The following is a 42,590-nucleotide window of genomic DNA, read 5'->3' on the forward strand; positions in this document are numbered from 1 at the left end:
GGATGTCACACCGATATCTAACTTGACCAATCTGGAGGTGCTGGTTCTTCCCAGCAACAGCATCTCGGATGTGACACCCCTATCTAACTTGACCAGGCTAAGGACTCTGGATCTTTCCAGCAACAGCATATCGAACGTGACATCACTATCCGACTTGACCAATCTGGAATTTCTGGATCTTGGCTACAACAGCATAGCGAATGTGACATCGATATCCAACTTGACCAATCTAAGATGGCTGACTCTTGACGACAACAACATATCGGATATGACACCGATATCTAATTTGACCCGTCTGGTAGTGCTGCAACTTGACGACAACAGCATATCGAATGTGACACCGATATCTAACTTAATCAACCTGATAGATCTGGATCTTGCCAGCAACAGCATCTCAGACCTCGCGCCGCTGGTGGCAAACACGGGATTGGGTGAAGGAGATGAGGTTGATGTGAGCAACAACCCCTTGAGTGCCACATCAATCAACATACACATTCCAGCCCTTGAGAGCAGAGGCGTCGAGGTAGATTTTAGCGCATCGAAGCCCGCGATAAAAAACAAAGACCTGAGGATGCCCCTCCGGATGATAGAACCGTTGGGGATAAAAAAATGGAAGGTGGGCGATAATTTGAGAAAAGGTCGCTTGAATGATTTTTGATACCTCGGTTTTCGCACCACCGAGAAGACACTTGAGGTCGAAAAAAAGAAACGGCGATGGGTTGTAACACCCACCGCCGTTTCTTTTTGTACGGTTCCACTGACACGTCAAGCGCGTTCTGTGAATGGATATTGCGCTTAGGCTAAATTTGTCGGATATTGCTTGGGTATTCATTACGACAACTCTTTTTAAACCACTACCCATGCATATCTACATCCTCAAAAGATTACTGGCACTGATCCCCACACTATTTGGCATCACAGTGCTGGTTTTTTTTATGGTACACCTCGTACCAGGAGACCCGGCGCAGATCATGCTGGGCGAACGGGCAAGTGCTGAAAGTCTGGCTGCCTTGAGGCGCGACCTTGGCCTGGATCAGCCATTACACGTGCAATTTGGACGCTATCTATCCGACCTGCTGCAAGGCGACCTGGGGCGGTCCATTAAATCGCACGAACGCGTATCCGTCGAACTAATGGCGCGTTTTCCCGCCACCATGGAACTCACCTTCGCGAGCATGGTATTCGCCTGCATACTCGGCATTGGTGCAGGAGTTGCATCCGCAGTTCGACGCGGCACCTGGTGGGATTATATCGGCATGACCGCATCATTAGCAGGAGTCTCAGTGCCGATCTTCTGGCTGGGATTATTACTCATCCTCGCCCTTGCAGTCTCCCTACCGTTGTTCCCCGTCTCCGGACGACTCAGCTCCCACGTATTTATACCCACACTAACTGGATTTTATCTCATAGACAGCCTGATAGCAGGTGATCTACCGAGTTTCGGAGACGCACTCTGGCATTTAATCTTGCCGGGCATAACCCTGGGCACGGTACCTGCCGCTGTTATCGCGCGCATGACCCGGTCGAGCTTGCTGGAAGTCCTGCGCGAAGATTATGTGCGCACCGCCTGGGCAAAAGGCTTATCTGAACGGGTCGTCATCTTGCGCCACGCACTGAAAAACGCCTTCATCCCCGTCTTAACCGTAATCAGCTTGCAATTCGGTTATCTATTGGGCGGCGCAGTCTTGACCGAAAGTATCTTTGCCTGGCCTGGAGTTGGACGCTGGTTGCTCCTCTCGGTTTACGCACGCGACTTTCGGGCAATACAAGGCGGCGTACTAATCGTCGCTACGACCTTTGTCCTCATCAATCTAATCGCAGATCTATTATACGCCTGGCTGGATCCACGGATCAAATACGGTAAGGAATAGATACACAATGTCTCACATACAAGACACCTTACAAACGCCACTGCAAACCACCGCGCTATTGATCTGGCAGCGATTGCGAAAAAACCGTCTCTCCATTGTGGGAAGCGTATTGATCGGCGGCTTTCTACTCCTGGCTTTCGCAGCGCCATTAATCGCCCCAGCTGATCCCATGGCGCAGGCACTCTACAATCGACTATCGTCCCCAACGCTCGAACATCCATTCGGCACAGATGACTTTGGCCGAGACATATTGAGCCGCGTCATCTATGGCGCTCGGATATCCCTGCGCGTCGGAGTATTCGCCGTACTGATTGCCCTTATACTGGGCACCTGTATTGGGGTCGTCGCGGGCTACTGGGGGGGATGGATAGATCAAATATTGATGCGCCTGATGGATCTGCTACTCGCCTTTCCGAGCATATTGCTCGCAATCGGCATCGTAGCTATTCTGGGACCTGGCCTGGAAAACGCGATGTTGGCCGTCGGCATTGTAGCTATGCCGCAATACGCGCGCCTGATTCGCGCATCCGTCTTGACCGTAAGAGAAACCGATTATGTCATGGCCGCACGCGCTCTGGGAGCGTCGGATTGGCGCATACTATGTGTGGCTATCTTGCCCAATTGTCTCGCCCCATTGATCGTCCAGGCGACATTGGGATTGGCAACTGCAATACTCGACGCTGCTGGACTGAGCTTTCTCGGCCTGGGCGCACAACCCCCCACCCCCGAATGGGGGGCGATGCTGAGCCAGGGACGCGAACTGATTGTGCGCGCACCCTGGGTACTCACCTTTCCCGGTGGCGCGATCTTTTTTACAGTACTGGCATTTAATCTGGTCGGCGATGGTCTGCGAGACGCACTGGATCCAAAGGCTTAATTCAATTCTGCCATCGGACCGAGAGCGACAAGTGCGGGATCCGCATCGAGAGGATAGTGTTCGAGATAATCGGCAATGCGCTCTGGCGTAACAGCATCGATCTCCGCGCGTTCTTCCTCAAGCGTTTTGAGTGGCGTATCGGTACTCAGGCTACCCACAATTTGGGAAAAGCGCGAAAGGCCGTTTTCCCCACTGCAAATAATACCCGTGGCCTGTTTGGTCTTGGCGCGTTGGAGCGCGTCACTATCAATACCGTTCTTTAAATCCGCCATTTCGCGCCGCACAATATCGAGAACCTGAGACGCATTTGGTGGATCCACGGACAGATAAACGTAAAAAAGCCCCGCATCGCTAAAATTGATATACTCTGCCGACGCTTCATCAGCCAGACCCTGTTGAATAACAGACCAGTAGAGCCGGCTATTGGTCGCTGCGCCCAAATAAGCAGAAAGTAGATCCGCAGTAGGAGCATGATCGTCGGAAGATGGCGGTGCGGGAAGCGCGAGCGCGATATGTTCGCGCGCCACACCATCGCGTTGCACAACGCGATTTGAAGCGTGAAAAATCGGGATAGATTGCTTTCGCCCATGATCAGATACCTGCCAGTCTCCGCAATGAGTGTCAACCGCGCGGATAATCTCATCGCGATCAAACGCGCCTGTAATGACAAACGTGAGATTATTGGGACCATAACGCCGCTGGTGATATTCCGCCATCAAATCGCGGGTAATGGACTTCACCGTATCCTCTGTACCCAGCACACTCTGTCCTAAAGGATGATCGCCAAAAGCCTCTTGAATGAGATCGTCAATAATGAGCGCATCAGGCTGATCGTGATACATAGCAATCTCTTCGAGAATAACCTTCTTTTCCATATCAAACTCGTCCAATGGCAAATTGGCGCGCATCATATCGCTGAGAATCTCGATGGAATCCGTCGCCCGATCACTTTGCACCCAGTGAAAATAGGCCGTACCCTCCCACCATGTGTAGGCATTCCACATAGCGCCCAGATCATCGACATCGAGTGAAAGTTGCCGCCAGTCGCGCTTGGGTGTCCCCTTAAAACACATGTGTTCGAGAAAATGTGAAATCCCCAAAAGGTCTGAGGCTTCGTCGCGCGATCCCGTCTGGGCAAAAAAACCCAACGCAGCTGACCGAATGCGCGGAATCGTTTCAAAAACAAGCGTGAGACCATTATCGAGGGTATGCGTGGAAAACGGTGAAGACATGGTTTACTCCGTAGGAATTAAGAATTAGAAATTGAGAATTAGAAATTGGGAATTGGGAGCGCGAATCGAGCGAAGTGTGAAGTCTGGAACGGTTAGGCCCAGCCCCTCTTCACAGATTCTTCGCCATCGCAATCGCTTCGTGTTCGGGCAGATAGGGCACATCCGTACGATCCCAACCGCGCCTGCCAGCGACGCAGTGGATCCCCATCAGTTGTCGTTTTTGGGGCGTATCTGCCCAATCGACAATGCTTTGAGGCGGTGGACTCGCGATCCACTTTTTCACGAAAAAGGGCATATAGCCATAAATAACGATGCGCCGATCCATCGCACTGGTATTGGCACACCCCGTATGCCAGCAGACCACGTTCCACAGCACGGCATCGCCGGCATTGAGAGACATCTTCTCCATATTGGGCATAGTTTCCAGGGCACCTCCCGAATATTCCTCTTTGGGTGGATAATCTGGATTTTTGTGTGTACCAGGCACCAGAGAAAAGCATCCCATGTCTTCGGTCTGATCGTCGATAAAATAAAAAACCTTAATCTTGAGCGTATATTGCGGATGCGTCCAGGGCGGCCAATCTCGGTGCCAGTTCGTGTGGGCGGCAGTGCCCGCATGGTGATTGTGATAGAGCATCTCCATCACCTGATAATCTGCGCCGACGACATTTTCCACATAGGGAATAACACGGGGATTATTGGCCAGATCGAGAATGGTCTCATCGGTATCAAAATCCGGGCGAATAGTATGCGCGTGTGGCCCGTTGCCATAGCCATTTCGGAACTTGCCGAGCCTGAGTTCTTCTTTCCGCTCTGCGAGCGTTTCTGCCTCGCGGCGTTCAAAAGCCCGTCGCACCCGGTCCAGACCAATGGATTCAATGGCATTTTTAATCACGATATACCCATTTTCATCGTAAAAAGCGCGCTCCTCATCGGTTGGTGCCGAATATTGTATTGCATCAATTGTTGCCATAAATTGCTCCTGTGAAAACTGGATGATCCCCTTGCCTCTTAGCCATCCAGCGGCCGAGGCCCCAAAACCAGTAATGTACCAGGTCCTGGAGGAAAAGTCTCAATATATTGCGGAATCTGATCGAGAGTAACGGCATCAATACCGGCGGCGATCTCGTCAATCGTTCGCACGCGGCCCTCGAGAAATAAATCTTCAATAATACCTCCAGCGCGGCCCTCGGGCAAATCGCCAATAGTAAAAAGGCGGCCCTTGAGCACTGTCTTGGCCCGGACGAGTTCTTCGGCAGTAACATCGCGGCGCAATCGCGCAAGCTCCGATTGGCAGACATCCAGGGTCTCCTGGGCGCGGTCGGCAGTTGTGCCTGCATAAACCGCCATCAGCCCCCCGCCACGGTATGCCTGATAAAAAGCCGACACACTATAGGCCAGGCCGCGTTTTTCGCGGACCTCTGTAAATAATCGGCTCGATCCTCCGCCGGAAAGGATGGCAATGGCAAGTTGCCCCGCGTAATAGAGGTCATGGCCTCGAGGAACGCCGCAAGAGAGCAAACAAATATGGGCTTGCTCTGATGGCTTTTCGCGATGTACACTGCGATCAGCAACAGAAATAGGATGAAGCTCTCCGCTGTCTGGTGCTTCGCCTGGCCACCCGCCAAAAACATCGCCAACAGTCTCAATTACAGTTTCCGCATCCAGACCGCCTGCAACCCCAATGAGCAAATGGCCTGGCCTGCAATGTGCATCCCAATGGCGGCGAACGCCCGCAGGTGCAATAGCCGACACTGTATCGGGTTCTCCAAGGGGAATCCTGCCCATCGGTGAACCGAGTCCCGCCTTATAGGCCATATACATGGCCTGTTGTATGGGGTTGTCTTCCATGCGTTTGAGTTCCTCGAGCGTGATGGTCTTGGCGATCTCGACCTGGTCACTGGGAAAAGACGCACTGCGAAAAAGTTCGGCATAAAGTTCGAGTGCGGATTTGAATTTATCGGGCAGGATTTGCGCGAGAAAAGAAGTGTATTCGACGGAAGTCGAAGAACTGCGCCTTATCCCCAGACCGTCAAAAGCGTCAAATATGGCGCGTGCGTCGTGCCTGGGCGTACCCTTAAAAAGAACATCTTCTGCAATGCGCGTAATGCCCAATCTGTCGTTGGGATCGTCTTGCGCGCCAAAAGTAAAACGGAACGCAACAACAACCGATTGCGCGCCGGGCATAGGTTCGACAACCACGCGAATGCCGTTGTCGAGGGTATAAATTTGTGGTTCGGACATTGGGATCCTCACATATAGTGTAGGGGCAGTGCCTCTGTGACTGCCCAATTGGTTTTTCTCATGTAATAACATGAGTATATATTGTCAATAGATATTGTGACACTTATCTCTTTCAGGAGGTCATCATCTTCATGAACGTCAAAGTTGAAAATTTGCGTGCGTTATGCCAGTCTATCCTGACCGACCGCGGGCTCGACGCGGCTGACGCGCATATTGTGACAGATATTTTGGTCGAAGCCGAATTGCGCGGACGCCCAACACATGGGATGATTCGCCTATCCGGCATTGCCGAGCGCGTATCTCAAGGTACCCAATTGCCCATGGCCATAGAAAAAGACGCACCGGCTTATTCCCTCATCAATGGACGGGATAATCTGGGCTATCTGGTAGCACATCGATGTGCGTGTGCCGCGATTGACAAAGCCAAACAAAGTGGGGTGGGCGTTGTGGGCGCGCGCGACACGAGCCATAGTGGAATGCTGGGCTATTACGCCTCTATGATAGCCGATGCGGGCCTGATAGGACTGGTTATGTGCAACACTGGCCCACGCATTGTCCCCTGGGGCGGGCAGCAACCCGTGCTTGGAACAAATCCCATTGCTGCGGGATTTCCCACAGCAGAAGGCCAGGTACTTGTCGATTTTTCGTGTGCGTCAATCACCAATGGCGAAATTTTGATGGCACTCAAAGACGGCAAAGAGATCCCAGCAGGGCGCGCACTGGGACCAGATGGGAAACCGACAACCGATCCCGAGCAAGCGCGCACAGGCGGCGCATTGCCCTTTGGCGAACACAAAGGATACGCTTTGAGTGTAATGATTCAAATCTTTTCCGGCATCTTGCTCAATGCTGCACCCGTACCTGAAATGGGCAAAAATTACGGGATTTTCATACTGGCTATTGATCTCTCAATTTTTTTGGGAATGGACATCTTTCAATCGGGCGTTAGCGAAGTCATCCACGCCATTAAAAATTCAATGCCCGCAGATGGCGTAACCGAAATTTTAATCCCGGGCGAACGCGCCTTTAGAGAACGCGCGATGCGGATACAGTCGGGTGTGGATATCGACGATGACTTAATGGAAGAACTCCAGCAATTGGCGTAGAGACACCTCTTTACCCTTGACAGTCCGAATGTGGTTGGCTACCTTTCCGTTCCGCAAGGGTAGAGGCGCGAGCGATTATCAGTATGCGGCGCAGGAGGCGAAACGGAGTACTGCTCCACCGTGCCGACAAAAAGGGATCGTTCGCCGAAGTCCTGGCCTGTTTCGCCGCAGAGCAGGGCTGGTTCAGTGGATAATATCTGCTGAACTGTCACGGGAAAAGTTTCCGTGGAGAGCTCTCTTGTTCGCGAGATTTTCTGCTGCGTTGAGCGTCTGGCGATACCCTTGAGAAGCCGGCGCTTTTTTTATCGCAAAGTGCAGAAACTGGAGGTTTTTATGTTGAAAGGATGTCATACGGCCTTAATCACACCCCTGACTGCCAACCAGGCCCTGGATCAGGACGGTCTGGAAAAACTGGTAGCATTTCAGATTTCCGAAGGGATTGATGGCCTTTTGGCCTGCGGCACGACGGCTGAGAGTCCAACCCTGAGCAGTGATGAACAAAGCTTGATCACACGCGTAGTGTGCAGCCAGGCCCGAGAGCAGTGCCGCGCCATTGGGGGGGCAGGTAGCAACTCTACGGCAAAAACCTTAAAAGCAGCCGAATATGCCGCGCAAGTAGGTGCGGACTCCATCCTGCTCGTCGATCCCTATTACAACGGACCGAGTTCTCTGGAAATTCGCAAAGAATACGTCGAACCCGTGGCCCGTGCATTTCCCGAATTGGACATGATCCCCTATGTCATACCCGGTCGATCCGGCACGAAATTGCTATCAGAAGACCTCGGCATCTTGTATTCCGAATACAAAAATGTGAACACCGTGAAAGAGGCCACAGGCGATCTGGACAACATGGCGCGCACCCGCGAATGTTGTGGCGATGCATTTTCCATCATGTCCGGAGACGACGACAAAACATTTGACATGATGACCAGTGACCAGATTGACGCTGCGGGTGTAATCAGTGTAATATCCAATGTGGCACCCGGTCCTGTGACCAAAATGGTACACGCCCTCCAAAGCGGGGATATGGATGAGGCAGACCGCCTGCACGCCGCACTGAAACCCTTATTTGGTATGGTCGGCGTTATATCCGAAGAACAAACGCCTTACGGTGTAACAGAAGTCAAGGCACGCAATCCATTGCCAGTTAAAACATTGATGAATATTTTGGGCATGCCGGCCGGACCGTGTCGCCAGCCATTGGGAAAAATGAACCGCGCTGGACTGGATATCGTACTGGGCATTGCCCGCGAAGTACAGGCCAATAATCCAGAAGTATTTGCGCCCGTAGCATCATTTTTTAGTACAGACATAGCGCAACGCCTGAACGATGGTTCGGTACTGGAAGGACTGGCGTATTGATAGCTTTTTTCTGGAGTAATTATGATTAAGGTGGGTATTTGTGGTATTGCCGGGCGGATGGGGCAGCGAATTTCTCATCTGACCCTTGAAGCCGAAGGACTGGATTTGGGCGGTGGCGTCGAGTTTCCAGGTCATCCCGTAATAGGCAAAGACATTGGCGAAGTCATAGGCGTTCCTCCCAAAGGTATATCAGTAGTAGATACGGTCGAAGCGATGGCGGACAATGTCGATGTGATCACGGCATTCACCGCACCCCCCGACCCGACAGTTGTCGCAGCAGAAATAGCTGGACGCGCCGGCGTACCGATGGTCATTGGCACAACGGGATTGTCGTCCGATCAGTTAGAGACCATGACACAGGCCCTGAAAAATGTCGCCTGTGTATTCGCACCCAATTTCAGCGTAGGTGTAACAGTATTAGTGCAACTCGTCGAAGAAGCTGCGCGCATTCTGGGCGGCGATTACGATGCGGAAATCGTCGAAGCGCACCATCGATTTAAAACCGACGCGCCATCGGGAACGGCTTACGCACTGGCCGAAGCCGCAGCAAGGGGATTGGATCGCAACCTGCAAGAAGTGGGCATATACGGGCGATACGGCGATACGGGCGCGAGGACACGCGAAGAAATCGGCGTACACGCCATTCGAGCTGGCGATATCGTCGGCGAACACACGGTCATGTTTGGTGGCATTGGAGAAACCCTCGAACTCGCCCATCGCGCACAAAGCCGCGATACCTTCGCCTCTGGCGTGATTCGGGCCATCCCCTTTGCTGTTGAAGCCGATCCGGGGATGTACGACATGCGCGATGTATTGGGGTTGAGGTAGGAAGGATGAAGGGTGAAGTGCAGATCGAAATTGGCAATGATTTTGGTTGGGGTTGGATGGCCTAATTCGTAATTTTTAATTCCTAATTGATTTATCGAGGAGGAAATTCATGAGTGTTGATGTACATGCGGCATTTGATGCCGGACAAACCCTTGCTGTGGCAGATCGGATTTTGATCTCACCACAGGCGGGTTCTTTGCAGAGCCGCGTAGATGAACTCTTATGCGCAATAAAAAATAGCGGAGCCTCTGGCGATTTGATTTGCAAGACATTGATTCAATTGGGCATGAACTTTGCTGGACGCGATGCCGAGATCGTAGGATATGGCGCTGAGGAAATAGACGCTGCACTCGACAGTGTGTTAGACGCGCTCGATAATCTGGAAGGCAATCACGCGACTGGTGTTGTAGATGGTTTTTTGGCCGACATGAAATCCGTGAACCTTGCCGATAGTCTTTCGGGATTATTAGCCGAGCGGATTGAGTCAAATCTGGATGATGGCAATCCCGCGAGTTCATTTTTGGAATTGCTCAAGACCAATATGCGCGGCGGTGTGTATTGGCAAATGATCGGAGAAAATGTCTGTAAATTTGGCAATGACTTTGCGCGCGGTCTGGAATACTTGCGGCACTACGGATTTTGTCAGGTCTCGACAAATCCGGTATTGGCTGCCAAAGCATTTGACGAAGACCCCTTGCTAGACGATGAACTCAAAGCCGAGATCGCCAGGCACGACGAGTGGAAAGCCGATCCCGAAAAATACGCCGATGACATTGTAATGGCTGCCACATTGATTGCGCTGTGGCCCAATCTTTCAATCTTTCGGCCCCTGGCGATGTACACGGGACTGAAAGACTACATGGTGAGTTTTCAACTCAATCCCAATATCGCAGATCAGGCCGATGCCAGCATTGAAGATGCGCGCAACGCATATCGCATTGCCGATGACTACTTGAAAGGATATGACAAATTATTGGGCGTCAGCGATATAACCCTGGATCCCAATATCGTATTCAAAGTCGGCGGCGGGCACGAAGCAGCGCGAAAAATCACGACCGTGCTCAACGGCGAAGGCATTGGCACAAATAACACGGTCGTTTACACCGTTGCCCAGGAAGTACAACTCGTCATCGATGCTTTTGAAGGCAAAGCCAGAGCAGCACAGGCCGGTAAGCAAGTGGTGAGAACTTATGAAACGAATATGGGTGGACGGTTTGTAAGTCACTTGCGCGAAGTAGAAGCCGAAAAACTATTCAGCGCATTATCGGAAGATCGCGCCAGTGAATTGCTCGCCGAACTCGCTTCTGATCTGGAAGTCGATATACCCGAAGGGATATTGGCAGAACAAACGGCTGAAATATGTTCTTTTGCCCACCTGAAGTCACTGGAGCATCCCGTAATCTTAAAAGTTGCCGAAGCGGCCGGTCAATCTTCAGAAGCAATTGTGCAACTCGAAGCCGATTTAAAAAAAGCGGGAACGGTCGTTGCGCGACGCGTACATTGGATTTTCTACGCGCCAGAAAATCGGCCCAAATGGGTTGCCTACTTATCAAACACCTACGGTTTGTCAGAAGATCAGGCACAGTGGATTTTGGCGTCAATGGATGTGCTACCCGCGTCTAAACGCGTTCCCGATGACACGCTTCACGCACTGGGCGAAAACATGTGCCATACAGAATTTCCCAACCATCAACGCGCCGTTCAACTCGTATCAGAAGAACCCACCTTTGACCTGGACGAACTCAGGGGATCAATCGGCCATGAATACGAACCCGGCGTGGCACAGCGACTTTACGAATTGCCCGATTTTCAGAAAGGCTACGATCTGACGCCCGCGCTGAAAGACTTTCTCGAAAATGACGTCCAAATTGATCTGAGCGGCTGGCAAACGCGGGGCATGGAACCCGGTGGCTGGCCCGAATTTGGATCGGTTCAAAAAACCACCACCGAGTTTAAAGCCGCGTATGACGCATTTTTAGTGCGATGCGTTGAACTGGCCAAAGAAGTTTCTGGATAGACGTATTAATTAATCATGCGGGGAAGAGGCTGTTACATCACTCATCCCCGCTTTTCATCTGCGCGTTTAAAATAGCACTTATTCCCTCCCGATTCTCGATACGCACAAAATACGATTCTTCATGTCCCTCTGCAGAAAGCACCATAACATCCCGCATATTTTCACCGCTCTCGTCCCTCTGTTGCTCCAATCGCCACATCATCACATATTCGGTTCCCGGGGCGCGTTGCCAGGGTACCAGGGGATCTACATCGACCAGCTTTCGAGGTTCCGCCCCACTAAAGTCCGCGCCTGTAGCAGTATGCACGGTAAACTTGATCTGTTCATTGCGCATATCGTACGCCACCTGCCCTTTTTCTGAAAAATTCCGCTGAATGTGAGGCTCTATCACCGCCAGTGAATACGTACTGTCGCTGAGCACGAGAATTGTAATCTCTCGTTCCAGATCACCTTCTCCACGCACCCCGGTCTCACTCCCGGCATACATAAACCAGGCACCCATTGGCGTGTCCAATTTTTGTTGCGTCACAGCCTGATCTTTCTTTTTCTTTTCTCCTGCACATCCGGCGATCAGACAAAATAATACCACACCCAATACCTGTTTCATGAACCCTCCATATATAAAAGCGGCCCAAACAAAAATTTGGACCGCTCGCCTGTTTTCCGTGTAACGTACACTATCCTCCTAATGCTTCTCTAAAGCGCTCAAAAAAACCTTTTCCACCTTCTGGCGGCTGTATATTTTCCAGTTTGGCAAGCCTGGCAAATAATTCTTCTTCTTCCCTGCTCAATTTTTCCGGCGTCCAGACCATCACGCGCACGAGTTGATCTCCCGTGCGATATCCCTCCAATTCGGGAATACCCTTGCCGCGCAATCTAAAAATCCGCCCCGATTGTGTTCCCGCAGGGATTTTCATACTCACGCGACCAGTCAGCGTTGGCACTTCTATATCTGCCCCCAGGGCTGCCTGACTAAAACTGATGGGCAAGTCATACACAATATCGTTGCCGTGTCTTTCAAAATGTTCGTGTTCTTCTTCTTCAACAAAAACCATACAATCGCCCGCTGGTCCGCTATTTGGCCCGGCATTGCCCTGCCCTCGCAGGGGAATATAATTGCCCTCGGAAATGCCAGCGGGGATATTGACCGAAATATCTTTCTGCTTCTTCACTCGCCCCTGACCCTGACAACCACCACATCGCTCGCGCACCACGTTGCCATTGCCATTGCACTGCGGACAAGTTGTGACATTGACAAACTGTCCAAACAGAGAGCGCGTAGCCTGCCGTATCTGTCCCACACCACCACACATATCGCATGTTACGGGGGAACTTCCCGGCTTTGCCCCTGAGCCTCCACACGTATCGCAATTCTCCAACCGCGACAGCCGAATAGTTTTTTGAGCACCCTCGGCAATCTCCTCCAAAGTCAGACTGATCGAAATCCTCAAATCTTCGCCGCGATTGGACCGACGTGGGCTACGCCGGCCAAACAAATCGCCAAAGATACCACCGCCGAATATCTCATCCAGATTGGAAAAAATATCTTGAAAATCACCGGCGTGCGAAAAATCCGACCACTGAAAGCCACCGCCCCGGAAGGTACTGCTGACGCCCTCGTGTCCAAACCGGTCATACGCCTGCCGCTTTTGTGCATCCATCAGCACTTCATAAGCCTCGGCACCTTCTTTAAACAATTCCTCAGCCTGTGGATTGTCTTTATTGCGATCCGGATGATATTTCAGCGCGTGCTTGCGATAAGCTTTCTTAATCTCATCTTCCGAAGCCCCGCGATCCACACCCAATATCTCGTAATAATCTCTTTTGGCCATTAACCTTTCCCATCAACATGCAAAAAGAGCCGCACAGTTGCGACCCTGTTCATAGTTTGTCTGTATCCGCGTCCTCTTCCGGAGCCTCCGGTGCGGGGTTGCCCTGACTTACCACCACCTTCGCCGGGCGCAGCACCTTATCGCCCAGACTATATCCTTTTTCAATCTCATCCGAAACAATACCGGCATCGTGGACTTCTGAAGGCATTTGCATCAATGCCTCATGCACAGTCGGATCAAATGGTTTGCCAACCGTCTCAATTTCTTTCAGATTGCGATTGTAGAGCACCCGCGGAAATTGCTCCATAATCATTTTTATGCCTTCTTGAAATCCCTCTGACTCCGTATCCCCATTTTCGCTGTGTGCCAATGCGCGACCAACCCCATCTAAAATGGGCAACAAATCGCGAATCACATCTTCGCTGGCAGATTGTATAAGGATCTCAAATTCGCGCGCCCTGCGCTTTTTGTAATTCTCAAACTCAGCAGCGAGGCGCATCCATCGATCCTTGTACATTTCGGCCTCTTCGCGGGCCAAAAATAGCGGGGTAGCCTCTATCTTCTCCTCTGGCTCCTCCGCTTGATCAATCTCCCCATCAACCTCATCTTTCGTCACCTCTGCCTCTTCATCCTCCACCATCTCATTTTCCACCACCTCTACATCTATATCTTCCACGGCTTCTTCTTTTAACTGTGTTTCTGCTTTTTTTTCTTTTTTCTGCGCCATGATTTTTCAACAACTCCTTTATCTGCGATCCAGCATCTCTTCTGTCAGATTTGCCATATATTGCACCAGGGGAACGAGCCTCCCATAAGGCAATCGCGTTGGCCCAATAATCCCGATAACCCCCGACACATTGCCCACCGAATACGTAGAAGTCAGCAAACTGCAATCTTTGAGCGCGGGGGATTCGTGTTCATCGCCAATCGTAATGGAAATACCCGCATCGCGCGTGCGGTCACTCAACAAATGCGCCACATATTCACGGGCTTCCAGCATGCCAATCAGACCAGCAAGGCGTTCGCTGGAAAAATCCGGTTGACCAAAAAAGTTGCGCGTGCCATCCATATGCAGATCTGCACTACTCGGAAATCGGAATAAATGATCAGCACTATTGGCAAGCAAACGCAACAACTTGGGAGACCCGGACGATGCGGACACAAGCCGCTCTTTGACAGACGCCATAATCTCGCCTATCGTAAGCCCGGAAAGCCGCTGGTTGACCACCCGCCGCGTTTCTTCCAACTCGTCCTCTTCAATTTCTGAGTCGATTTCGACAACCATCGTCTTGACCAATCCAGACCGAATCGTCATCACTGTCAGCAACCTGGATTCGCTCAACTTGAGCATTTCTAAACGCTCAAAAATGCCCTGTGTGAATTGAGGACCAAGGGCAATGCCCAGATTGTGCGATACATCGGCCAAAACTTTGGACACTTGCACCAGTAAACCGTCCGCATTACCCTCTCGCAAACGCTCGACACTATCCCGAATAGACCGCTGTGCCGCCTCGGCGAGTTCCTCCCGATTCATCAGCATATCGACATAATACCGATAGCCCTTATCGCTCGGCACCCTACCCGCCGAAGTGTGAGGCTGGTACAAATACCCTTTTTCTTCCAGATCGGCCATCGAGTTTCGAATGGTCGCCGCGCTGAGCCCCAGATCCATCTTGGAAATGGTGCGCGACCCCACTGGCTCGCCTGTGGTGACATAAGTGCCAATCAAAATATCGAGAATTGCTTTTTCCCGAGGTGTCAGTTCGGTCATAGCACTCCCTTTCCGCCTGAATGAAAGGGGAAGAAAACGACCTATCCGCGTTGATACAGCTTAGTCTATGATATATATAGGAAGAGACAGCGATTGTCAAGCCCCATCAAAAAACGGGTTGGCCGACTTACCCGACCAACCCGTTTCCGATCTCAGACCTGCTTATTTTTTAATTTTATCCCACGGGCTTGCCAAAGGCATTGGCAAAGATCAAAAAGTCTGAAAATGCGACCGTACCATCCCCGTCCAAATCAGCCGCAGCATTGTATCCCGGCACGCCCTCGCTCGTGCCAAAAGCAGCAGCAAAAAGCAAGAAATCGGAGAAATCGACATCCCCGTTACCATCCAGATCAGCACTGCGCGTCTGAGCCGGTGCCTGGCGTATCACAATTAACGCTTGAATTGCGGTCCCGGAAAGTGGAAATCCGAAGATGGAGACGGTATCTCCCACCATCAGATCAGAAATGGGGAAAATAAGCTGGACAAGATCATCAACATTGCCAGAAAAAAATATGGCGATAATATCCTCAGGGTTCCGCTGATCGAGAGTAATCATCAAAGCCTGTGAGACATCCACGCTCACCTGTTGACCATTGCGTTGGATAGAAAACGAATTCGTTTCAGCATTCACACTCTGAACACTGACCTCTCTAATGTCAACGGGCTCCGGCTCCGTTTGCAGCATAATTTGCAAATCAGTTACACTGGCACCATTGACAACCTGAATCAGCGCCCCGGGATCGACTTCACCCGTGAAGGGATTGATGCCCACAAAAGCACCTAACTGCCCCATGTTTCCCTGTGCATCCACCACATCTTGATTCAAAGCCAGTATATAAGACCCATTCGGCACATGCTTCAACTCAAAAGCCAGTTGTTCATTGAAATTGGCAATGCGGACAATAGCACGCTCAAGCGGATCCTCGTCACCATCTTCCATCAGAGCTTTTGAATATAATTCAGGATCTATCAGCACTGCTGCACCTGGAGTATCACTCAGCGTAAAACCCTCGGGCAAAATCCCCATGCCGGAAATCACGGCGTCTGACAGTTCTACCGTACCCCAAAAATACTGTTGTACCTCGGCAATAGGAGCCATATCTGAACGGCCAATAAGCATCTGATAGGTCGCGCCTTCGGGCAAATTAACAGTACCTGTCAATTTCATACCCCCTTCACTAATAGCCAGATCTGGCGCACTTACAAGCAATGCGATCAACTCAGAAGGAAATGCGACAAAATCCAAACCCTCAATATCGATTCCCCCCACTGTTTGGCTCAGTACAGGACTATTAAATGTAATCTCAAACCGCTGCATCCCACTCGGCACGGGTGGATTCTTCACATCTTCTTGAAGCGTCACACCGCCGATCACAAACGAAGTCACAGCGGGCGTAACGGGTTGCTGTGGTACAAAACTATTGGGATCGCCGGGATTAGTCACCTGAATGCTCGCATCTACCGTAAAATCGCCATCCGGATCCCCCAATTCTCGACCATTGGACACGCCATCGCCATCTGAATCGAGCATTGCGAGCATGGCATTCCACACAACCTGACCACTGCGACCGGGCTGCGTTAGATAATTATTGTTGATATCTCTGCCAAAAGAAGTGAGAGTACCTCCCCCGCCTGGGTTCACATGACACGAAGCACACCCCAACGCACTGCCATTGGGCAACTGACTAACCCGTGCTGGACGGGCATCTGCCTGTCCCCACCCAATAAAGACAAGGACCAGGACTGTTAGTACCCTGTGAGAACTCAACCGCGACATAAACAATCCTCCTGAAGAGGGTGATAATTAGAGACAACACGACGCTGCATCTCATCTCCGAAAAATGTAGATCATGTCCCATTGAAAGGCAACTGCTTTTTCAGTAAAAAAAATTGTCTTGCAACTTGTAGAGAAATGTATATAATTAGACCTTGTTTTTTCCGCATTTTTCTATAATTGAATCTTGTTTTTCGGGCATCATCGCCCAACAGTGTAACACATATTTAATACATGAGAAATCACGCGGAAACAAACACCATCTATATTCCGTACCGATATTTCGGGTCGGCAAAACTGTCGATCCTTTCATTTATCAATACCAGGCCACATTTCTCACAATGAAAGGAGCAAAATATGGCCCAAACGCCACAAGATGTTCTTGCAATGATCGCAGATCAGGGCATTAGAGTTGTCGATTTTCGCTTTACCGATTTTCCAGGACACTGGCAGCATTTTACTGTCATGGCCTCCGAAATCGAAGAAGAAACCTTTGAAGACGGACTCGGCTTTGACGGATCCAGTATTCGCGGCTGGCAGGCCATCAACGAATCGGACATGCTCGTCATTCCCGATCCCGCCACAGCGTTGATCGATCCCTTCCTCGAAGAACCCACCCTCGTAATGATCTGTAATATTGCCGATCCCATCACCAAAAGCGGCTATTCGCGCGACCCGCGTTCGGTCGCTCAAAAAGCCGAAGCCTATATGCAATCCACGGGCATTGGCGATACGGCATTTTTCGGTCCAGAAGCCGAATTTTTTGTTTTTGACGATGTGCGCTTTGGCGAAGGGTCAAACCACGCCTTTCACAGCGTAGATTCAGTTGAAGGCTACTGGAATTCGGGCAGAGATGAAGGTCCCAACCTCGGTTACAAGCCCCGCCACAAAGAAGGCTATTTCCCCGTGCCGCCCCACGACACGCTGCAAAATATACGTACCGAAATGGTGCTGACCATGGAAGAGGTCGGCATTGACATTGAAGTTCACCACCACGAAGTATCAACCGGTGGTCAGGGCGAAATCGACATTCGGTTCTGCCCGATGGTCACATGCGCCGACAGAATGACCTGGTACAAATACATCGTCAAAAACGTGGCACACAAACACGGCAAAACCGCCACCTTTATGCCCAAACCGCTTTTTGAAGACAATGGCACGGGCATGCACACGCATCAAAGCATCTGGAAAGGCGATGAGCCTCTCTTTGCCGGGTCGGGATACGCGGGCCTGAGCGAAATGGCACTGCACTATATCGGCGGCATTCTCAAACACGCCGATGCGTTGATCGCATTGACCAACCCGACCACCAACTCATTTAAGCGTCTGGTCCCCGGTTATGAAGCCCCGGTCAATCTGGCCTATTCGCAGCGCAATCGCAGTGCTGCAATACGCCTCCCGATGTATTCTCAAAGTCCCAAAGCCAAGCGCGTCGAATTTCGGTGTCCAGACCCAAGCGCCAATCCCTACCTGGCTTTCGCGGCCATGTTAATGGCTGGCCTGGACGGCATTCAAAACAAAATTCATCCAGGGGATCCGCTCGACAAAAACCTCTACGATCTCGAACCCGAAGAAGCCGCATCCATCCCGCAGACACCGGGTTCACTGTCCGATGCCCTCGATGCATTGGCGACGGATCACGACTTCCTGCTCAAGGGTGATGTCTTTACCGAAGACGTGATCGAAACATGGATCGAATACAAGCGCGAAAACGAAGTTGACGCCATCAACCAGCGTCCTCATCCACACGAATTCGCCCTTTACTTCGACGTGTAATTTGTAAGTTGTTCTTAGATGTACAGAAAAGCAGGTGGTTAGACCTCAACCACCTGCTTTTTTATTAGCTCCGTTCCCTAATTTTTAATTCGTCTCAATCCCTCAACTTCGTCTTCTCATCCCACCTCACTACATCCAGATGTTTTTGTGAAAAGCCAATCGCATCTCGGACATCGGCACCGCGCATGTCGGCATTGTCAAACTGGGCTTTAAAGAGATCGGCTTTTTGCAGGCGGGCGCGCTGGAGATTGGCCTGGCGCAAATCCACTTTGACGAGATCGGCCTCCTGGAGCCTGGCACTTTGCAGATTGGCTCCCCTCAAATTGGCGTCGGTCAAATCCGACTTTCTGATATCGGCTGTACGCAAGGTAGCATTTTCGAAATCCACTTTGACCAATATGGTCTCCGACAAATTGGCCTTGTAAAAATTCGCATTTTTGCATCTGGCGCCACGCAAATTGCACCCCACCAATTTTGCCTCCTCAAAATTTGCGTCTTCCATATTTGCACTGCTGAGATCTGCCAATTCCAAATCCGCTGGCGAGACCTGTGCGCCCTTCATATTCGCTCTTGTGAGAATCGCATTCTGCAAGAAAGCCCCGCTCAGATCAGCCTCTTCGAGATTTGCATCGCGCAAATTGGCCTGTAAAAGACGTGCACGCTGTAAGTTGGCACCCGATAAATTGGCACCCCGCAACTGTGCACCACTGAGAATGGCTTCGCGCATATCGGCGTGTTGTAAGGCGGCATTTTGCAATTCCGCCCGGTTTAAATTTGCACCGACCAGATCCGCGCGCGCGCCCTCTGTCCCGTTGGACGCTATCCAGGCTTGATGTCGCGCAAGAATCTCGCGCACCTGTGCAGGTGAAAAAGTTATGGGCATGTGATGTCTCCCTTCGCTAAATTTTAATGACCTCGTTTTCGGTTATGATCAAATCCATCTTCTCATCGTGTGGCTCGGCGGGCACGCGATCTATGATCTGAAAAGCATAAGATAAACCGACTCGAATAGCTCCAGTCTGCGCCAAAAATCGGTCGTAATATCCACCACCCGATCCAATCCGATGGCCAAAGCGATCAAAAGCGATACCCGGAACGAGGATCAGGTCAATGGTATGCGGCAACAGCACCTTTTGGGGATCTGGAACCGGTTCGCGCAAACCATAATGCACGGGTCGCAGATCGCTCAGTCCCGCAATTGCCTGAAAATCCATATCTCCATCTTCCCGCGTAACAGGTACTCCCACCTGTTTGCCGCTGTCAATTGCTTTTGGGATCACTATTCCCGTATCCACTTCATTTTTTATCGACACATAACAGGCAATGCACGGTGCAAGCTGGTATGCTGACATATCGATCAACTGGCGATAAATACACAAACTCTTCTCGCGAACAGCTCGTTCGGACATCTGGATACGCTCGGTGCGAAGGCTACGTTTTAGATCAGGCTTTGTCATAATAAGTTTCTCGCTTCTCCCTTGACTTTAATAAATTAAACCGTTAAAATTTCACAACATTTTTTTCGTATTTTATCGGTATTTAGGCGGACAAGCTGAATTTTCATCGTTAATAATATGAAAGACACACACATAAACGGCTCTCGCGATTGTACTCAGCTTCAAGATAGACTGAAAGCGCGAGGCAACCTGCCATCGCATATTGCGATAATTATGGATGGCAATGGGCGGTGGGCGCAACAGCGAGATTTGCGCCGCACAGATGGGCATCGGTCTGCCCGGGAAACTGTGCGCGATATTGTGCGTGCCTGTGGCGAACTCGAAATAGATATTCTCACCCTGTTCACCTTTGGCACAGACAATTGGCGTCGGCCCTGGTCAGAAGTATTGTCGCTGATGCAATTGTTGCGAGACTGTTCACACGAAGAACTCAATGAATTGCAGGAAAACAACGTGCGTCTCATTGCAACCGGTGATACGGATCGACTGGCCAAGCACTCGCGTAAAGCACTTAGAAATGCCATTCGCGAAACATCTAATAATACAGGACTAACGCTTAATCTCGCGTTGAGCTACGACGGCAAAAGCGATATTCTTCAAGCCGTGCAAAGCATTGCTATCGATATCGCACAGGAACGCATTTCACCAGACGATATTGATGCCAATTTATTTTCTAAACGCCTTTATACAGGTGATTTGCCCGACCCCGATTTGCTGATTCGCACCAGCGGCGAAGTTCGCCTGAGCAATTTTATGCTCTGGCAGTGTGCTTATACCGAATTCTGGTTTACAGGTGTACTGTGGCCCGACTTTAAGCGCGAGCATCTCTACGAAGCCATCCGCAGTTATCAAAATCGAGAACGGCGGTTTGGCAAAACGGGACTTCAATTGCGCGATGAAACGCTCGCAAGCAAAACCAATGGGCCTTCGGAGGACTTGTGGCAAAGTCCAATCTAATTCAGCGCGTGTTGGCAGCCGCAGTTTTTGGTCCAGTTTTGGTGGTGCTATTCTGGTTAGGTGACTATTGGCTATTTGTGATGTGGTGCGGCGTGGTCTCTATAGGAACCTGGGAATTTTATCGCATGCTATCGCAGAAAGGGCTGCAACCCTGGACGGGATTTGGCATTATTATATCCCTCTCCTGGTGTGCTGTGGCATTTGTTATTGGGCCAAATGCTTTCGTATTTTTTTTTCTCGTATTATTGCTTTTGATGTTTAGCATCGCCCTATTTCGAGACACCACAGGCTATCGCATGCTCAATGCGGGAGGCACGCTTTTAGGTGTACTCTATGTCGGTTTTCTGGGCAGTTTTGTTCTTATAGTGAGAAACACATTATCCGTTGGCGCACCGGAACTTGCTGTTCTCATTTTGCTGGGGATTTGGGCCAATGATACAATGGCCTATTTTTTTGGACGGTGGTTTGGCCGATGGCATCCCTTTCCCACAATCAGCGCGGCTAAGACCGAAGCCGGATTCATCGGAGGTCTTTTATCCGCACTTTTGGTAACAGGACTCGGCGGACAGGTACTCGGGCTATTTAATATAGCCCAAAGCCTCATACTCGGCCTTCTCATTGGCATTGGGGCATCTCTGGGAGATCTCGTTGAATCCATGATCAAACGCGACATGGACGTCAAAGATACATCGGAACTGATCCCCGGACACGGTGGCGTGTTGGATCGCTTTGACAGTACTTTTTTTGTTTTTCCGCTCGTCTATCTTTATTTGCAACTAATAGCCAGTACCCCACCGGTGTTGGACTAATTGTTATGATAAAACGCGTTGCCCTTCTGGGATCCACAGGCTCTATCGGCACAAACACACTGCGTGTTCTGAATAACCTATCCGACCGATTTGAACTGGTGAGTTTATGTGCCGGACGCAATGCCGAGTTGCTGTGCGAACAAGCCGAGCACTGGCGCCCTGAGCGCGTTTGTATTGCCCAGGGGGCAAAAGAGGTGCAGGCGCGTCTCGCGCCACTGGGTATTGAAGTGCTCGAAGGCAGCGCGGGCTTGCAGGACCTGTCTGTCGATCCCGATACCGACCTGATCATTAACGGTCTGGCGGCAGGCGTGGGACTGCGCCCTACGCTATCTGCTGTGCGCGCGGGCAAAGATGTGGCAATTGCCAACAAAGAGACACTGGTTGTCGCCGGGCATCTGGTAACCGATTGGGCAAAACAGACAGGCGCCACATTATTGCCGATCGACAGTGAGACAACGCCGCTGTGGCAATCTTTGCAAGAGACGAACCGAGACGAGATCAAACGCATTTTACTACCCGCCTCGGGCGGTCCTTTTTTTGACTATACGCAAAAGCAGATGGCGAGTGTTTCACGCGATCAGGCACTTAATCATCCCACCTGGCAGATGGGACCAAAAATTACGATTGACTCCGCCACATTGATGAATAAAGGCTTTGAAGTGATCGAAGCACAATGGTTTCTCGATTTGCCTGTCTCGAAAATCGATGTGATTATCCATCGGCAGTCTATTGTGCATTGCCTCATCGAATATGTGGATGGCGGCATGATGGCGCACCTGAGCACACCCGACATGCAGTTGCCCATTCATCAGGCTCTCGTGCATCCCGAAAAGCTGCCCACACAGGTTGAACGCCTGGACCTGACAGAGGTCGGCACATTGAGTTTTTTTCAGCCCGATACCGACCGATTTCCCTGTCTCCAATTGGCATATCAGGCCGTAGAACAGGGGGGAACTGCGCCCGCAGTACTCAACGCTGCCAATGAAGTCGCCGTGTATGCTTTTCTCGATAGCCGCATCGGATTTCTCGATATCCCCCGTGTAATTGCAAAAGCCCTCGATGAGCACGAGGCAGGCGAAGATACCCTCGAGGCGGTCTTTGAAGCCGACCGTTGGGGGCGAGACCGTGCAAATACGCTGATTTGTTCACTTGAATCATAGAAACGAGGTTTCCCGTGATCGTCGATCTTCTCTACTTCCTTTTTGTCTTAGGCGTGCTGGTTTTTGTTCACGAACTCGGGCATTTTTTAGTCGCTAAAAAATCGGGCATCAGGGTTGAGGCTTTCTCACTTGGATACCCGCCCAAAGCGATAGGCGTGAAAATTGGTGAGACCGAATACTGCCTTTCGTGGTTGCCATTGGGCGGCTATGTCAAAGTTGCTGGCATGGCCGATTTCGGTCACGAAGAAGGCAAGGGTAAGCCCTGGGAATTTCAGTCAAAACCGCGATGGATTCAGATGGCAGTAATGATCGCCGGTCCGGCAATGAACTTTTTTTTGGGCTTTTTGCTATTGCTCACTCTGTATATGTCGGCGGGCGAATACGCATTTTTAGACGATTCGCGCGTGGGTGAAGTTAAGACAGACTCGCCCTTCTATACGGCAGGCCTAAGACCGGGAGACCGCATTTTAGCCGTTGGAAATACAGCGGTAAATAACTGGGACGAAATGGAAGATGCGTTTCTCCTTCAAGCCGGTGACGTCATACCCGTTGAAATTGAACGAATACCCACCTACCGATCAGACATGACCGAGCGATTGGCTATTTCTGTCGATTTGACCTCGCTTCCCCGCGAAGGTCTGGGACTGGGATATTATATTACCACAGAGGTTGGAGGTGTGATGCCCGGAATGCCAGCCGCAGAAATTGGGCTACAACCGGGCGATGTGATTACATCGGTCAATGATGTCCCCGTCACGATGTGGTGGGAGATGAGCCGCGAGATATCTGCGCAACCCGGTGTGGAAATCTCATTGACCTGGCAGCGCAATGGCGAAGAGATGACAGAGCGGATTATTCCCGCATCTCAAACTTTTAATGGCGAAACCGTGGGGCGCATTGGCATTGATTTGGCTTCCAAACGCAACCCCATTTCCTTTTTTAAGGCCGTGCGCCGCAGCGCATCAGAAACCATCAATTTGTCAATGACTATTTTTCGATTTGTCAAAGATCTGGTCATAGGACAAGAATCCAGCAGAGCTCTGGCCGGACCTGTTGGGATTTTCCAGATGGTGGGACAAAGTGCTGAACGCGGTTTTTCCTCTCTGCTGTGGTTTATGGCTCTGCTCAGTATTAACCTGGGCGTGCTCAACTTGCTACCCATTCCCATGCTCGATGGTGGCCATCTCACCATTCTTGCGATTGAAGGCATTATCCGCCGAGATTTATCTGCGCGACACAAAGCCTGGCTCCAACAAGCTGGATTTGCATTTTTGCTCTTCCTGATCATTTACGTAACCTTCAACGATATCGGGCGCATTTCCGGATGGTTTGGAAACTAAAGCCTCCAGCCCAATATACCGGAGGTTAGACAAAAAAATCCCCACAAAAAACTGTGGGGATTTTTTTAGCCTCCTGTCTCAACCCTTCACAGTGAACTGGTCTGGACTGCGACCATCTGTGCACCATTTCTCACGTTTCACTTCTCACCTTTCTTTTTCGTCTTTTGAAATGCCTTCATCTCACGCTCTGCTGCCTCCCCAAATCGCTGCTGAATCAGAGCAATGAGCCCATCCCATTTTTCGGGGTGATCCCGCCGATCTTTGAGAAATTTCTCAATATCGGCTTGTGTAATGTCATGGCGTTTGAACAGCTTTTTTCGTTCCGCCAGTAGTGAGTCGGGCATGTGTACATAACGACGGTGAAGTTCCAGCGCGTCTGCAAATAACTCGATAAATTTTTTATCCGATAGCTTTGACGATGACGGTGTTGACTGTTCATCAACCGCGCATCCAACCGCGCCGAGCAAGAGACACCAGAGGAGCAGCTTTTTCATAACAGAGTTCCAAAGAGAAAAATCCACAGAGGCCCTTCCATAATGCTCTCAAAATACGTCACAATAATACATATATATAAATAACTTATTTTTTCTCTATAAAACAATTGACTTTTGAAACGCGAATTACTAATTTAACCCAAGTGGCATATTGTGGTGGATTGTGGTGGATTTTATTTTTTTGTATATCACTTTGTAAAATAAAAACTTAGATCTCTCAGGCTTCTCAGATGTCCGATAATTGTCCAGAGTTTTATGGCGACTTTGAAAATGTCCCCATCGATACCAAGGGTCGCTTAATCGTTCCGGCAGCATTTCGGAACGCACTGCCCAATGGCGTAAGTTCAATTATTGTCACGCAGTGGTTTGATGGCTGTTTGGCCGCATTTGACCCCGATGGATGGCGGCGGATCATTGATCAACTTCGCAATATGGGGCACTCGCAAGTCCAGTCAAGACAACTAGTTAGAGCAATGGCAGGACGTGCGTCTGAAGTAAAACTCGACCGCCAGGGGCGTGCATTGATCCCCCGAAAGCGTCTGGATTCAGTCGGTATTACAGATCGCGCAACGCTGGCAGGTGCTGTTGATTGTATTGAAATTTGGGATCCGGACAGGTATAACGAAGCTCAAAATGCCGTCAATATGGAAGAGATAGCAGAAGGATTAGAACGATAATGAATATTCCAAAATCAGGAATAAATATTCAGAATAAATATTCGACTATACGACAACAAACCTAAAAACAACATGTTATGCACCACAAGGCCCCAGAGTATCACGTTCCGATCCTGGAGTCAGATGTGTCAAAATATCTCATAACTGACCCCAATGGAATTTATGTCGATGCCACCTTGGGAGGGGGCGGACACGCTGAAATTATGCTCAAGCATCTGGGACTTAATAGCAAATTAATCGGCATTGACCGCGATCCCAAAGCTATCGAAGTCGCGGCAAAACGCCTGATTCCATTCAAAGATCGCGTTTATACAGTGCAAGCACCGTTTTGGAATCTCCGACATATTTTGGCGGAACAGGGTCTCGCGACAATTACAGGCATTTTATTCGATCTGGGTCTCTCATCGCACCAGATTGACAATGCCGACCGGGGATTCAGTTTTCAGCAACGCGGTGCGCTCGATATGCGTATGGGACCCGATGCAAAATGCACGGCCCACGAGGTGGTCAATTCGTATTCGCAGGAAAACTTGACCCACGTCATTAAAACTTATGGCGAAGAACGCGCTGCTGCCCGCATTGCCCGAGCAATTTGTGAAAACAGGCCTCTTAATTATACGGACGACCTGGCCGATGTAATTATACGGCATACTTATGGACCTCGAAAGCAGAAGACACTTGCGAGGGTATTTCAGGCACTTCGCATTGAAGTAAATGACGAATTGACACATCTTGAAGACGCACTTCAAATAGCTGTTGACTTGCTCAAACCCGGCGGGCGCATTGGCGTTTTGTCTTATCACTCGCTGGAACACCGCGCTGTCAAACGGGTTTTTGAACTGGGCACACGCGATTGTATCGGACCTGTGGGTCTGCCCGTATGCGCGTGTGATCGCTTACCAGTATTGACCTTGCCGAGAAAGCGAGCCATTCGACCAAATCGGGCGGAAATCGTCAAAAATCCACGGGCACGTAGCGCAACACTTCGCATGGCGCAACGCCTCGCTGTTTCCGCTCAGCCCTGGTTATGCCATCAAGGACTACTGTCGTGACTTCAGAACCGCGCCCGCCCTGGGGGATTTATCGCTCTGGTTTTTTATCGATTATTCTCCTCGTTGCAGGATTACTGATTTATATGTGGGGGCATGTGCAAACCCTGAGTCAGGGGCGTGAAATCGACCAGCTAAGTGAAGAGCGAAAAAATCTTTTGAACCAGCAAGAGCGACTCCTGGCCCGTACAGCGAGTTTGAAGCAGAGCAAGCGCATTCGCGATATTGCCGTTCGAGAATTGGGTATGGTGTTCCCAAGTGATCCACCAAAAAATTTGTATTTGAGTCGATAATGAATAACCGCTTAAGAATAATCGCGTTTTTCGGTATGGGATTCGCACTACTTTTGGCGTTTCGGTTGGTTTCTCTACAAGTCTGGTCGGTAGAGACATACGCAGACCAGGCGCGCAGTCAGCATGTCAAGAAGCGGGTTTTACTGGCAGAAAGAGGACGCATTTTTGACCGACGCGGCCGGGTGCTGGCGACAAGCCTCGAATCCCAATCGTTCTTTCTCAATCAAATATCCGATAGAGACAGCCTGCGTGCGCTCGCCGTTCGGTTTTCTCAACAATCCGGACATGATGAGGCATCTCTCCTTGAAAAGGTAGATCGCTCGCGCTCCTTCGTGTGGCTGGCTCGTCAGGTCATCGATGCACCTACCGGATTGCCAGAAGGCATCGGGCGCATTGTCGAGATGAGGCGCAATTATCCCATGGGGACTCTGGCGAGTCAGGTATTGGGATATACCGATACCGATGGACAGGGAATCGAAGGAATTGAGCGCGCGTTTGATCCAATCTTAAGAGGCGAACCAGGTGAGTTATCCGCACGCGTTGATGCGCGAGGGCAAATGCTCAGCACACTCGGCGCAGTTCGGCGGATGCCGAAAAATGGCGATGATATCACCCTTACCATCGATGCTGACTATCAAGCTATTGCAGAAGAAGAGTTGCTAAAAGGCATGCAGAAATTCAATGCCAAAAGCGGCATTGCCATTGTAATGGACCCTCATACGGGCGAAATCTTAGCACTGGCAAATGCGCCCTTTTACGATCCAAATGATTTTTCAAAATCAGAACTCTGGATACGGCGCAATCGGGCAGCTACTGATCAGTTCGAGCCGGGTTCAACCTTTAAGGTTGTGGCATTTGCCGCCGCGCTTGAAGCCGGTTTGGTTAAGCCAGAAGATAAGATCTTCTGTGAAAATGGCAGAATGCGTATCGCTGGTGGCAAAATACTTCGAGACTCACATCCCAGCGGCTGGCTGACCGTGCGAGAAGTAATGGAAGAATCGAGTAATATTGGCACGGCTAAAATTGCACGTAAAGTGGAAAAAGGTCCCCTGTACCGCCAGATGCGCTTGTTTGGCTTTGGCGCCAAAACAGGTGTGGACTTACCGGGCGAAGTCGGCGGTCAACTTCGCCATCCAGATAAATGGTCGGCACGATCATTGGAAACCCTTTCCATAGGACAAGAGATCGCCGTGACAGCCCTTCAAGTCGCCGCTGCTTATAGCGCGATTGCCAATGGGGGACGCTTGATGAAGCCGCGTATTTTTTTTAAAGCTTCTCGCAACGATTCCACAACAGCTGAAGGATCGCCCAGACCAATTCGACGGGTAATATCGCCAGAAACAGCCCGCACTCTTACCAGTTTTCTCGAAGGCGTTGTCAGTCACGGTACCGGTAAAAATGCACGCATAGACGGTTTCCGTGTTGCAGGAAAAACTGGAACAGCGCAACAGGTAAAAGAGGGACAGCCCGGATACGATCCCGATCGCTACATTCCGTCTTTTGTGGGATTCTTGCCCGTTGAACGCCCCGAGTTGCTGTGTCTGGTAGCCATAGATAGCCCCCAAAAGATCCACTGGGCAAGTCTGGTGGCCGCGCCTGTTTTTAAACGTATTGTACAGCGAGTTTTGAGTCTGCGGCAAGCGCCTCTACGCCACAGTGCACCCCTGCTCGAAGAACAGCCGCCGCCACCTCCACGCGCCGATATTCATCTGGTGGGCCTTTCGCGGAAAGCTGCAACAGATGCCCTGAAACGTCTGGGAATGACCTATCAAATTGCGGGTGAGGGAGACCGCGTTGTTGGACAGCATATCGACATCGAAGAAAATAATGTCTCGTTGTTTTTGGCTTCTGCCACAGAGGACAAAGGTTCAGACTCGCTTTACATGCCCGATGTGCGCGGAGCACCTGTGCGGCAGGCGGTCGCCCAATTGACACAATTGGGATTCCAGATCAAAATTTCGGGTAGTGGACGGGTGATTGCACAATCACCCGAACCGGGTGTAGCCGTAAAACCGGGAACTGTATGCACGGTCGAATGCAAACGAGAAAGTTGAGATATGCGCCTGCGAGAACTGCTATCCGACGTGCCAGATGTCGTGAGGATGCGCGGAAATAATCCCAATATTGGGGGTATTGCAACCCATTCGGGACGCGTCAAAGAAGGCGATGTATTTGTCGCGCTCAGTAGCGATGGCAACTTTCCAGATCGACATCCTTTTATTTCTCAGGCTGTTCGGGCAGGTGCTCGGGCCGTTGTTGCCGAACGCGATGTCGATGTAGGGAATACGGTTTTTGTTCAAACGACCAACACGCATCGCGCACTTGCACATATTGCCCATCGTTTTTACAACAGACCGAGCGAACAGTTGAAAATGATCGGTGTTACGGGCACCAATGGCAAAACATCGACCGTTTATCTCATCCGCGCGGTGCTCGAAATGGCTGGTCTCGCACCGGGCTTGATTGGAACCATTGAACACGACCTCGGCACAACACGCGAAACATCGCATAATTCTACGCCACAGGCACACGACTTACACCGCATGTTTCGCGCAATGGTCAATGCGGGATGCCGGTCAGCCGCGATGGAAGTAACATCACACGGACTGGCGCAAAACCGCGTGTTGGGCATTGATTATGAAGTTGGGGTATTTACTAACCTCACGCGCGATCATCTGGATTATCACGACACGCCTGAAGCCTATTTGGCTGCCAAGGCACGGCTCTTTGACAATCTCAGATCGGATGCTTATGCAGTCGTCAATACAGACGACGCGGCATCAAAAATATTGATAAAAAAATGTTCGGCACATTTGTTGAGCTATGGTCGCTCAGAAAATGCGAGAGTGCGCATTTTAGAGGGCAGCACATCGCAGGGCGGTACGCGACTTTGTTTGCAAACGCCGCACGGACAGATGGACCTGGAACTGGCACTTCGGGGCGATTTTCAGTTGTACAATGCAACTGCGGCAGTCACTGCTGGCCTCGCATTGAAAATCGAACCCGACATCATCGCAGATGCTTTGCGCGAAATTCGGATTCCGGGTCGTTTTGAAGGCATTGATTGTGGACAAAATTTTGGGGTATTTGTCGATTATGCACACGCGCCAGATGGACTTAAAAATGTGCTGCAAACGGCGCGTGCATTTGCCCGTGGACAATTGATTTGTGTATTTGGGTGCGGCGGGGATCGCGATAAGGGGAAGCGACCTGTGATGGGCGGTCTATCTGCACGGTTGGCCGATCTGTCTGTGGTGACATCAGACAATCCCCGCACCGAAGACCCCGATGCCATTATTGCCGATATTTTGCCCGGTCTGGGCGATGCCCCACACATCGTTGAACCCAATCGCCGACGGGCAATTGAAAAGGCCATTGCAAAAGCGCGACCAGGTGACCTCGTGCTCATTGCGGGCAAGGGACATGAAAATTACCAGGAAGTCAATGGGATTAAAACCCCTTTTGACGATCGTGAAGTTGCACGGGAAATACTCACGTGCAAAGTGGGGTGATGGGTTATATGGAAGGATTAACACTATCAGATGTAATTGACGCGACCCGGGGGCACTGGATCGGACGGGATGATCCCTTCTCTATTGTACCAACAGGGGTCAGTATTGATACGCGGACACTCAAACCGGGTGAAATTTTCTTTGCATTGCCCGGCGAAAAGGTCGATGGTCACCAGTTTTTGGACGCTGCATTTGACAGGGGAGCCTGTGCTGCAGTGGTCACCCGGTCTGGAGCGCGAGAATCGCGGCAAGCACTGATCGCTGTCGATGCACCCGATTTAGCTCTGGGCGATCTGGCGAGGTTTTATCGCAGGCGTTTCGACATTCCCGTTATTGGCATTACGGGTAGCAGTGGCAAAACCACGACAAAAGATATGGTCGCTGCTGTTTTGAGCACGCGGTATCGGGTTTTGGCAACACGGGGAAATCTCAATAACAGACTGGGCGTGCCGCTCACCTTATTCAAATTGTCGGCCCATTGCGATGTCGCAGTTATTGAAATGGGCATTAGCGAACGCGGCGGTATGCGCTATCTGTGCGAAATTGCGCAACCGACCATCGGCATGATAACCAATATCGGACCAGCACATATCGAGTTTTTCGGCTCTGTAGAGGGTGTGGCAAAAGCCAAAGGGGAACTTCTGGAATATCTAGACGAGTCTTCTATGACTATCTTGAATCTCGATGACCTGTTTTTGTCCAAGGAGAGAGCAAAAGTTAAGGGGAGACTCCTGGGCATTGGCATCGAACAGATATGTCAGTTTCGTGGGGAGGGACTCAAACTGGATCAGAAGGGCTTTGGTCATTTCTCTCTACAGGGCCATTCGTTTCACCTGTCAATTCCAGGCAAGCACAATGTGTATAACGCGCTGATGGCCGCAACAGCGGGATGGGCTCTCGATGTGCCCCTACAAGATGCGGCAAAAGCACTTGAAAATTTTACGCTGACCGAACTGAGAAGTCAGGTACTGGAACACAATGGAATTCGCATGATCAACGACACGTACAACGCCAACCCCTCGTCGATGCGGGCAGCCCTTGAGACCCTATCGCAAATTGAGGTGGCTGGTCGGCGGATTGCAGTAGTAGGCGATATGCGCGAATTAGGAGCAATGACCTACGACGCACATCGGGAATTGGGACGCGAAGCTGGCAATCGGCAAATTGACGCACTTTTCGCGCTGGGCGATCTGGCACCAGTGGTCGTTGAAGGGGGACGCGAGGCAGGCATAGACCAGGCGTGGGCTTATGCAGACCGGGATGCGTTAACCGGGGCATTGCAGGCTTATTTGAAACCCGGAGACTTGATGCTCATCAAGGGATCGCGCGGCATTGCAATGGAAAGAGTAGTTACAGCACTGGGGTTTGAAATGTGAAAGGCGCAAGGAGTGAGGTGGCCCTCTCACTCCTTACTTCTTCATGACACTGACAAACGAACAAAGATATGATCGAACCTGGATTTTGTTGCTGCTCATTGTGGTTATGTTGGTGGGCTTTGGCACGGTAGTGATGTATAGTGCCAGTTCTGGATTGGCGCAACTGCGATTTGACGATGGCAATTTTTTTCTCAACCGCTGGGCCATTCGCATGGCCATCAGTTTGGTTGTGATGGTTCTGCTGATTCACATAGATTATCGCGTCTGGCGCAAACAGGCGCGTTTGATGCTGGCGATAGCTTTTGCTTTTTTGCTCGTGGTCCTCATCCTCAAGCTATTTGGCATTGGCAAGGTGCGAGGTGCATATCGCTGGATACCATTGCCAGGTGGGCAATTTCAACCCGCCGACATGATGCGCGTAGTTCTGGTGCTTTACCTGGCCGATTCCCTGACGCGCCGCCAGGATGTAATTGACAATTTCAAATCGGGCTTTTTACCCCATGTCGTGGTAATCGGCACGGCAATGGTGATGATTTTGATACAACCCGATTTGGGCACGGCGATGGCAATTGGCGTGACCTGTGCATTGATGCTCTATCTGGGCGGTGTGCGATTGCGACACCTCATGGCGACGTTTGCAGGTCTTTTGCCTGTTCTGTATGTGATTGTTTTTGTTTTTGGATATCGCCGCGAGCGCGTGATGACGTTTATATTTCCCAGCGATGATGTGCAAAATACGGGCTATCATCTCGCGCAATCCCTTCTCGCCCTGGGCAGTGGTGGATTTTGGGGCACGGGCCTGGGACAGGGGCAGCAAAAATATTTCTTTCTGCCCGAGCCCCATACTGATTTTGTATTTAGCATTGTGGGCGAAGAGCTCGGTTTGTGGGGCACCATGCTCGTTTTAATTTTATTTTTAATATTTGGGAGGTGCGGATTTCGCATTGCCCGCATAGCTCCCGACACCTTTGGATTTCTATTCGCTTCTGGCATTACGATTTCGATTCTGATTTATGCTCTGATCAACATGGGTGTGGCTACCGGGTTGCTGCCTGTCACGGGACTTCCCCTTCCCTTTATCAGCTACGGTGGTTCATCCTTGATGTTTACACTCTCCGCGACAGGTGTGCTCATTGGCATTGGACGGACGAGTACTCGACATAGAACCCGTCACTCACCTGCTACATCGCAAACCGTTCCCCGGCACGCGATGTATAAACAACATCACCTCATCATTCCCCGACGTTGAACGATTTCAAAATGGTCTCATTCGACGCTGGAACCCGAGTGCATTTTATCGGCATTGGCGGCATAAGCATGAGCGCGTTGGCCGAATTGCTCGCCGCACGTGGATGCCTCATATCGGGTTCTGACCGGCAGGATTCACCGCTCATCCGGCGTTTGGAACAACTCGGTATTTCCGTGAGAATTGGACATGCGCGCGATGCCATTGCTGGAGCCGACTGCGTCGTTTACACATCGGCGACGGATTCTGAGAATCCCGAAAGAAAAGCTGCGCGTGAAAAAGGCATTCCCCTGTTGCGCCGCGCCGAATTGCTCGGTCAACTTGTGAATCCACATCCCGCGATATGCGTGGCGGGCACGCATGGCAAGACCACTACAACGGCAATGATCACGACCATGCTCATCGCCGCTGGCTATGACCCAACGGCTCTTGTAGGGGGTGTGATTTCTGGCTGGGAAACTGCGTTGCACATAGGCAATGGCGCGCTCTGGGTGGTAGAAGCCGACGAATACGACCGCTCTTTTTTGACATTAAGACCCAAAATTGCTGTGGTAACAGCACTGGAAGCCGATCACCTCGACTGCTACGAAGATATGAACGACATTCGCGCGACTTTTGAACAATTCATCAATACCCTGCCCAGCGATGGCTGCGCTGTGTTGTGTGCTGACTCTCCCGAGATACGCCTGCTCAATCTCGATAGGCAATACAAAAAAATGACCTTCGGTTTGACAGACGGCGACCTTCGCGCAACAAGTATTGAACAAGACGGTTTTGGGATGGCTTTTGACGTGTTTGAAAAAAATACGCGGTTGGGGCGTACGCGCCTTCAAGTACCGGGCAAACACAATGTAACTAATGCTCTATCGGCACTTGGGGTTGGTGTGTATGTCGGCCTCAATTGGGAAGAAATTTGTGGTGGTATCGAAGCCTTTCGAGGTGTTCATCGCCGATTTGAAATGCTCGGCAAAGCACGGGGTATCGCGGTGATTGATGATTACGCCCATCACCCCACAGAAATTGCTGCCACACTTCAGGCGGCGCGGGCGGGATGGCGCGGTCGCCTTGTAGTCGCTTTTCAACCGCATTTGTACACCCGAACGCGCGATTTTGCACCCGATTTTGCCCGGGTGTTACAACGGGCCGATCGCGTGTGGATCACCGATATTTATCCCGCGCGGGAAGAACCCATTGCGGGCGTTGACGGGAAGTGGCTTGCCGATCAGATTTCCGGAGCAAATTACGCACCTGCGCTAAATGATTTAAAAGCGGCATTATTAAACGACTTGCGTGCTGGAGATCTGCTACTGGTTATGGGTGCTGGAGATATTGAAACAGTTGCCAGCGATATTTACCAAATGCTCAGAGAAATATAAGGCAATGAACGATGCACGACGCGATCTGCTCGCGAGAGAGATTCAACGCCAATGCAGGGGAAAGCTCAAGCGCGATGAATCCCTCGCCAAACACACGACATTTGGGTTGGGTGGTACAGCAGACCTCTTTTTTTCGCCAGCCGATCTCAGCGATTTGGCCATTGCTGTACCCCTGATCAAAGATGCCAGACTTCCGATCTTTCCGCTGGGTGGAGGAACAAATACTCTCGTGCGCGATAGCGGATTTCGCGGGCTGGTCATTTCACTTACAGCGGGCGCGCGACGCATTGAGATTGGAGATGACGAAGGCGTCATACAAGCCGGCGCGAGCACACAGGTAGTATCTCGACAATGCCAGCGGGCAGGCAAAACAGGATTGGAATTTGGATGCGGGATTCCCGGCACCATCGGCGGCGCAATATGGGGCAATGCCGGTGCCTGGGGCGGTGAAACGATGGATCGCGTGAACTGGTTGTGCGGTATTGATCTCAGAACGGGTCGAGAAATTTACCTCGAGCAATCCGATATCTCTTTTGGATATCGACACACAGACTTGCCTGCTGATCTGCTTATTGTCGAAGCCGGGTTCCGACTTGCAGAAGGTGATCCCAAAATTATTGCCGCTGAGATGGATCGCCTGTTGGCAGAACGCAAAGACACACAACCGCTGTCAAACCGCAGTTCAGGGTGCATTTTTAAGAATCCACCAGGGTATTCTGCGGGAGCACTCATCGACAGTGCCGGATGCAAAGGGATGTCGATAGGAGCAGTGAAAGTTTCGGATGTACATGCCAATTTTATGGTCAACCTCGGTGGACATTCCACCGAAGATGTACTCGCGCTAATCGCGCGGGTTCAAAAGCGCGTTTTCCAGATTCACAAAATTGAATTGGAGACAGAAGTAAGAATATTGGGTGAATAACGAATTTTCTCAGGAGGATTTTATGTCTGAGTATAAACCAATCTACATATCTCACAGGTCTAAAAATATACAGGATGCGGTGAATACGACCCTGTACACAGCCCCTGCACCGCAGAAGCGGCCCCGAAAACTCGCGCACTGGGTAATTGTTATGACACTGATGAGCCTGCTGGGTGTGGGCATCCAAAATGCCTATTCATCGCTGGCGGATTCAGATTTCTTTCTCATGACACATATTCGGGTCCTCGGCAACGCCCTGATATCTGAAGCTGAAGTCATAGATCTTTCGCAATTGCAGGTGGGTACAAATCTTTTTGCCTGTGACATAACATCTGTAACAGAACGCGTGGCACAGCACCCGATGGTCAAAAAGGTGTTGCTACACAGAGAACCACCGGAAACACTCGTCATTAGTATCGAGGAACGCCAGCCTGTTGGGCTGTTGAACACGCCCAATGGTTTGATGGGGTTGGATGAGTCTGGCAAAATTTTCCCCCTGTCTCCTGCTGCGCAGGTAGATTTACCCATTCTAACAGGTGTTGATTTGCAAAGAGATAAGGATGGATCCTGGGCAAGTGCTCTGGCGAAATTTGTGACGGAATTGCAAATCCACACACCGGCGTTTTGGCGTGAAATTTCAGAAATTTGTACTGACAATCCCCATTCTGCTACGGTTTATCTGGTGGCTGATGATCTGGCCCTCAGAATGCGTTTTGCAAACCCCGAAAAGCAGATTCAGAATTTCCGCGCCTATACTCAGGCCACCTCTGGGCTTGGCACAGACCTCGCGTATATTGATCTGCGCTATAGAGATCAGGTAATTGTGGGCAAGCGGCAGTAGTTCATCAGTGAAAGGGCCTCACACGATGGATCGAATTGTTGGACTCGATATTGGCTCCACCAAGATCTGTGTTGTTGTAGCTGAAGTGGAAGATGACGGCACGCCCAAAATTACGGGCCTGGGCAGCAGTCCCTCCCAGGGCCTCAAGCGCGGAGTGGTGATCAATGTGGAAAAAACTGTGCAATCTATCCGCACAGCTATAGAAGAAGCGCAGGAAATGTCGGGCACGCGCATTGGTGCTGTTTATGCGGGCATTGCCGGAGATCATATACGCAGCGTGAATACGCGGGCGGTTGTGGCCGTTTCGGGACCGGACAATGAAATTACGGCCAATGATGAAGAACGCGCGATTGAAGCGGCCAAAGCAGTATCTATTCCCATGGATCGGGAAATTGTTCACGTGCTGCCGCAATCTTTTGTGGTTGACGAGCAGCCCGGTATTAAAGACCCCATTGGCATGTCGGGTGTGAGACTCGAAGTCGATGTACATATTGTAACTGGTGCTGTAACTTCAGCGCAGAATATCTGCAAAAGTATCCGTCGCGCGGGTGTAGAGGTGGTAGATCTGGTACTCGAACCCATTGCTTCGAGTTATGCGGTATTAACACCTGACGAAGAGGAAATGGGCGTGGCACTGGTCGATATAGGAGGTGGCACGACTGATCTCGCGGTGTTTTACGATGGTGCTATTCGCCATACAGCCGTTGTGGGATTGGGAGGGTCAAATGTGACAAATGATATGGCTATTGGTTTGCGCACGCCCTGGAAACAAGCCGAAGCCATGAAACGAGAAAGCGGCTGTGCATTACAATCGCTGGTCAAGCCCAACGATATGGTCGAAGTGCAGGGGGTTGCCGGACGACCTTCTCGCACGGTGTCTCGGGCAAAAATGGCCGAGATTATTGAAGCCCGCATGGAAGAAATTTTTGGACATATAAATCAGGAGATTCGCCGCACCGACTATGCCGACTTAATGGGCGCGGGCATCGTACTCACAGGTGGAGGCGCAATGCTCCAGGGTTGTGCGGAACTGGCCAAAGAAATTTTTGACTTGCCCGTGGCTATTGGCAAACCCCGAGGAATAGCGGGACGGGCCAATGCCGTGAACGAACCGCTTTATGCCACCGCTGTTGGGCTGGTACAATTTGGGCTATTTCACCAAAATGGCCATTTTATAGCCGATGACGGCGTTTTTCGCAATTCAACTTTTGGTCGTATGAAAAACTGGATTCGAGATTTTTTTTAAAGAGTTGCATCTTTACTAACGTTATGCTCTAAATAGTTGATAGCCAACCCATTTCCACTGTGTTTCAAACAGGAGGTTCTCATGGTAACTTTTTCTATTGTTGACTCCGATAGCCAGGCCAAAATCCGGGTCGTAGGCGTCGGGGGGTCAGGTGGTAATGCGATCAATCGCATGATTGTGTCGGGATTGCAGGGCGTTGAGTTTATCGCCATCAACACCGACGAACAAGATCTCAAACTTTCACAGGCGCCTAATTGCATTCAAATTGGGCGCAATATCACAAAGGGATTGGGCGCAGGTGCCAATCCCGAAATTGGCGCAGAGGCCATTGAAGAAAATCGCGACGAGGTCGCCGAAGCATTGACCGGATCCGATATGGTTTTTGTGACCGCTGGCATGGGTGGCGGCACGGGCACGGGTGCAGCGCCCACCGTCGCTGAAATTGCCCGTGAGGTAGGCGCGCTCACTGTAGGCATTGTGAGTCTGCCTTTTAGAATGGAAGGCATGCCGCGCATGCGCAATGCTCAAGCGGGTATTGATTCCTTGAAAAGATCTGCGGATACAGTGATTATTATTCCCAATCAGCGGCTTTTGGAAATCAGTTCAGAAGACACAACGCTGACAGAGGCATTTCTCATCGCCGATGATATTTTATTGCAGGCCACGCGGGGTATTTCCGATTTGATCACCATACCCGGCGAGGTGAATCTCGACTTTAATGACGTGCGTACGGTGATGCAAGCCGGCGGCGATGCGCTGATGGGTACAGCCGAAGCTTCTGGCGAAAATCGAGCGATTACAGCAGCTGAAAAAGCATTGAATAGCCCATTGCTCGACAATGTATCTGTTGCAGGCGCTCAGGGAGTGCTGGTGAATATTTCAGCCAGCAGTGAACTGAAGCTGTTTGAAATGGATAAAGCTGTGAATCTCATAACCGATGCCGTGGGTCACGAAGCCAATATTATATGGGGTACGGTGCTCGATGATAACCTCGGGGACGAAATGCGCGTCACAGTTATTGCCACGGGCTTTAATACCGACTCACCGCAGAAGCTCAATGAGCCCAATATAGGCATTTCTTACTCGAAGTTCACACCCGAGCCTACTGTTAGCACAGATATTCCAGCCTTTATACGCAAAATTGAATCTGAGAATACTGAGCTTGATACAGAGGAAGAACCCGAGAAAAAACTCGAGGAAAAACCCGAGAAAAAACCCGAAGAAAAACCCAAAATCGACACCATATCCCTAAACGATCTACAATATCCCACATTTCTTCGCAGACAAAAGGAAGGATAAAAATAAAACGTGAGACGTAAGACGCAAGACGTAAGCTCCCCCTTGCGTCTCCCCCAAAAACAGGCATATCTTTACGCAATTTCTGCCGTCTTTCTGTGGTCAACGGCGGCCACTGCATTTAAATTATCTCTACGCGTTTTAGATCCCATTCAACTTTTGTTCTACGCCGTCCTTGCGTCGTCCATTGTTCTGGGCCTGATTATAGTGGCTCAGGGCAAATGGTCGGCGGTTTTTTTGTGTACGCGACGGCAGTATTTGCAATCCCTCGGATTGGGGTTGCTCAATCCATGTGCCTACTATCTGGTATTGCTGCGTGCTTACGACCTGCTGCCTGCGCAAGAAGCACAACCTCTGAATTACACCTGGGCAATAGCACTGGCCCTGTTGTCCATTCCCCTTTTGAAACAAAAATTGACCCTGTGGGATGTAATCGGCGGAACAGTGAGCTATGCCGGGGTATTTGTGATTTCTACCCGGGGCGATATAATGGGATTTAGATTTTCCAATCCCCAGGGAGTGGGACTGGCTCTTTTCAGCAGCTTTTTGTGGGCACTGTACTGGATCTTCAACAAACGGGATACGCGAGACCCGGTTGTGGGAATGTTTTTGAATTTTGTTTTTGCATTGCCTTTTGTGCTGACAATCTGCATCACATTTTCAGATATGCGGATCAATATACAGGGATTAGGTGGCGCTATTTACGTCGGATTATTTGAAATGGGCATCACATTTGTCCTGTGGTTGTCGGCGATGAAGCTTACTGATCACACGGCGAGAATCGGAAATTTGATCTTTTTATCTCCATTCTTATCTCTTGTCTTTATCCACTTTTTGGTGGGAGAAGACATATTTCCCTCCACTTATGTCGGACTGACGTTGATCATCGCGGGCTTGATTGTACAACAAAAAAAGCCCTATACCGTTACCTGAACCGCTTTACACACGCCAGATTTGGCATTAGTTTAATCCGATTCTACAACTGATCAAGGAGGGTTTATGCCTGAACGTCCGAATATCCTGATTTTGCACAGTGACGAACACAGTTTTCGCTTTTTGTCGGCACGCAGCCGTGAGCGAGGTGGTGAACCCTGCCACACGCCCACATTGGATGGCTTAATCGCACAGGGCGTCAACTTTGACGCGGCCTATTGTCAGATGCCGCTGTGTACTCCGAGCCGTATTTCAATGCTAACTGGACGACACGCACATCGGTGTGGCGCGTGGACCAATGGGTCGATTTTAGATCCCGATTTGCCCACTTTTGGCAGTCATTTTCAGGCCAATGGGTATGAAACAGCGGTCGTGGGCAAAACGCATTTGGGCGGATCTTTGCAACACGCCGGATTTGGCGCGCGGCCCTATGGCGACTTCGGTGGTCCCTGTTCCCATCAGCCCGACCCATTGCACAAAACAGGAGATGGTTTGCGGACGCGCACAGTTGATGCGGGAATCAGCGAGGTACCCGAATCGCTCTTACAAGAAAATATGATCGCACGCGAATCGCTTGCGTGGCTGCGCGAACATCGCCATGCCAATCCCGACAAGCCGTGGCTGGTCTATACGTCATTTAGCCGCCCGCACTTCCCGCTAACTGCTCCGAAGCGATTTTTCGACCGCTATTATCCCGAAGGGGTAACGCCCCCCTGGGTGCGCCGCACCGGCGATAGTGCCGACCATCCGATGACAGTGGGCGCAATCAGGGGATTTCGGACCGAAGAAATCGCCGAAGATGAAATGATGAAAGCGCGCGCAGCTTATTTTGCAGCGGTCGATTTTCTGGACGAAATTCTGGGGGATTTTCTGGCCTTGCTCAACCGCGATGGATTTTTGGACAACACAGTCATTATATATACATCCGATCACGGAGAACTGGTGGGCGAACACGGAATATGGTGGAAAAATACATGGCACGAAGCCGCCGCCCACGTGCCTTTCATCTTTTCGCTTCCCGAACACCGCAACGGTAGCCTGAACACGCGAGAAATACGCACACCCGTAAGCCTTGCGGACCTCTTCCCCACACTTTGTGGATTGGCGGGTCTAAATTGTCCAGAAGGGGTAGATGGTGTGGATTTGACCGATGTTCTAAAAGGAGAAACGAGTTCCGCACTCAATGACCGCGCAGGCGTGATTACCGAATCGCCAAATCCCCGCTGGGGCAAAGGCACAGAGTTTCGGATGATTCGTTCCAGACAGTACAAGTATATCGCATTTCGAGACTGTGAAGATCTCGCCTTCGACATGGAAACCGATCCCGACGAGCAACGCAATTTGCTAAAACATGATCCCGACAATGCCGACTTAAAAGCATTGCGAGAAGCGGTACTGGATGGATTTGACTTTGACGAGGTGGGAGCCCTCCGCGAAAAGCAAACTGCTGAATTGCGCGCAAAATATCCAGCGCGGGTTAAAATGCACACCCCCAATCAAATTCTGCGAGGCGACGGCAAATTGGTCGAAGTCGATACACCTCTGTACGCGTCCAAAGTGATCAGCGACGATCCCTCACGAGACTTTGACGATTATCCTGCGCGGTAGAATAGTTAAACCTTAATTTTTTTGGAGGTTATAATGACAGCTTTTTCTCGCGTTTGTGAAACACCATCAGCTTCCCCTGATAAGATACAAGAATACTTCTCATATAAGTTGCGATGTGAGACCGATCCGTTTGACGTGAATGCGGATATAGAAAATGGAATCGATAGTTTCGCGCTTATTGATGTGCGCAGTAAAGAAGACTATCTCAACGGTCACGCTGCCGGGGCTATCCACATTGATCACAATGATATGACCGAAGCGAGAATGGCTGAATTTCCCAAAGACCGATTACTCGTAGTGTACTGCTGGGGACCTGGGTGTAACGGCGCGACAAAAGCCGCTGTGAAATTGAGTGCTTTGGGATTTTCCGTAAAAGAAATGATCGGCGGGATTACCTATTGGAAAGAGGAAGGATATCCAGTAATATCAGGCGTTTAGAGCATAGCTATCTGCTTGATTAAGCAAGTGATCAAAGATGCGATCGAAAATCGTATTGGGCATTTTTTCGGGATGGAATTGCACACCGATAATGCGACCATCTGGTGTTTCGATACCTTCTATGACTCGATCTTCACTGCGGGCACTTATATTGAGCTCCCCGCCAACCGCCTCGAGTCCTTGCAGGTGAAAGCTATTGGTCGTACATTCGGTCTTGCCCAGAATAGACGAGAGATGAGAGTTAGAATCAAGTGAAACCGCGTGATAAACGGGATCTTCTGTGCGCCTGGGTGAATGCGAATCGACATCGCATTGTATTTGAATATCGGCATAGATTGTGCCGCCAAATTGAGCGTTGATAAATTGCATGCCATAGCAGATGCCCAAAACAGGCATCTGTTTTTTTTGCGCGTACTCAAAAGCGCGAATATCATTTTCATAGCGCGTGGGAGCAACCTCGGGCAGGTCTTTGGGCAACTTGCCAACCAGACCCTGCGTAATACCAGGGCCGCCAGTAATAATCAGGCCGTTGAGCAGGGCAAACAGCGGCGCGAGCGTTTCCTGCTCCTCTGTCATAGGCAGAATAAGAGGACAACCACCCGCGCGTTCTACCGCAATCACATACTCGTGATTGAGCGATTGCTGTTTACTTTTCGAAAGAAAGCTGGTCGTAATACCGATTATCGGACGTGGCATTTTAAAAATTGGGTAGAATAGGCAACGCTTTTTGCTTGATGAATGCACAAATATGTAACATCATGGAATGAAGAACAAGGTTAAATTGACGTACTCCCAAATCTAAAGCATTGGGATTATAGAATCTTGTTGCTTCAGCAGGGATTGTGGGATCAACAGTAGTTGCTTGCGTTC

39 protein-coding genes and 1 riboswitch are annotated in these 42,590 nt (G+C 50.5%); of the genes, 27 read left to right on the forward strand and 12 right to left on the reverse strand.

From position 1 onward, the window contains the following. The 3 genes from OXH16_21505 to OXH16_21515 form a co-directional block, all read left to right on the forward strand. Positions 1-658 (forward strand): leucine-rich repeat domain-containing protein (locus tag OXH16_21505; GenBank protein ID MCY3683987.1); only part of this gene is annotated, 658 nt, incomplete at its 5' end. Between the two features lie 202 nt (positions 659-860). Continuing rightward, a complete protein-coding gene (locus tag OXH16_21510) occupies positions 861-1,871 on the forward strand; it encodes an ABC transporter permease (GenBank protein ID MCY3683988.1) in 1,011 nt (336 codons plus the stop codon). A 7-nt stretch (positions 1,872-1,878) separates the two neighbouring features. Further along, positions 1,879-2,748, forward strand: a complete 870-nt coding sequence (locus OXH16_21515) for an ABC transporter permease (GenBank protein MCY3683989.1) — start codon at positions 1,879-1,881, stop codon at positions 2,746-2,748. Here OXH16_21515 and OXH16_21520 read toward each other — a convergent pair. The 3 genes from OXH16_21520 to OXH16_21530 form a co-directional block, all read right to left on the reverse strand. Then, complete coding sequence (locus tag OXH16_21520) at positions 2,745-3,980, reverse strand: pitrilysin family protein (protein MCY3683990.1); 1,236 nt, start codon at positions 3,978-3,980, stop codon at positions 2,745-2,747. The genes OXH16_21515 and OXH16_21520 overlap by 4 nt on opposite strands. A gap of 109 nt (positions 3,981-4,089) precedes the next feature. Continuing rightward, on the reverse strand, positions 4,090-4,953 hold the full coding sequence (locus OXH16_21525) for a phytanoyl-CoA dioxygenase family protein (GenBank protein MCY3683991.1): 864 nt from the start codon (positions 4,951-4,953) through the stop codon (positions 4,090-4,092). A gap of 38 nt (positions 4,954-4,991) precedes the next feature. Next, on the reverse strand, positions 4,992-6,224 hold the full coding sequence (locus OXH16_21530; protein MCY3683992.1) for a pitrilysin family protein: 1,233 nt from the start codon (positions 6,222-6,224) through the stop codon (positions 4,992-4,994). A gap of 131 nt (positions 6,225-6,355) precedes the next feature. Between OXH16_21530 and OXH16_21535 the strand changes: the two genes are divergently transcribed. The 4 genes from OXH16_21535 (at position 6,356) to OXH16_21550 (ending at position 11,537) form a co-directional block, all read left to right on the forward strand. Then, complete coding sequence (locus OXH16_21535; GenBank protein MCY3683993.1) at positions 6,356-7,330, forward strand: Ldh family oxidoreductase; 975 nt, start codon at positions 6,356-6,358, stop codon at positions 7,328-7,330. A gap of 52 nt (positions 7,331-7,382) precedes the next feature. Next, positions 7,383-7,574, forward strand: a riboswitch (Lysine riboswitch). 89 nt (positions 7,575-7,663) lie between these two features. Then, positions 7,664-8,692 (forward strand): 4-hydroxy-tetrahydrodipicolinate synthase, encoded by a 1,029-nt coding sequence (locus OXH16_21540; GenBank protein ID MCY3683994.1) that lies wholly within the window; start codon positions 7,664-7,666, stop codon positions 8,690-8,692. Between the two features lie 21 nt (positions 8,693-8,713). Further along, complete coding sequence (gene dapB, locus OXH16_21545) at positions 8,714-9,520, forward strand: 4-hydroxy-tetrahydrodipicolinate reductase (protein MCY3683995.1); 807 nt, start codon at positions 8,714-8,716, stop codon at positions 9,518-9,520. Between the two features lie 109 nt (positions 9,521-9,629). After that, on the forward strand, positions 9,630-11,537 hold the full coding sequence (locus OXH16_21550; protein MCY3683996.1) for a hypothetical protein: 1,908 nt from the start codon (positions 9,630-9,632) through the stop codon (positions 11,535-11,537). Positions 11,538-11,574: 37 nt separating this feature from the next. Here OXH16_21550 and OXH16_21555 read toward each other — a convergent pair whose 3' ends face one another. From OXH16_21555 to OXH16_21575, 5 genes are all read right to left on the reverse strand, one after another. Further along, positions 11,575-12,144 carry a hypothetical protein gene (locus OXH16_21555; GenBank protein MCY3683997.1) on the reverse strand — a complete coding sequence of 190 codons (570 nt, stop codon included), beginning with the start codon at positions 12,142-12,144 and terminating at the stop codon, positions 11,575-11,577. A gap of 70 nt (positions 12,145-12,214) precedes the next feature. Next, complete coding sequence (gene dnaJ, locus OXH16_21560) at positions 12,215-13,369, reverse strand: molecular chaperone DnaJ (GenBank protein ID MCY3683998.1); 1,155 nt, start codon at positions 13,367-13,369, stop codon at positions 12,215-12,217. 49 nt (positions 13,370-13,418) lie between these two features. After that, on the reverse strand, positions 13,419-14,096 hold the full coding sequence (locus OXH16_21565) for a nucleotide exchange factor GrpE (GenBank protein MCY3683999.1): 678 nt from the start codon (positions 14,094-14,096) through the stop codon (positions 13,419-13,421). Positions 14,097-14,114: 18 nt separating this feature from the next. Then, on the reverse strand, positions 14,115-15,140 hold the full coding sequence (hrcA, locus tag OXH16_21570) for a heat-inducible transcriptional repressor HrcA (protein ID MCY3684000.1): 1,026 nt from the start codon (positions 15,138-15,140) through the stop codon (positions 14,115-14,117). Between the two features lie 175 nt (positions 15,141-15,315). Further along, positions 15,316-16,917 (reverse strand): hypothetical protein, encoded by a 1,602-nt coding sequence (locus tag OXH16_21575; protein ID MCY3684001.1) that lies wholly within the window; start codon positions 16,915-16,917, stop codon positions 15,316-15,318. A gap of 354 nt (positions 16,918-17,271) precedes the next feature. On the opposite strand from OXH16_21575, the gene glnA reads away from it, so the two are divergent. Next, a complete protein-coding gene (gene glnA, locus OXH16_21580; GenBank protein MCY3684002.1) occupies positions 17,272-18,690 on the forward strand; it encodes a type I glutamate--ammonia ligase in 1,419 nt (472 codons plus the stop codon). A 94-nt stretch (positions 18,691-18,784) separates the two neighbouring features. On the opposite strand, the gene OXH16_21585 is transcribed toward glnA, so the two are convergent. Both OXH16_21585 and OXH16_21590 read right to left on the reverse strand, forming a co-directional pair. Next, positions 18,785-19,573 carry a pentapeptide repeat-containing protein gene (locus tag OXH16_21585; GenBank protein MCY3684003.1) on the reverse strand — a complete coding sequence of 263 codons (789 nt, stop codon included), beginning with the start codon at positions 19,571-19,573 and terminating at the stop codon, positions 18,785-18,787. A 16-nt stretch (positions 19,574-19,589) separates the two neighbouring features. Continuing rightward, positions 19,590-20,147, reverse strand: coding sequence for a 5-formyltetrahydrofolate cyclo-ligase (locus OXH16_21590; protein MCY3684004.1), 558 nt, complete (start codon positions 20,145-20,147; stop codon positions 19,590-19,592). Between the two features lie 117 nt (positions 20,148-20,264). On the opposite strand from OXH16_21590, the gene OXH16_21595 reads away from it, so the two are divergent. Genes OXH16_21595 through rseP form a run of 4 tightly spaced genes read left to right on the forward strand, consistent with a single transcriptional unit; the run spans position 20,265 to position 24,413 of the window. Beyond that, a complete protein-coding gene (locus OXH16_21595; GenBank protein MCY3684005.1) occupies positions 20,265-21,104 on the forward strand; it encodes an isoprenyl transferase in 840 nt (279 codons plus the stop codon). After that, positions 21,086-21,913 (forward strand): CDP-archaeol synthase, encoded by an 828-nt coding sequence (locus OXH16_21600; protein MCY3684006.1) that lies wholly within the window; start codon positions 21,086-21,088, stop codon positions 21,911-21,913. The genes OXH16_21595 and OXH16_21600 overlap by 19 nt, the downstream gene beginning before the upstream one ends. 5 nt (positions 21,914-21,918) lie before the next feature. Continuing rightward, complete coding sequence (locus OXH16_21605) at positions 21,919-23,073, forward strand: 1-deoxy-D-xylulose-5-phosphate reductoisomerase (GenBank protein ID MCY3684007.1); 1,155 nt, start codon at positions 21,919-21,921, stop codon at positions 23,071-23,073. Positions 23,074-23,087: 14 nt separating this feature from the next. Beyond that, positions 23,088-24,413, forward strand: coding sequence for an RIP metalloprotease RseP (gene rseP / locus OXH16_21610; GenBank protein ID MCY3684008.1), 1,326 nt, complete (start codon positions 23,088-23,090; stop codon positions 24,411-24,413). Between the two features lie 137 nt (positions 24,414-24,550). Here the strand turns inward: rseP and OXH16_21615 are convergent, their stop codons facing one another. Next, positions 24,551-24,907 carry a hypothetical protein gene (locus OXH16_21615; protein ID MCY3684009.1) on the reverse strand — a complete coding sequence of 119 codons (357 nt, stop codon included), beginning with the start codon at positions 24,905-24,907 and terminating at the stop codon, positions 24,551-24,553. Between the two features lie 230 nt (positions 24,908-25,137). Between OXH16_21615 and OXH16_21620 the strand changes: the two genes are divergently transcribed. The 15 genes from OXH16_21620 to OXH16_21690 all read left to right on the forward strand — a co-directional run bounded on the left by OXH16_21620 (position 25,138) and on the right by OXH16_21690 (position 41,720). After that, positions 25,138-25,584, forward strand: a complete 447-nt coding sequence (locus OXH16_21620) for a division/cell wall cluster transcriptional repressor MraZ (GenBank protein ID MCY3684010.1) — start codon at positions 25,138-25,140, stop codon at positions 25,582-25,584. 77 nt (positions 25,585-25,661) lie between these two features. Beyond that, positions 25,662-26,636, forward strand: coding sequence for a 16S rRNA (cytosine(1402)-N(4))-methyltransferase RsmH (rsmH, locus tag OXH16_21625; protein ID MCY3684011.1), 975 nt, complete (start codon positions 25,662-25,664; stop codon positions 26,634-26,636). Next, positions 26,633-26,926 (forward strand): cell division protein FtsL, encoded by a 294-nt coding sequence (locus tag OXH16_21630; GenBank protein MCY3684012.1) that lies wholly within the window; start codon positions 26,633-26,635, stop codon positions 26,924-26,926. Before rsmH ends, OXH16_21630 begins: the two co-directional genes overlap by 4 nt. Further along, positions 26,926-28,980 (forward strand): penicillin-binding transpeptidase domain-containing protein, encoded by a 2,055-nt coding sequence (locus OXH16_21635; protein ID MCY3684013.1) that lies wholly within the window; start codon positions 26,926-26,928, stop codon positions 28,978-28,980. The genes OXH16_21630 and OXH16_21635 overlap by 1 nt, the downstream gene beginning before the upstream one ends. Before the next feature lie 3 nt (positions 28,981-28,983). After that, positions 28,984-30,438, forward strand: coding sequence for a UDP-N-acetylmuramoyl-L-alanyl-D-glutamate--2,6-diaminopimelate ligase (locus tag OXH16_21640; GenBank protein MCY3684014.1), 1,455 nt, complete (start codon positions 28,984-28,986; stop codon positions 30,436-30,438). Positions 30,439-30,446: 8 nt separating this feature from the next. After that, positions 30,447-31,814 (forward strand): UDP-N-acetylmuramoyl-tripeptide--D-alanyl-D-alanine ligase, encoded by a 1,368-nt coding sequence (locus OXH16_21645; protein MCY3684015.1) that lies wholly within the window; start codon positions 30,447-30,449, stop codon positions 31,812-31,814. A 43-nt stretch (positions 31,815-31,857) separates the two neighbouring features. Continuing rightward, entirely contained in the window at positions 31,858-33,063 is a 1,206-nt protein-coding gene (gene ftsW / locus OXH16_21650; protein MCY3684016.1) for a putative lipid II flippase FtsW, read from the forward strand. An 11-nt stretch (positions 33,064-33,074) separates the two neighbouring features. After that, on the forward strand, positions 33,075-34,436 hold the full coding sequence (gene murC, locus OXH16_21655) for a UDP-N-acetylmuramate--L-alanine ligase (protein MCY3684017.1): 1,362 nt from the start codon (positions 33,075-33,077) through the stop codon (positions 34,434-34,436). A 4-nt stretch (positions 34,437-34,440) separates the two neighbouring features. Then, positions 34,441-35,358 carry a UDP-N-acetylmuramate dehydrogenase gene (murB, locus tag OXH16_21660; GenBank protein MCY3684018.1) on the forward strand — a complete coding sequence of 306 codons (918 nt, stop codon included), beginning with the start codon at positions 34,441-34,443 and terminating at the stop codon, positions 35,356-35,358. 22 nt (positions 35,359-35,380) lie between these two features. Then, on the forward strand, positions 35,381-36,199 hold the full coding sequence (locus OXH16_21665; protein ID MCY3684019.1) for an FtsQ-type POTRA domain-containing protein: 819 nt from the start codon (positions 35,381-35,383) through the stop codon (positions 36,197-36,199). Positions 36,200-36,224: 25 nt separating this feature from the next. Further along, on the forward strand, positions 36,225-37,445 hold the full coding sequence (ftsA, locus tag OXH16_21670; protein ID MCY3684020.1) for a cell division protein FtsA: 1,221 nt from the start codon (positions 36,225-36,227) through the stop codon (positions 37,443-37,445). A gap of 81 nt (positions 37,446-37,526) precedes the next feature. Further along, positions 37,527-38,744, forward strand: coding sequence for a cell division protein FtsZ (ftsZ, locus tag OXH16_21675; protein ID MCY3684021.1), 1,218 nt, complete (start codon positions 37,527-37,529; stop codon positions 38,742-38,744). Between the two features lie 9 nt (positions 38,745-38,753). Continuing rightward, positions 38,754-39,674: a DMT family transporter gene (locus OXH16_21680; protein MCY3684022.1), complete on the forward strand. Its 921-nt coding sequence runs from the start codon at positions 38,754-38,756 to the stop codon at positions 39,672-39,674. A 66-nt stretch (positions 39,675-39,740) separates the two neighbouring features. Continuing rightward, positions 39,741-41,282, forward strand: coding sequence for a sulfatase-like hydrolase/transferase (locus OXH16_21685; GenBank protein ID MCY3684023.1), 1,542 nt, complete (start codon positions 39,741-39,743; stop codon positions 41,280-41,282). Positions 41,283-41,315: 33 nt separating this feature from the next. Next, on the forward strand, positions 41,316-41,720 hold the full coding sequence (locus OXH16_21690) for a rhodanese-like domain-containing protein (GenBank protein ID MCY3684024.1): 405 nt from the start codon (positions 41,316-41,318) through the stop codon (positions 41,718-41,720). On the opposite strand, the gene OXH16_21695 is transcribed toward OXH16_21690, so the two are convergent. Beyond that, entirely contained in the window at positions 41,709-42,416 is a 708-nt protein-coding gene (locus tag OXH16_21695) for a gamma-glutamyl-gamma-aminobutyrate hydrolase family protein (GenBank protein ID MCY3684025.1), read from the reverse strand. The two genes, OXH16_21690 and OXH16_21695, sit on opposite strands and share 12 nt — an antisense overlap. Positions 42,417-42,590: the final 174 nt, after the last annotated feature.

This window comes from Gemmatimonadota bacterium (genome assembly GCA_026705765.1).
Taxonomy (GTDB): domain Bacteria; phylum Latescibacterota; class UBA2968; order UBA2968; family UBA2968; genus VXRD01.

Coding starts and splice junctions, on each gene's coding strand:
- OXH16_21510 (MCY3683988.1), top strand. CDS start 861: ATGCATATCTACATCCTCAAAAGATTACTGGCACTGATCCCCACACTA.
- OXH16_21515 (MCY3683989.1), top strand. CDS start 1,879: ATGTCTCACATACAAGACACCTTACAAACGCCACTGCAAACCACCGCG.
- OXH16_21520 (MCY3683990.1), bottom strand. CDS start 3,980: ATGTCTTCACCGTTTTCCACGCATACCCTCGATAATGGTCTCACGCTT.
- OXH16_21525 (MCY3683991.1), bottom strand. CDS start 4,953: ATGGCAACAATTGATGCAATACAATATTCGGCACCAACCGATGAGGAG.
- OXH16_21530 (MCY3683992.1), bottom strand. CDS start 6,224: ATGTCCGAACCACAAATTTATACCCTCGACAACGGCATTCGCGTGGTT.
- OXH16_21535 (MCY3683993.1), top strand. CDS start 6,356: ATGAACGTCAAAGTTGAAAATTTGCGTGCGTTATGCCAGTCTATCCTG.
- OXH16_21540 (MCY3683994.1), top strand. CDS start 7,664: ATGTTGAAAGGATGTCATACGGCCTTAATCACACCCCTGACTGCCAAC.
- dapB (MCY3683995.1), top strand. CDS start 8,714: ATGATTAAGGTGGGTATTTGTGGTATTGCCGGGCGGATGGGGCAGCGA.
- OXH16_21550 (MCY3683996.1), top strand. CDS start 9,630: ATGAGTGTTGATGTACATGCGGCATTTGATGCCGGACAAACCCTTGCT.
- OXH16_21555 (MCY3683997.1), bottom strand. CDS start 12,144: ATGAAACAGGTATTGGGTGTGGTATTATTTTGTCTGATCGCCGGATGT.
- dnaJ (MCY3683998.1), bottom strand. CDS start 13,369: ATGGCCAAAAGAGATTATTACGAGATATTGGGTGTGGATCGCGGGGCT.
- OXH16_21565 (MCY3683999.1), bottom strand. CDS start 14,096: ATGGCGCAGAAAAAAGAAAAAAAAGCAGAAACACAGTTAAAAGAAGAA.
- hrcA (MCY3684000.1), bottom strand. CDS start 15,140: ATGACCGAACTGACACCTCGGGAAAAAGCAATTCTCGATATTTTGATT.
- OXH16_21575 (MCY3684001.1), bottom strand. CDS start 16,917: ATGTCGCGGTTGAGTTCTCACAGGGTACTAACAGTCCTGGTCCTTGTC.
- glnA (MCY3684002.1), top strand. CDS start 17,272: ATGGCCCAAACGCCACAAGATGTTCTTGCAATGATCGCAGATCAGGGC.
- OXH16_21585 (MCY3684003.1), bottom strand. CDS start 19,573: ATGCCCATAACTTTTTCACCTGCACAGGTGCGCGAGATTCTTGCGCGA.
- OXH16_21590 (MCY3684004.1), bottom strand. CDS start 20,147: ATGACAAAGCCTGATCTAAAACGTAGCCTTCGCACCGAGCGTATCCAG.
- OXH16_21595 (MCY3684005.1), top strand. CDS start 20,265: ATGAAAGACACACACATAAACGGCTCTCGCGATTGTACTCAGCTTCAA.
- OXH16_21605 (MCY3684007.1), top strand. CDS start 21,919: ATGATAAAACGCGTTGCCCTTCTGGGATCCACAGGCTCTATCGGCACA.
- OXH16_21615 (MCY3684009.1), bottom strand. CDS start 24,907: ATGAAAAAGCTGCTCCTCTGGTGTCTCTTGCTCGGCGCGGTTGGATGC.
- OXH16_21620 (MCY3684010.1), top strand. CDS start 25,138: ATGTCCGATAATTGTCCAGAGTTTTATGGCGACTTTGAAAATGTCCCC.
- rsmH (MCY3684011.1), top strand. CDS start 25,662: ATGCACCACAAGGCCCCAGAGTATCACGTTCCGATCCTGGAGTCAGAT.
- OXH16_21635 (MCY3684013.1), top strand. CDS start 26,926: ATGAATAACCGCTTAAGAATAATCGCGTTTTTCGGTATGGGATTCGCA.
- OXH16_21640 (MCY3684014.1), top strand. CDS start 28,984: ATGCGCCTGCGAGAACTGCTATCCGACGTGCCAGATGTCGTGAGGATG.
- OXH16_21645 (MCY3684015.1), top strand. CDS start 30,447: ATGGAAGGATTAACACTATCAGATGTAATTGACGCGACCCGGGGGCAC.
- ftsW (MCY3684016.1), top strand. CDS start 31,858: ATGACACTGACAAACGAACAAAGATATGATCGAACCTGGATTTTGTTG.
- murC (MCY3684017.1), top strand. CDS start 33,075: ATGGTCTCATTCGACGCTGGAACCCGAGTGCATTTTATCGGCATTGGC.
- murB (MCY3684018.1), top strand. CDS start 34,441: ATGAACGATGCACGACGCGATCTGCTCGCGAGAGAGATTCAACGCCAA.
- OXH16_21665 (MCY3684019.1), top strand. CDS start 35,381: ATGTCTGAGTATAAACCAATCTACATATCTCACAGGTCTAAAAATATA.
- ftsA (MCY3684020.1), top strand. CDS start 36,225: ATGGATCGAATTGTTGGACTCGATATTGGCTCCACCAAGATCTGTGTT.
- ftsZ (MCY3684021.1), top strand. CDS start 37,527: ATGGTAACTTTTTCTATTGTTGACTCCGATAGCCAGGCCAAAATCCGG.
- OXH16_21685 (MCY3684023.1), top strand. CDS start 39,741: ATGCCTGAACGTCCGAATATCCTGATTTTGCACAGTGACGAACACAGT.
- OXH16_21690 (MCY3684024.1), top strand. CDS start 41,316: ATGACAGCTTTTTCTCGCGTTTGTGAAACACCATCAGCTTCCCCTGAT.
- OXH16_21695 (MCY3684025.1), bottom strand. CDS start 42,416: ATGCCACGTCCGATAATCGGTATTACGACCAGCTTTCTTTCGAAAAGT.